Source organism: Leptolinea tardivitalis, from assembly GCF_001050275.1.
GTDB lineage: Bacteria > Chloroflexota > Anaerolineae > Anaerolineales > Anaerolineaceae > Leptolinea > Leptolinea tardivitalis.
This window is the reverse complement of the sequence record NZ_BBYA01000003.1, coordinates 57,672-114,586: the sequence shown is the minus strand read 5'-3', so window position 1 is coordinate 114,586 and position 56,915 is coordinate 57,672. Positions and strand designations below refer to the sequence as shown.

The window sequence follows — 56,915 nt, the reverse complement described above, 5'->3', positions numbered from 1 at the left end:
TTTAATGGAGAACCGGCCTGTTCAAGTGTAAAGCTTACATTCAAATCATAAAGGGTGGATGCAAAAGAGGCGCCATCCGTCACCGGACGCCAGACAAACCTGCCCTTCATGCCACCTACCAGGGAATTTTTAAAAGCCAATTGAACGGTATCCGGTTTGTTCGGATCCAGTCGTACCCAGGCAAGGCTGGTATCTGTTCCTTTACCGGAATCAAATAGATTGGTATCAAAACCGAGTGATCCGGTCACCGGAATGACCTTGTCATTCCCAGTCAGAGCCAGTTCTGCGCTCGAACTTTTCCACACGTTAACGCCGGCGACCGACCAGTCAGTACTGACGGGCTTCTGCGCAAGTAACAGGTATTCACTACGCCCGTCAGAGTTGGTATCCAATTCCAATCCATACAAAACCGGTTCATTCTCAGATGTTGCTACTGGAACGGCTAATTGTATGGTGGCATAGATGAAGTTTGGATCATCCCTCTGCATAGTCGATTTGATGATATCAAGGTAGGGTAGATAATTCATGTCTTTATCAAATGGACGTTCAAATTTACCAACACTATATTGATCTCCGCCAAAAGCCCGTTTCTCATCTGCCGTGGTAGTATTGACCTGGTCATAAATAACCTGCTCTTTACCTGTCGGATTCCCCGGGATAAGCAAGGAATCAGGATTTCCTGATGGTGGAGAGTTATCAGGCATACCGGAAGCCTGAACGTTCATTACCGGTACCACTCCAATAGCCAAAATAAAAGCCAGAGCGGAGAATACCAGGTGTTTCTTCCATTTATTCATTTGAACTCCTTTCTACTCGAAATACTACTTATAAGACTATATATATCGTATTAACGAGTATAGCGATTGTTTAACAAAAATCAAGTATGAATCTCGCTTCCTTTGATATAATCCGGTCATGTCACTTTCACGCGAAGAAGTAATCCACATTGCCAAATTGGCCCGGCTTGAACTATCTGATAATGAGATCGAGCGGTACCAACAACAGCTTTCTTCGATCCTTGAATATGCCGACCGATTGAAAGAACTGAATACCAGTCAGATTCCCCCGACCTCCAGTGTTTTGCCCGCTCGCAGCCGTTTCCGCGATGATGTTCCTGTAGAATCTCTGCCGACGGACAAATTATTAAAGAATGCACCTCAATCAGAGAAAGATCAGTTCAAGGTGCCTCCGGCTCTAGAAGGACCCCAATGAATCGATTGACTGATCTCACAGTAACTGAGGCTATGCATGCCCTTAATGCAGGTGAATGCAGCAGCCTTGAATTGACCCGGGCAATCCTTGAGAGAATTGATGCTCTTGAACCCTCTGTTCTGGCATTTCTTACCCGTACACCAGAACTTGCCCTTCAACAAGCCCAAACAGCCGATGAAAAACGTAAAGAATTGAAACGAAATGGTTCAGCTATTCCCAGGCTTCTGGGGTTGCCCATCGCAGTCAAAGATGTATTGACGGTTGAAGGCATCCGCTGCACCTGCGGTTCGAAAATTCTGGAAAATTTTGTTCCCGTTCACACCGCCACCTGTGTCCATAAACTGCAGGAAGCAGGAGTTGTCATTCTGGGAAAAACGAATACAGATGAATTCGCCATGGGTTCATCTACTGAAAATTCGGCTTATTTCACCACCCGAAATCCCTGGGATCTGGAACGTGTCCCCGGTGGATCGAGTGGCGGAAGCGCAGCAGCTGTAGCAGCCCGTTTCACCCCGGCAGCTCTGGGGACCGACACTGGCGGCAGTGTCCGTCAGCCAGCCTCATTTTGCGGTGTTACGGGTATTAAACCTACATACGGCCGGGTCAGCCGGTACGGTCTGATCGCCTATGGTTCTTCATTGGATTCCGCCGGTGTGCTGACACGCACTGTAGAAGATGCCGCCCTGATCTTTGAGGTCATGGCCGGGTATGATCCCCGTGATGCCACCACCATGGATGTTCCTGTACCACAGATTCAACTGGATAGTCGCACTGACCTGCGCGGACTTCGCATCGGTGTTCCAAAGGAATACTTTATCAAAGGTATTCAACCTGAAGTAGAGCAGACCGTCAGGGCGGCCATTGCCCGGTTTGCCGAAATGGGCGCCGAGATCAAAGAGGTCTGCCTGCCACACACCGAATATGCCCTGCCAGTGTATTATCTGATCGCCCCGGCAGAGGCCAGCGCCAACCTGGCACGCTACGATGGCATCCGTTTCGGTCTGCGCGTACCAACGGAAAGCAATATCGAAATGTTCAAAAAATCTCGCGGTGCAGGGTTTGGTTCAGAAGTCAAACGGCGAATCATGCTTGGAACGTATGCACTTTCTGCCGGATATTACGATGCCTATTATGGACAGGCGCAAAAAGTCCGCACTCTGATCAAGCAAGACTTTGAAAAAGTATTTGAATCAGTGGATATGATCGCCGCCCCCATTGCTCCAACTACAGCTTTCAAACGCGGGGTTCACACCGAAGACCCTCTGGCCATGTATTTGGAAGATGTTTTCACCCTGCCCGCCAACCTCGCCGGTGTTCCCGGGCTGGCTTTTTGCTGCGGTTTTGACAGCCAGAATATGCCTGTGGGTATGCAATTGATGGGTCCGCATTTCAAAGAAGATGCATTGTTTAAAGCCGGGCACGCCTATCAGCAGGTTACAGATTGGCACCGGAAAAGCCCAACACTATAATCGGCTTAATCATATATGGATACAAAATAGAGTCCTGATTTCTCAGGACTCTATTTTGTATGTATAAACACCGTAAGCACAACACTTACTGACTTTCCACTATTTTGAACTCAACCAGTTGATCCAATTCATCATTGATATACAGTTCCACCCGGTACAAACCCGGTGAGAACTTCTTTTTAGGTGAGAGGGTGAAATCAAGGTTGCCGGACCCGGCTTGAACAGTGGCTGTTGAATTAATTAAGAAGTTTACAGCTTTCGGATCACCCACATCGGTAATATACCAATCTGCCCTGAAGTTGGTTTTTGGCGGTGCTTTTTTTACAGCCACGACCGCATGAATGGTTTCAGATGGATCAAATTCTAAGGTTGGATCAACCGGATCAAAATTATCATCTGTAGCCCCGCGTGCCATGGTTACTTTTGTAATCAATCCGCTGGCTTTTGGTACCGGTAGATTGGAGGTTCGGGTAGGTTTCACGGCTGTTTCCTCGTTTTCTTTTGAACCTCCCATGAGGGTTACACATGACAGTGATATGAAAAGAATTGAAAAACCGAGGATGAAAAGTCGCAAGTTTCTCAAGTTATTTTTCTCCTTTCGGTTTTAATATCAGGTAACATCATCATATTTCAAAAGAAATCTCAATACAATCATTCCTTTTTCCAGGCAGGAACGCAAGGGAAAGCAGTGATAAAATCATTTAAACCTACCTGGGAGAAGAGACTTGTCGACAACCATAAAAATCGTCATACCTATGGCCGGTCTTGGGACGCGAATGCGCCCGCATACGTATAGCAAGCCGAAACCCCTGATCGGTCTGGCTGGTAAAACAGTCCTTGATTATGTTCTGGAACAATTCACACCGCTTCCTGAAAAATATTCTCCTGAATATGTATTGATTGTCGGTCCGAACCAGTTGGAACAGGTTCAGGAATACATGGAAGTTACTCACCCGGAAAAAACAGTCAATTATGTTGTGCAGGAACATATGCGCGGTCAATCAGACGCCATGTACCTGGCCAGGGAGTATCTTCATGGTCCGATGTTGATGACTTTTTCCGACACGCTCATCGAAACAAATTTCGACGTGCTGGCAGATGATCAAATTGATGGAGCCGCCTGGGTAAAACCTGTTCCCGATCCACGCCGGTTCGGTGTAGCCGAGGTCAATGATCAAGATTGGGTGCATCATCTGGTGGAAAAACCGCAGGAAATGTCTAACAATCTGGCACTCGTCGGGTTCTACTATTTCAAGCGCGGTGAAGATTTAATCGCAGCAATCAAGGAACAGATGAACCGCAGCATTATGCTTAAGGGCGAATATTTTCTGGCAGATGCCATCAATATTTTGCTGGAAAAAGGTGCAAAGATCCGTCCAAGCCGTTTGGACATCTGGCTTGACGCCGGTACACCCCAATCCCTGTTGGAAACCAACCAGTATCTACTTGAACATGGTCACGACAACACATCAGACGCCCGCAAGCGGGATGGTCTGTGTATCATCCCTCCTGTTTTTATTCATCCATCTGCCATTGTGGAGAATTCTGTCATTGGTCCAAACGTGTCAATGGATGCCAATTGCCAGGTACGCAATGTCATTTTGAAGAACTCGATTGTTGAAAAAGGTACACAAATTCAACAAATGGTTCTTGAAGATTCGCTGCTTGGGCGGCATGTTCAACTGCAAGGCCAGGCAGCCAGATTAAATTTAGGAGATTCATCCTGGGCTATGGAATAGAGACCAGGGTTGAATGCCTGGCCAGTCAGCGGTACCCTGAAAGACCCCTTCGTTTCATCCTTAACAACCAACAGCATGAGGTTTTGAGAATTGTTTGCGAGACTCGCACTCCGCAGGGTTACGAATATATCATTCTCGACCAGGATCAAAATCAATTCAATCTTGCATATGACGAAATAGAACAGGTGTGGACGATACAACATGGAAACAACTCAGACAAGTAAATCCTATTTAAGTACCCGCGTAGCCAACCTTAAACCCTCTGGCATTCGAAAATTTTTTGATATTGTTGCCACCATGAAAGATGTGATCTCGCTCGGCATTGGCGAGCCTGATTTCACCACACCATTACCCATCCTCGAAGCTGGAGTGAGGTCGCTGCATGCTGGTGAGACTCATTACACCTCCAATTCAGGCAAGATTGAATTACGCAAAGCACTGACACAGAAATGGGAAAATCTCTATGGAGTTTCCTATCATCCAGAAAAAGAGGTCTTAATTTCAGTAGGCGGCTCCGAAGCCCTATATCTGGCTTGCACCGCCATACTTAACCCGGGTGATGAAGTTATCATTCCCACCCCCTGCTTTGTCGCTTATCAGAGTGAAGTGCTGCTGGCGGGTGGTGTGCCGGTGGAAGTGCCGCTCAAAGCGGAAGATAACTTTGACCTGAAACCGGCGGCCATCGCTGCCGCCATCACCCCACGCACAAAGGCCATTCTGCTGGGTTTTCCTAACAATCCCACAGGCGCTGTGGCCAGCCGCGAAACGCTTATCGAAATCGGCAAACTGGCCGAAAAGCATGATCTCATCGTCATGTCTGATGAAATTTATGACCGCCTGGTTTACGGGGTAAAACATGTTTGTTTCCCCTCCCTTCCTGGAATGCGGGAACGGACTATTCTTCTGGGTGGTTTTTCCAAAGATTACGCCATGACCGGCTGGCGTATCGGTTTCGCCTGCGCACCGGAAGAAATCCTGACAGGCATGCTGCGTGTTCACCAATACACCATCATGTCAGCGCCCACCACCGCGCAGGATGCCGCCACAGAAGCCCTTCTTAAAGCCGAAACCTATGTACAGGACATGGTTCACGAATATGACCGCCGCCGCCAGTTGATCGTGAGTGGGTTTAATCAGCTCGGGTTGAAAACTGTCGAACCGCACGGAGCATTCTATGCCTTCCCGAATGTATCAATATCTGGTATGGACGAAGATACATTTGCCAACCGGCTTCTCTCCGAAGAACGTGTGGCCATGGTTCCCGGAACAGCCTTCGGGGCCGGAGGTGAGGGCTACTGCCGCGCCAGTTATGCCACTGCTTATGAAAAAATTGAACAGGCTCTTGAACGCATGGAGAAATTCATGCGCCGGCTTGGATAATACCAGACAGGAAATTGACACGCATGGAATACGAAATTGTTATTGGACTAGAAGTACATGCCGAATTGGCAACAAATACCAAAATGTTCTGCTCGTGCCGGGTGGTCGATTCCACCCAGGCGGAACCCAATACCACTGTCTGCCCGGTATGTGCCGGTATGCCCGGTGTTCTACCGGTGGTGAATCGGCAGGCGGTGGAATATGCCATGCGCGTCGGTCTGGCTCTGGGTTGCACCATTAATAACACCAGTCTGTTTGACCGTAAAAATTATTTTTACCCCGATCTTCCAAAAGGGTATCAAATTTCCCAGTATGAACACCCCATTGCTTCCGATGGACTGCTTGTAGTGGATACATCTAAGGGTGAAAAAGCCATTCGCATCCGCCGCGCCCATCTGGAAGAAGACACCGGTAAATTGACCCATGTGGTTACCGACACGGAGAATTATTCTCTGGTTGACCTTAATCGCTGCGGTGTTCCCCTTCTGGAGATTGTCACTGAACCAGACATCCACTCGATAGAAGAAGCCCGGGCGTATGCCACCACTCTGCGTGGTATTTTGCGCGCACTGGGCGTCAATTCTGGAGATATGGAAAAAGGCGTCATCCGGTTTGAAGCCAATGTTTCCGTCCGTGAGGCCGGAACCGATGTGCTGAACAACCGGGTGGAAATCAAGAACCTTAACAGCTTCCGGGCTATGGAACGCGGTCTGGCGTATGAGATCGACCGCCAGATCAAAATCATGGAAAGCGGGGGAACCGTTTCGCAGGAAACCATGGGTTGGGATGACACCAATAACTGCACGTATACTCAACGCAGCAAAGAAGATGCCCATGACTACCGCTACTTCCCCGAACCAGACCTGCCGCCGCTGGTGGTTGATGCAGACTGGGTTCACCGGGTGCAATCCACACTACCGGAACTACCGCGTGCTCGAGCTCAACGCTACCAGAACAATTTCAATCTAACCGCCGCCGATGCCACTCTGCTGGCCGCCGATATTACAGTGGCGCAGTATTTTGAGAATACTCTTGCAGCGGCAAAAGACGTCCCCGGGAAAACAGTGGCTGCCTGGATTCTGGGTGAAGTATATGCCTACCTGAACCGCACAGGAGAAGCCTTCGAATCTCTGCGTGTCACCCCGGCCATTCTGGCAGATCTACTCATTCGCCTGACCAAAGGGGAGGTTAACGCCGCTACAGCAAAGGTAATTCTGGCCACTCTGCTGGAAAAAGGCGGTTCGGCCGGTGAGATCATCAAGGAAAAAGGATTGCAGCAAACTTCCGATCCAGGTCAGATTGCCGCTCTGGTGGCCAAAGCCATTCAGGATAATCCCGGTGAACTGGAAAGTTATCGCAACGGTAAAGAGACTGTGGCTAACTGGTTCTTCGGTCAGGTGATGCGCATGGCCGGTGGAAAAGCCAATCCACAGGTTGTCCGCGAAGAGCTGGCCCGACAATTGAAAAAATAAGCTTTTTGAACAAGAATGTCCACTTTCGAACCAACCAATTTCAGGATCTTTATTACCCGATTTCTGGGAAGTTTTATTACTGATTTTTATAAGGAGTATATTGACTCATTACCCATTAAGGGTAATGAGAATATTCTGGAATTCGGTTCGGGATCTGGTGTTTGCAGCCGGATGTTGTCAAAGAAAATATCACAACAGGGTCATCTGACTTGCGTTGATATCTCATCTCGCTGGTTGGATGTTACCCGTAAGGTTGTAGATGAAGTCTCGAAGGTAACTCTTTTACAGGGGGCTATTTGGGATGTCCCTGTTTCAGACGAATCTCAGCAGATTGTTTTTATTCATTTCGTTCTGCATGATATTCCCCCTGAAGAACGCTCCAGGGTTTTTCAGACTCTATGCTGCAAATTAGCTCCTGGTGGACTGATCATTTTGAGAGAACCTGACTCACGTGGCGGATATTCACCAGAGTGGGCAAAAATGCAGGCTGCTGAAAATGGATTGGAGGAAATATCGTCCACCCATCAAAGAACCTGGTACACCGGTGACATGACAAGTTTTATCTTTAGAAAAACTTAAAACAATCATGGACACTTTTCAAACGCAGGTGACGAAACAATTAGAGCGATTGCAATCAAAATCGTTGCGAGAGATTGAAAAAGCCGTCACGGAAAAACGGTTGAAATGGTGGTCTGACCATGAACAGCTGAAAAAGGACAGGCCGATCACGCCGCGGAAGGCTTTTGAAACCCTGTTCTTCGATTATATGGGGCTGGATAAAAATGACCTTCCGATCCTCTCTGAATCGGAAGAGGAAATCACATGGGCTTCACAAAATCCCTGCCCGACCCTGACCGCCTGCCAGCAATTAAATCTGGATACCCGCCGGGTGTGCCGTAAGGCTTATGAAAAATCAACCCAGGTATTCATCTCGCAGATGGATCCAGAGCTGCGTTTCGTTCGCAGTTATGAAGAGATCCGTCCACATGCGGCCATCTGCCGTGAAAGCATCATCCGGTTTGATTTTGAAAAGGCTATGCGCCTGGCCATTTCAGAAGCACAGGTTTCCCGACAGGAAGGTAATAAAGGGTATGGTGCCATCCTTTGGTTTGGTGGAAAAGTACTGGCAGCGGCGCATGATACGGCCGGAACAGAAAAAGACCCTAGCCTGCATGCCGAGGTGAACGCCATCCGGCAGGCCTGCCGGATTCTGGGAGACGCCAACCTGTGCGGAGCCGTGTTGGTGTCCACCTGTGAACCCTGCCCGATGTGTTCGTCACTGGCGGTTTGGGCCAATATCACCACACTGGTTTATGGAGCATCCATAAAAGAGACAGCCGCTCCAGGTCGGGAACGCATCCTGGTGGATTCGGCTGAGATCATCGCGCAATCGCCTGTTCAAATTGAAGTCGTCCCCGGAGTATTACGGGAAGATTGCCTGAAGTTTTATATGTAGTATTTATTATGCAATGAGCAGAGATCCTGCTTATTTTCACTGGATTTTCAACCGTTCTTCAATTGATTCACGGTGTTCTTCATAATGTGCCAACGACCAGGTTACAACATCCTGCAATGAATATCCATCCAGCCAGGGAAATTGGGACAATCTAAAGAAATTACTTTCAGGTATCTTTCCAACCATACTAATAACTTTTTGACATCCATCATTCCAACCGCGATAGATATCTTCATACGACCGACTTTTATTTTGAGCAAAAATCCAGGCATTGATCCTGTCCAGCTCTTCATCAGAATCATTGTTATATTTCTCTGCCCATGAGGGTAAAACCGGTTCTTTGTTCTGCCATCCCGCTTCCAAACGGACAATGGTGATTTCCTGCCAGGTTCGCAGGTGAGCCAGCTCATCTTTAAAGGAGAGATTCGATGGTGAAATCGGTTTCTCCACTCCAAACATACCCATCCGCGAAATCAGGTCAACCCAAAGGTCATATTCCTTTCTGACGGCCGCCTCAATCTCATCTTTGGTCATCATTTTTTCTCCCAGCCCGGGAAGGTTTCTTCGAAGGGAATCTTCGGATGACCCGCTCCTGCTCGTCTGACTCAACGGAACCCGGCACCAGATCGCGGATCCAGCGGATGGCCTCATCCGCTGAAAGGCCAAGCTGACGGCGTGCCAGGCAGGCGGCAAACAGGCCGGTACGTCCCAAACCGGCATGGCAATGAACGGCCAGGTTTTGCCCTTTCGCTGCCAGTGCCAGGGCTTTATCGACGGCAGCAACCAACCGTGGCAGCTCAATACCCTGATAATCCTTCATGGGAAGGTGGATCACACCCAGCCCATCCTGTTCATACCTGAGACGAAGGTTCTGCCCGGCATAAATCCAGCATTCGGCATCAGGCACCAGCATCACCACAGTATTAATCTCATTTGCATGATAGGCCTGATACACCTGGCCGGTTGGATCATAATACCCAAACGGCATGGGACTGCGGAAGATGTGTCCCGGCAGTCCCAGTGGTAAAAACGTAAGTTCCATCTGCTCGATCGAACAGTCTGGTTTATGGTGCCGGTGTCTTAGTAACGGTCGGCGTCATCGTTGGGGTGGGAGTGGCGGTGTTATCCGCCAGTTTGTACACGCGAGATTCCCACGGCAACAGATCGCCGGCGCTCTGACCATCGCTAAAATACAGGCTGACCACACGGTCAAAAAGGGGCGCACCTACTTCAGAACCTTCTCCGCCATTTTCCATAATGATGGCCACAGCAATATTCGGTTTGGCGTTATTGTCATTATCCGTATAACCACCAAACCAGGCATGGGGGTTACCATCAGAGGTGGTGGCAGTGCCGGTCTTTCCTGCCAGAGCATACGGCAGCGCCGCCAGTGCTTTGCGGGCGGTTCCCAGCGGTTTCTTGCTGTAAATCACCCCTTTCATGGCTTCCTGAATGGTCTTCAAGTGTTCCGGGCTGACCGGTAATGTTCCGGTGCTTTCTGGCTGGAATGTATACGTGGGGGTTCCGTCTGGAAGAGTAATCTTTTCAATAAGTGACGGTTTGTAAAGGGTGCCGCCATTGCCTACAGCTGCGATAAACCGGGCTACCTGCAACGGGGTGACCAGTGTGGCACCCTGCCCGATGGCCAGTTGGGCGGCATCGCCTTCGCTTTGTGGATCAGGGATATTCCCGGCATCCTCCGCAATTTGTCCAATACCTGTGGCACTGCCCAGTCCAAAGGCGCGGGCCATATCAGAAACGGCCCGGTTATATCCCTGCCGGTAAAGTTCTAGACCAATATGGTAGAACCACGGATTGCAAGAGCGGATCAGCCCGCCGGAAAGGTTCAACACACCGCTGGGTGGGTATCCTTTGGCTTTCGTCCAGTCATCCAGCACCACATCGGGTAATTCACGGAAATCAGACTGGCAGTCATAGGTGGAATCGTTGGTAAAAACACCCGTTTCCAGGGCTGCCGCCATAGTGATGATTTTGAATACAGAACCGAGCGGATAACTGCTCTGTGCAGCACGATTGAGCAGCGGTTGGTCTGCATTTTTCAACAAGTCATTCAGCAGTACACCGTTTTCATTATTCGGATTGGTTGCCATAAATCGGTTCTGGTCATAACCCGGTGAAGAAACCATGGCAATCACCCGGCCGGTATCACGCTCCAACACCACAATGGCGCCCTTAAAATTCTGGAAGGATCGCTGCAATTTGATTTGCAGATCGGAATTCAGTGTGGTGGTGATGTTTTGCGCCGGTTGGGATTCCACCTGGGCAAGACGGGATATTGCCTGTCCCTGGGCATTGATCAGAGTAAGCGACGCTCCGTGAGAACCTGCCAGGTATTTTTCCTGTGACTTTTCCAGTCCGGCGACTCCAACCATTTCATTTCCCTGATAACCCTGCCGTTTGTAGAACGCCAACTGGTCACTGGGAATAGCCTGCACATACCCTACAACCTGCGGGGCAATACCACGGTCATAATAAAGCCCGCGGGTTGTATACGCGTAACGGGTATCAAACGTAGAAGCGACAATGGCGGGAAAAGCTTTCAATTGAGCTTTATTACTCTCCACACTTTCCACAGTGGCTTCGCCAATGGGTATATACCAGTCTGCTGCCGCCCCCTGGTAAGCATTATAAATATCTTCCCATTTTTTCCCTGTCAGTGTGGAAAGCAGGGTATTCTGGGCTTCTTCAGTAAACTGGTTTATTTTTCCGGGGATGATGCCCAGCGCCACCACTTTGGTAGGTGCGGCCAGGGGCACTCCGGTGCTGTCATAAATATTGGCCCGTTCAGGGATAGTGTACTCAACCCGCAGCCGGTTTCCTCCACCCATCTCAGGCATGATCAGACCATCATGCCATTTGACTTTCCACTGTCCATCTTCCAACAACAGGTTGAACGTCTCATCACGGACAAATTCACCGAACAGGTTGGTTTTATACGTCAACCGGACACCAGCGGAAGATTCACCTTTTCGTGCACTGGTGGCGCCAATGGAATAATCAACAGACATCAATGTAAGGGCATTTTCTGTATCGGCATACAGTTTGGTGAAATCATCCGCCGAGGTACCTGCCTGTGCCTCTTTGGAGATCAATGTGTACATGGCTGCATGATCAAATGATTTCCAGGCATCCAGATAAGCTCTGACCGCCGCTTCAACTTCCGGCTGCCGCGTGGTTTGCACGATGGGCGTTGGGAGACCCGGCGTAGGTGTCGATGTAGGAATAGAGGGTGTGGGTGTCGTTTGTGATACAGCCTGAGTACAGGCTGTAAGAACCAGCATAAAGCATAATAAGATTTTATTGGTTTTCATAGTCTTCAACCTTAGAGGATGGAGATTCTAACACACCCTGATTCTGGTATTCTGTGGGCCGGTTATATCCGGGTCAGCCAGGGTAGCGCAGCTTCCAGGTCAGTATTGGGACCGGTCAATGTGATGCGCCCATTGAATACATGCGGCAGGAAGGAACACAGGAAAGCCACCAGGGCATCATTTTCAATGCTGCAAAAATGACGACTGCCAAACACATGGATTTCCAGTGCCCCCACCGGTGTCTGACTGATCCATTTTTGCGAAGAAATCTGCAACGGGAAAAAACCGCACAGGTGCAATGCCGCCTGAAGGAAATATGCCTGGAAGGGATTGAAGATTTCGGGCGGGGGAACCACGTGTAAAAAAGTGGTTTCATATGTGCGTGAGAGTTTCTCGATGACCGCCGGGAACCGAAACCAGGCATCCGGTCCTTCACCGGCTGCAAAAGCGGCCGCCGGGGCGGCGTAATCCAACGGATAGACCAGTATACGGCCTCGCAGGCTTCCCCAGCATAACCGGATATCTTCACGATTCAGCTGCCACAATCGGGGGACCAGGTCCTGCCAGCCGTCTTCGCTGGCAGCCGGCCGCAGGAAATTTCCGCGCGTGTCCACCAGACCGCTTTCCCGCAACCATTTCTCCATTTCGGCCAGCATCTCCGGCCGGATGGCGGTATAACGGGCGGCGGCCACAGCGCCGTGCGCTGTGTAGAAAGCCCCCGCCTGCAGAGCAGACAGGCATAATGCCCGCCAGAATAACGGGTGGTTGCCATTTATTTCAGCGGCTTTTTGCAGAGCCAGCAAGGCTTCTTCAGCATACCGTTGACGGGTGCAGGTTTCCGCCAGCACAATCCAGGCTTCCAGATTGCCGGGTTCATCCGACGTCCAACGGCGGGCCAGGGCGGCAGCACGAGTCAGGTCATTTCGCAGCCAGCATCCCACCACAGCCTGACGGGCTGCCGGGGCATCCAATCCATGCGAACTACCATCTGGCATGGAATCATTCCTCCCGATAGAAAGATTCAGCTGGCAGCCAGCCGTACACATCAAAATCAATGGAACCGTCCGGCCGGAAAATAATACCTTCTTCTTCGAGCAGCTGCTTCTGCAAAGCAGATCCATACCCAAAGCCGTGCGGGCTGATGCGCCCTTTAGCGTTGATCACCCGCTGCCAGGGAACATTCATGCCTTCCTGCAACGCAGCCATGGCAAACCCCACCATGCGGGCGGAACAACCGCCCACCACACGGGCCACCTGCCCGTAGGTAACCACCTTCCCGGGGGGCACCTGCCGGACAAGCCGGTAAATCGATTCGTACAGCGGACCGCTCATTTTGACAGCTCGGCATGCCGGAAACAGGTTACCAGATGGTCGTTTACCAGACCGGCCGACTGCATGATGGCATAACAGATGGTAGGCCCGACAAATTTGAAGCCGCGCTCCACAAGAGCTTTGCTCATTTTTTCCGCCTCCGGTGTGACAGCCGGGATCTCGGCTGTCGTTTTGAACTGATTCTGGATGGTTTTTCCATCCACAAAACTCCAGAAAAAGGCATCAAAGCTGCCAAACTCTTGCTGGACTTCCAGAAATTTTTGCGCATTGTTAACTGCCGATTCGACTTTGCGCCGGTTGCGGATAATATCCGGATTGAGCAACAGTTCTTCCACCCGGGTGGCATCGTACCTGGCAACAACAGCCGGTTCAAAATTGGCAAACGCGTTGCGGTACCCTTCACGCTTCTTGAGGATGATCTCCCAGTTCAATCCGGCCTGGGCGCCGTCAAGTACGAAGTACTCGAAGAGTTTCCGATCATCATGCACCGGGGTTCCCCACTCGGTATCATGGTAGGTCAACATTGGTTCACGGAAAGGCCAGGGGCAGCGTTCCACGGCATCCATTGCGGCAGAATCGGACATGTCACTCCTTCATTGTAAAGGCCATAAAATCATCCCCCAGCAGAGGCGGGGTTTTTTCAAGAAATAAATCACGCAGATGGTCATCCATCGTCAGATAGAAAACCTGCCAGCCGGTCTGGGCCAGACGCAGCACCTCGTCGACCATGGCCGGGCGCCGCAGCCAGTCAGAATGCTGAAAGGCATCATCAAGAATCAAAAAGAGCGGCTGACCTTCGAACAGTCGTGAGGCCATGCCGATACGCAGGCCAAGCAGCACCTGCTCCTGGGCACCGGTGCTCAATTCATCGAGACGGAATGACTGGAAACTGTCAGAAACATCCAGCCGGTCTTCCACCAGGTCAACCCGTTCATAACGGCCGGTCAGGGCATGGATAGGCTCACGGATCACCGGATTGTTGAGGGCGGTCTGCAAGGCGGTATCTTCCCCGGCGCGTAATTCCTGAGCCGCCTGGGTGACGGCGATGCCGGCCAGAATTTCGGCTGTCTGGGCACGGGCATTATGTTCCAGTTCCATCCTCATGGACTGCAGGGCCGGAATGAGCTCTGCAAGGCTGCGGGTGACTGATTCCCCGGTGACATCGCAGATGCGCTGCCGGAGGATGGTCTTCTGGCGGTTAAGGTCTTCCATCTTCTCTTTGATGCGGGTGGACTCTTCTTCCAGATCTACCAGAACCTGCGGATTAAACTCATCCGCCCGCGCGGTTTCGCCGCCGGGGACGGGCTGTACCGGAGAGGATTTAAGGGCAATTTGCACCCGTGTGATGGAATTTTCCAGGAACGTTCGGCGGTCCTGCAAAATTTGCAATGCCGCCTGACGGTTCTTCGCCACCGAACGCCAGTCTGGCAGCCACAGGGTGAGACGGTGCTCAATTTCGCGTGAAAGGTCCTGCAAACGTTCTGTGCCGGTTTTGAGCAATTCCGTCTGCGTTTTGAGCAGCGAGATTTCCTGTTCCAGCGAGGTCTTCTTCATCTGCAGGTCGGTGATGCCGCTGCAGCGGGTGTGGAATCGGCGTTCAAATTCCGCCATGATCAGCCGGTTTTCCGGTGCAATGACATTAGCCAGGGCATCTGAGCGCAGCCGGCGGTACGCCAGGTAGCCGGTAAGCAGGGCGGCCAGCGCGGTGACCAGTGCCGCCCAGGGGAATTCAAAGAAAGCCAGCAGCACCGTGGCCACCACAGATACCGCCGCCAGCACAGGATAAAGCCAGACCGGTTCGTCGTGCTGGGGAATGGTGGCAGCCCGGTAAGTTTGCAGCGCCGCTTCAAGCCAGTGGTAATCTGCCTGCAGGGGCATTTTTTCCCGGCATGACCGGGTGAGCCGGTCAATCTCTTCTTTCAAGCGCTGCTCTTCACGAATATCAGCATCCAGATGCAACACTTCATGGCCGGGCAGAGCATCTGACTCCTGCTGCCAGCGCGCCAGATCCACCGCCAGCCGGTTGACATACTGCTGACGGGCGGTTTTTTGCCCGGCGGCCGCTTCCTGCACCTCAACCAGACGGGCGGAAAGCTGCCCGAGAGGGCCGTCGGAGAGCTGGGCATCAATCTCGGCAAACAGACGGTCGATCATCGCCAGCTTATCGAGGTTTTCCTTGCGTTTCTTCAGGTCGCCGTTCTGCGGACCCACAATACGGCCGTCCGTCACCTGCGCCTGCCGGGTAGTTTTGGGCACCCGGTCCTGGATGCGGTCAATCACACCCTGGTTGGAGAGGTAATCTTTCAGGGCAGCCCGGCCCAGACCGCCGGGGGTGTTGGCCTGCAGGGCATTTTCAGCCCCCTTCACCACCAGCAGACGGGCCAGCTGCGGTGGCAGACCGGCATCCGGCGCGGGCAGATAATCTTCCAGTTTGCTGCGACTCCGCGGATTGAACCGCGTCTCTTCAGCATCCGGCAGTCCGCTGACGGTAACGAAACCGGCCGCTTCCACGGGGCGCAATGTCATCTTACTGCTGGAACGCAGCAGGGATGATAGGATGAATTCCACCAGCCGCGTCTTGCCGTGCTCGTTGCGGCCGTAAATCAGGTTGACCCGCCGCGGTCTGAGGTGTATCTCGGGCTGCGGCGGAAGACCATCAAGAGAGATTTCAGTGATATGCACGGGCATGTCAGTCGGCTCCATAGATCAGGTGCATCACCGCCCGGTTGATTTCAACCGCATCGGGCAAGGCGCACGGTTCGGTCAAAACCAGCGCCGATGCCTTTTTCAAGGCCAGGGCAGCCGCTGCCGCGAGGGCGGGGTCATCTTCTGACAGCACATGCGAAAAATCGGGGTCGGCTTCGGGGTACAGGCGGACGCCGTCCAGCGCCTGCAATACCGCCTCGCGCAGGCCGGACCGGTCAGACGCGCAGCCGTTGAAGGCAGCCTGCAGCCTCACGCGCTGACGCTGCTCGGGGGTGAAACCCCATCCCTGCACACGCCGGGTGATCTCCTCTTTCAGCACCGTCGTTTCATCCGGCGATGGGACGATGAGGAAATTTTCCTTCATATATATGGGACCGCGGTTGACAGTGCGGTGTTCGATCGAATCATGCTGCGGATCGACCACCCAGAAGCCGCGCAGACCGGTTTCACTGGCATCCACCGCCGCCGGAGAGCCGGGCGAGATCACCCGCTCGGATTGAAACGGCACGTGGGTGTGACCCAGGAATGCCCGCACCGGCTGAAAGGCGGAAACATCCGCCCTGGTGAGCGGCATGTACACGCCCGGTTCGTGCGGATTGGGCGCCGTAGGACCCGATGTGAAATCTCCATGACTCACCAGGAACCACCCGTCCGGCGGGAGTTGGTCACGGAAGGGCACCAGCCGTGCCCCGGCGGATTCGCCGGATTTGTAGGGAAGGAAGAAGAACGGCAGCCCGCCTTCTTCCAGATAGACCAGGCGGGGCGACTCCATCACCAGCACATTGGCCGCCGAAAAAGATGACTGGTTCAGGGCGGCATCATGGTTGCCCGGCAAAATGACAATGTGCAGCTCGCGGTATTCCGGGCGCCTGAGCAGGGCTTCCAGCTCGTGCACGTCGCGCCGGTCCTGGTCAAACAGGTCGCCGGCCACCACCAGCGTGGTGATGGAGGCGGATAGCATCTGTTCGAGGATGTCTTCCAGCGCGTCAAAGCGGGCGGGATGTTCTTCCCGTGAGGTGAGATGCAGGTCGGCGGTAATGGCAACAGTCATAGAACAATTGTAGCATCGGTTTCAATTTTTGCACGAGGGTTGACCGGAAGCATTGACAAGATTTGAAGGGTGAACGTATAATAGCAAAACATTCCTCGATAGCTCAATTCGGCAGAGCGGGCGGCTGTTAACCGCTAGGTTCCTGGTTCGAGTCCAGGTCGAGGAGCAAATAACACCGTTACCAGAGTCACTTAATCAAAAAGTGGCTCAATTTTTTTAACTTTAGGTATCCTTTCGGCTTTGTAAAAAAGCAAAAAACTCCATTAAAAGGGTTGTTTGGTCGAGGTTCTCAGTAGTAGACGGGAGACCTCTTACCCCGAGTTGATTGATCCGATTGCGTACCTGGTCATCATTCAGCACAGAATAAAACTGATCCGTGATCTCCATGGATGAATGCATGACGTTAAGACTGACCGCTTTATAGTCCTCGATAGTCTTACTCAGCGACATAGCATAGTGAATAAATCCATGCCGGAACTTGTGGGGAGAGTGATATTTCAATCCGACTTTACCCAGCCAGGTCTTGAGATTTTTGCATGCCAGCGTTTCCCGATGTTCCCCAGGAGTGAGACAACCAGGGTCAATTTCCCCTGTATCCGGAGCAAGCGGAGCAAACCAGAACCCCTTGGAAGGTAGTACCGCCCTAACTTCGCTATCCCAGGCTTTGACCACTTCCAACAATTCAGGTGCATCAGGAATATTGAGAAGGGTTGTTTTAGCTGTTTTGCGGTTCTTTGTCCTGACCCCCATACTAGGGTATTGATAAATTACCAGGTTATCTAGGTCTACACATTCCAGGGATAGAGATACAAATGCACCAATCCGCATACCCGAGAGGAACAGCATAACCGCCATAGCACGGGTTCGCCGTTCACCAGTATTCAATGCCGGAGCTTTGGCAATCGCTTTGATCTCTTCCAGGGTAACCGCTTCACTATGCCTAGGTGAATCAGATAATCGTTTAGTTTTTAGAGTGACGATCCAGGAAGGTTTGATTTTTTTACAACCAGGTTGATTTAGTACAAGCCACGAAAAGAACCGCCGAGCGGTAGCCATGACCTTTTTTATGTACTCTGCCGATAACTGGCCTTCCTGGCCATCCTGGCGGGCAGTGAGCATATATTCGGGAAAGGTTGGGCGAATGTTTTGCGCTTTGATGAATTCGACCTTATCCGCCCACTCCAACAGATACCGCAAATGTGTAATCTCTTTTTGTTTTGATCCTGGCGTGATCTGGTCTACTTCAATCCGATAAGCCAGGAAATTTTGAACGAGCTTGTAATTATCCCTATTAATAATTATTCCCCCTGGAACTGGAGATTATTTTTGTAAGCAAACGTCCACAGGTTGGGCAATGACTTAGCAGGTAAGTTACCCGTCCTTTAGTTTTCAATTCTGGTTTGTACAGCTTGACCGGAACTCGGCAAGTTTTGCAAAATGTTTCATCCTCGGCCAATTCGGTTTTTTTGTAAGTTTCTAGATACCAGGCTTTGAATTCCTGCCCGTTTATCCAAATATGTCTGAAATCATCCCGAACATGAGGGCAATTCAATTTGATATAAACCCGATAGACCTGGTTCTTATCAATTCCTAATTCCTCGGCTAATTCACTCGGGGAATACATCATATTCAGCAAGCCCTTTAATTGATTGCGCCCTTTGCCATCCAGGCGACCGCTTAAGATAGTCTCTGTCATAGGCCACCCCCAACACTTTGACGGGGGCCCCTCCCCTCACGGGTTCCCTCCCCGTCAAAGGTTGTTGTGGGTTGGGAATCTGCCAGGAGCAAGCTATACCGATCTCCACGACGACGGCGACCACGATTGACTATTGACTTCATTACCTCTTCAGGAAGAATATCAATTGCCACACTCAGGGCAGGACTTACTTGCTTATCTATCCAGGTAATTAGTTTCCTCATGGAAAATTCGGTCGGATTGGATATCGTCGCACCTGCCCGTTTATTGGCAACAATGAAGGCTTGCCACCATTCGGTTTTAAAATCTACGTAATCTAATAGATGCGCCTGTGCGACAGAAAACCAGAGCCGTTCTTCTGGTAATGCTAGAAGTTGTCTCGCAACCAGGTCAGCTCGTTTGTCTTTCATTTCAATTTCAAGCCGAGTAAATCCCCGCTTGTCGTAAACCCGTATCATTCGTTCAGAGGTTCGAGAACCGAGCGATACTGTACTCGTTCCCACCCCTTCACCTTCACGTTTTTCCAATGGTGACTCATGAATTTGTAAGGTTTCGCGCTTTGCCAGAGAACGTAGATCATTATTCAATATTGCTTCCTTTACCTGATGAGGTTCAAAGGGAACATGATCGAAAGCATAATCCAGGCGGGTAAATGAATACTTATCTTTGTAATTCGACTCTAGCAGGTCATAGAGGGCATAGAACCGTTCCCAATCGATGCAATCGCAAGCCGAGCCAGGTATTTCATAATGAAAATAAATCCCCTGGTTTGTCACTGGATCAGTATAAATTTTGAATTCCATAGCGTTTTTATGGATCAGTCGAAAGCTACGTCCCCCATGTTCCAGGCACTGCAACGGCCCAAATAAATCTTTGAAAACCAGGTCATACAGTATGAATGCACTATCCGTCGGAGCATGAACGGTGAATGATAGCCAGTGTATTCTTGAGGTTATGTCTGTCATTATTTTGGTATCCTTCTGAAACTCCACCCCCCTATCAGTAAGGGGGGGGTGGTTGTGAAATTGGATTTCGTGATATTCCGGCTCACCGTTTGGGATGTTCGCTCATGTGGACAGCTGCGAAAGGCGCACCTGCCCACAATCGCTGGATAAGTGGAAAACGCAAAAGGCAGCGTTTACCACTTACCCACAACCCAAACGGCTACTACTGCTATTCCCCAGAAAGAACATAACCAATTCTTATGCTATTTCTCAAGAAAAACTTGAATACCGGGGTAAAAAAATAATCAAGCAAAACTTGAATTAGAGTATAAGCAATACTTTGTTTTTGTCAAGTATTTATTATGTTAGTATATAAGCAAATCTTGAATCTGGAACAGAAAATGACTGACAATAACATGTTTATAGCCCAACGTATTCGAGCAGCCAGATTACAGCGAAAATTAACCCAACAAGACCTGGCGGATAAATTAAATAAAACTTCCGCAGCAATCTCAGATATTGAGAGAGGGAAAACTCAAATTACTGCAAATGATCTAATAGTATTTTCTGACCTATTAGGTAAACCAATAGAATACTTTTTTGGTGAGGACTTTGGCGGTGATGATGTTGTTGACATAATCTCAATTATTCGCCGGTTACCCCCAGAAATGAGAAAACAACAGCTACCGATTATCACAATGATGTTAAGAATGTCGGAAATTACCTCAAATATGCAATCTTCCGATGATCCAGAAAAACAAAAAGAAGCAGTCGGTGAATTTTATGAACTTTTCTTGCCCTACTATCAAACGATGGATGCAATGATGGTTCAGCTAAAAGAAGCAAAATCAAATCTAGAGTCTCTGTTAACATAACTATTTGCTCGTAACTTTTTATAATACATTAATATTATTTTGACGATATACTCATATACTATTCAAAATGCTACAATTGAAGAAAGAAATATCCACAAAGGAGTTGTTTTATGGAAGAACATCGACCGATATTTTATGCAAATTCAGTCCAAGCGGCTTCCAATATTTTTGATGTTACATTGACATTACGAAGTCAATCACCTCAGGTGGATAGTGTGGGTGATATTAGTGAAATAAATGGGCAACCAGCAATAGTTGTCAATGATGAACAACTAGTTCAAATGAGCCCGCAGCATGCAAAAGCATTTGCCATAGTCTTAGTCGAATCCATAAAGAATTACGAGAAAAGCTACGGTGTAAAACTCCCCATTCCACCTGAATTACAAGAAAAATGGGATTCAATAATTAAATAGCGCCAATTGCTAAATTGGAGGCGAAAATGTCATTATATGCACAAGTACCATATCGACAATTTACTAGAACCAATGGAGGATTCCCTGCAATTACTTCTACAACAAAGAGTGTAGATACAGTAATTCAAGAACCACCTAAGTCTTCTTTCGTGATTAAGTCAACAACTATTATTGATTCAATTTCTGCAGCTTATGGCATGTTAGCAAACAGAGACAAATCATTGAATACGACTCTTTTATCAGAAAGAAAATCTGAAATTGAGCGTGATAATCAAATAATTTTATCTCATGCCCGAAGTAAATAGTCCTATCTATGTTTTAGATAGCTTTGCACTTTTTGCTTTTTTTGAATCCGAACCAGGAGGAGAGAAGGTAAAAGAATTGCTTGAGTCTGCAAAAAGAAATGAAATAAAACTTTTTCTAAGTATCATTAACTTAGGAGAAGTTTTTTATATAACAAGTAAAGAGTATGACGAAAAAACAGCATTGAGCATATTATCAACTATTAAGAGTCTCCCTATTACTATTCCAGAAATTACTAATAATGATGCTATGGAAGCTGCAAAGCTTAAAGCGAAGTTTAGTTTTTCTTATGGAGACGCCTTTTGTACATTTTTAGCTTATCAAAAACATGCAATTGTGATTACCGGTGATCCTGAATTTTCTCAAGTGGCAAACCTAATTTCGATTGATTGGTTACCTCCTAAGCCCAAAAAAAGTAACTCTTAGTTTCGATAAAACTTGTTATCGAAGGTAAAAAGTTGTAGACTAAATAAACTACGTTACCCTAGGGAGGATAACCATGAATATATACAGTAATTTGGGCGGAAATTCGGGTGTAATTGGTTATGAAATTGGTCCAACATTCATCATTGTTCAATTCAAAGATGGATCGAAATATCTATACAATTACGACGTACCTGGGCCAGCTAGTGTGGAAAAAATGAAATCTCTAGCTTTAGCAGGGGTAGGACTGAATAGCTATATCTCTTCGGTTGTAAAAAAGAATTACGCTGCTAAATTGTAATATCAGACCCTCATTTTTTTATATACGACCAGGAATCTATCGACTTCCGCTAGGTTCTTGGTTCATTTCCAGGCTGCGGTCAAAACTGACCGCAGCTTTCTTTCATCCCTCCTCTGCCCATCCAGAAGGCCAAATGTGGGTAGAATACATCCATCGTATTCACGCACACAAAAAGACCTTTCATGAACATGGAAAATCAACCACCCGCAGCGCCCATCCCTGCCGCGGTCAAACCAGCATCCCACAAACCGGTCAACTGGAAGCAGGTCGGCGCGTTCCTGGCACTCACCTTCGGGCTGACATGGGGACTGGACCTGGCCCTGTACCTCACCGGCGGATTGCAGAATCCGGCGGCCATCACCGCCCTGCAGCTTCAAATGCTCCTGCCGGCGTTTTCCGCCATGCTGCTGGGCATGTTCTTCTGGGCAGACAGCCCCATCAACATCAAAACCAACCGGTCCAGATCGCGCTGGTTTACCTGGTTTTTCCTGGCCTTGACGCTGGTGTATATCGCCGGGGTGACGGCCGTCTTCATCCAGCCGGCCCTGGTGCAAACAGTCAACTCTGTCATGCTGCTCCCCAGCCTGATCGGCCTGGTGCTGCTCATAGTGCTGCGGGCCACCGGCGGCAAGAAAACATTCACGTCTGTTGGCATGGGCGGCGGCCAGCCGAAACTCTGGTTCCTGTTCGGCCTGGGTGTGGTCCTCTTCATGGGCTTGCAGTCCCTTTTGAACTGGATATTCAAACTGGGCACCCCGGTTGACCTGACTCCGCTGTTTGCCCAGATCACCGCCACCGGAATTCCCCAACAGGCTTTATTTGCTCTGGTCGCCATCCAGGCGATTCTGCTGGGGCCGTTCCTCGGTCTGATCGTTACCTTTGGCGAAGAATACGGCTGGCGGGGGTACCTGCAGCCGGCTCTCTTGGGGCTGGGAAAGGTACGCGGCATCGCCCTCGTTGGTATCATCTGGGGTATCTGGCACTGGCCGGTCATCTGGATGGGATACAACTTCCCCGGCCATCCCTACCTTGGCTCGTTGTTGATGACCCTGTTCTGCATCGGCCTGGCGTTCTTCCTGGGGTATGCGGTGCTCAAAGCCAGAGGCCTGTGGATTTCCGCTTTCCTGCATGCCCTGGTCAACCAGTCACTGAGCTTCTTTGTGGCTATGGTCTACAAACCGACGGATATGGCATTCTCGTTCGGGGTGGGTATTGCGGGGCTGGTCCTGATCGCTCTGGTGGTGCTGCTGATCCTGCGGGATCCCCTCTGGAAAGAGACGGATTAGCCGTCACGTATCGCATAAAACGGTCTGCGGTGGGCTCATCAACGAACCACCGCAGGCCGTTTTTCCTATCAGATTGAAAGGGTGGAAAAAGGCAGTAAAAACGTCAAAGCGCTTCGGCGATAAATGACATACCGGTCCGGTAGCCGATCAGAATCAGGAAAAAGTAACCTGTAACCTGTTATTTCATCTAAAATAAATGTCAATCTGAAAGATTTTTTGATGGAGATGCATGATGCATGAACGACGGTTTAATCGAGAGATTGAACGCCTTCGCGATCCAGACCGGGTGGCCCGGTTGGAAGTCAAACGGGTTGTGGATATCATCCTAAAAAACTTTGGGGAGATTCAGTCTGTGCTCGATGTGGGAACAGGGTCAGGCCTGTTTGCAGAAGAATTTGCCGCCCGCCATCTGCAGGTGGCCGGGGTTGACGCAAATCCGGTCATGGTGGAAACGGCCAGCCGGTTTGTCCCGTCAGGTGAATTCAGGGAAGGCATCGCCGAAAAACTTCCCTTCCTGGATGGATCGTCTGATGTGGTATTCATGGGCCTCCTCCTGCATGAAACCGATGACAGTCTGGCGGCTGTCAAAGAAGCGCACCGGGTATGCCGCAAAGGGCTCTCCATTCTGGAATGGCCGTATGAAGCTCAGCCATTCGGTCCGCCGCTGGTGCACAGAATGACCCCCGATACCATTTCCATGTTGGCGGAACAATCAGGTTTCACCTCCGTCAAACAGGTGCATCTGCAAAACCTGTCTTTATATCTGCTTGAAAAGCAGTAATATCACAAGGAATTTGGGGGCAGGTAAATGCACCAGACCAGCCATCATCACAGCCAGAAGAAAGGTATGTCAACCGTGACCGCAGCAGATCTCCGTCAATTCCAATGGATCAACAAAAGCCGCGCCGAATTTGAAAACGGCCGCCTCATCATTGAAGCGCCCGCAGAAAGTGATTTTTTCTGCAACAACGGCGCTATAGCCGAATCCGGCATCACACCTGAAACCCTCTGCAATGCCCCCTTTTACTACACCGAAGTCACCGGTGACTTTGTGATGAGCGTCAGGGTTTCACATGATTTCAAAGACACCTATGATTCGGCCACCATCATGGTCATGAAAGATTTTGACGTGTGGGCCAAAGCCTGCTTTGAAAAGACCGACTTCGGCACGCATGCCGTGGTCAGCGTGGTCACCAACCATACCTCTGATGATGCCAACGGGTGCAACATCGACGGCAACAGCGTCTGGTTAAAGGCAGCCAGGGTCAACAACTCCTTTTCATTCCACTACTCGTTGGATGGAAACAGGTACTACATGACCCGTTTCTTCAACCTTCCCGTCGAAAAGACGATCAAAGCCGGGCTGGTTGCCCAGGCTCCCACAGGCAGGGGAGGTCTGCGTTATTTTGAGGATTTCCGTCTGGAGCAGAAAACCGTCAAAAACATCCGGTTCGGGGAATAACCGCCGACCGCCCGCGTACATACCTGCCTTTTAGACCCTGAATTAAAGCCTTATAATTTTTGACTGCCTCCAATTTGAGAAAGGGAACAGGCAGGAATGGTTTTATTCCTCCTGCCTTCATCCATCTTCCATAATGAATAAAAAGATAACTGCATTACCCGTTTTCAGCTTTCTACTGGGTTTTTTTCCTCTTATTTACCTCTGGAACAGCAATAAAAACCAGATCTACCCCCGTGATACCGGGCTTGCCTTCCTCCTCACAGCCGCGTTTATTATCATCGTCTGGCTGATTTTCCTGCTGATCTACCGTCAGCCTGTGCGGGCCAGCCTGGGGTCATCCATTGTATATATCCTTTTCTTCTCTTTCGGGCATGTGTTTAACCTGATCGCACAATCCCCGCAGCTCCTTGCAGCATTCGGATTCATGAAGCTGCTGGCCCTGTACATCCTGCTGGGAGTGGCCGCGTTTTATGCCCTGCACCGGGTCAAGATGGTTCCGGCCGCCACAGTTCAGGCATTAAACCTGATCATCGTCATTTTGATGGCATTCAATTTGTTTCAGATCAGCCAGTCAGAGGCGGCCAAGAATCAAAAATCTGCTCCAATGAATGCAGCACAATCGTCAGCATCTGAAGGGAGTGTCACAAAAGGTCAGTCCACCCGGCCGGATATTTATTACATCATCCTGGATGCCTATTCACGCCAGGATGTGCTGAAAAAAATCACCGGATTTGACAATTCGGAATTCATTAATGCCCTGCGTGACCGCGGTTTCTATGTGGCCGATTGCGCCAATTCAAACTATAACGGCACGCTTATTTCAATGTCTTCGTCGCTCAATTATGCCTATCATGACAAAAATGCCGATCTTGAAAATGAGCCTGAATTATTCAACGAATTGAAGAATAACCGCATCCGTTATGACCTGCAGAAATTCGGCTATAAATTTGTGACCACCAAGGGGTATTCCAGCTTCAATGATATTCAACAATCCGATATCTATCTGAACTATCTGGAAGATGCCGGCATGCAGGATACCCTGGCCCAGTCACGCTTCACCCAGATGTACCTTGAAACCACTCTGCTGCGGCCGGCTTACGAGTTGTATAAACTGGACCCGGCAAAATACGGCCGATTGGCCGGCTGGCTGATGCTATCAGATAATGAAAATGACCAGAACTGGGAAGCCCGGTTCTGGTATAACCAGACAAAGTATGTCTTCTCGTCACTGGAGAAATTCCCAGAAAAGGATGGACCGTTTTTCGTCTACGCCCATATCAATGCCCCCCACGGCCCCATTGTGTTTGACCGCAATGGAAACTTCCGCTTCACTCCCAATGCTGATGACAAAGCATCCCTGTATGTGGATACCGTCATTTACCTGAATTCCCGGGTGTTGGAGCTGGTAGATACCCTGATCAAGAAATCCGAAGTGCCGCCCATCATCATCATCCAGGGGGATCACGGCGCCCACAAACTCTCCTCCGGGGTAGACAGGAATAAAATCCTGAATGCGTATTACTTCCCCCAGGAAATGAAAGATAAACTGTACAGCACGATAACACCCGTCAATACCTTCCGGTTGATTCTGCGGGATCTCTTCCATCAAAATATCGACCTGCTTCCAGATACGGTGTATGCCCAGGTGACGAATGAGATAGAACCCATTCCATCCACCTGTGACCAATAAACAGCCATACACATAGCCTGTTTGCTTCTTTCGAAAACAGAAAATGACCAAATTGCCGCTTGACAAACCATTGTCGATATCCTATAATGCAACCGGTTGCAATGATCAAGAAAGAATGATGATGGCAAAAACGGTTCAAACCATTGAAGATATCGCCCGACTGGCAAACGTCTCCAAATCGACGGTTTCCAGGGCGTTGAACGACAGCCCGCTCATCAATCAAGAGACACGGGAGCGCATTCAATCACTCGCCCGCGAATACAATTTCCGCATCAATGCACCGGCGCGCAACCTCAGCATGAGGCAAAGCCACACCCTCGGTTTCGTCAGCTATGCCTGCTCAGGCAAGAACTTTTCGGCAGAGAACATGTTCGGGCTTGAACTCCTGGGCGGCGTGTCAGACGGACTGCGTCCACTCGGCTACGATCTGCTGGTTGTTCCGGTCGAACCGCACGACACCACATGGGCGCATCAGTACCTTAACAGCGGTCGGGTAGATGGATTTGTTCTGACTATCTCGACCCGTAAACAGAAAATGATCAACGAGCTGGTGAATATGGGTATTCCCTTCATTTTATGGGGATTTCCACAGCCCAACTCCAGCTTCTGCACAGTCTGCGGAGACGATGTGACCGGTGGAAGGATCGCCACTGAATACCTGATACGCACCGGCCGTCAACACATTGGTTTTTTAGGCGGCCCGATGGATGAAATTGAAGTGAAATACCGCCATCACGGGTATGAACTGGCCTTGCAAAACGCCGGCCGTTATCTTGATCCCGATCTGGTGGTATACGGCGATTACTCGCACACTTCCGGCATCACCGCCATGAAACGACTGCTTGAGCAAAAACCCGACCTGGATGCTGTGTTTGTTAACAGTGATGTGATGGCGCTGGGAGCAATACAGTACATCCAGAGCTGCGGAAAACGGGTGCCCGAAGATATCGCTGTGGTAGGCTACGACGACCTTCTTCTGGCCAGATACAACAACCTGCCCATCACGACCATCCGGCAAAACATCCCTCTGGCTGGCAAACTGCTGGCCGAGAATCTGATTCAATACATTCAGACCGGTGTGGTCACCAACGTCAATCTTCCGGTTGAACTGGTTATACGCAAGACAGCCTGAATCGGAAGCCAATTTTTTTATGCCGGCGTGCAACCGGTTGCAGTATAAGGAGTAAAAATGACTATCCAAATGATTAACAGTATCGTAGAGTGGGAACGACGGATTTCCTTCGAAAATGAACGGCGTGAGTTTCATCAGAATGAGCTGTATGGAATTTATCAAGCCGCAGATGAGACTCCCCGCGAAGAAGGCAAATCTGTCTTTGCCCGGTTTCTTCATCGCAAAGAAGCAGCCAAATCTACCCTTGCGTCCCGCAAAGAAAAATCCTGCAAGGATCCGCAGCCTTGTTAAACGTTTCGGTAGAACGTGATCACTGCGTCACACCGGAGGTGTTGTCGAAACAAGACAGCACCTCCGGTCATTTAATCCAATAATAGATATGGGGGAATAGGATTCATATGATCTGTTGCCAAATCACGCTCAGGTCAAACAAGATTTATAATTAGTACATCGAGATCGTCCTGCGATCCGGGGGTATGGTCATAATTCCTAAAGGCTTTTGATTCCACTGTTTTTAAAATCACATCAAACCTGTTATACAAAAACAACATATCTGAACTGGAATTATCGAAGATACACAGAAAGGGGAAATATTGTGAATTCAGATATCCCGTATCGGTACATCATCACAGCCGTTATTACCGTTATGGTTTTAACTCCGTTGCTGGTTTTGCAAGTATCACGCCGCTGGTACCAAAAACAAATAGTCAATGATCAGACGGATGATGTAGTCTTTCTGGGTAAAAATTTCCCCTCTCCGGTGCTGACCGGCCTGGTTCGATTAGGCCGGTATATGACCATCAGGTTTGCCAACCTGGTACTGTTGATCAGACACTTGTTCACCCGGATCGCAGCCCTCACTCAACTATCTTTTACCTTTCCGCGTAATCCCGCCATTATTCTGGATAAAGCCAGCCTGATGCCCACTCTGGGTGAAGTCAGCCTGATCGCCGTCTTTACTGTGGTATTTTGCGTCAATTGCCTGAATTTCTCACCAGGTTCCATTCTTATCGGCACAGAATATGGCAACCTGGTTCAATCGCATTTTATCTGGAATACCTTTCATGAGTGCGGCACCTGTGCTTTTTGGAACGGTTATATCAACGGCGGCGCCCCCGCATTTGTTGAAACCCGAGGCGCCGTGCTGCATCCACTGGTGGTCATCACCACATTGTTGGCCGGTGTTACTAACGGCTCAAAACTGATGCTGGTTTTTAGCCTGTTGATGGCCGGAATCGCCCAATGGTGGCTGGCCCGGGTAATGGGGGTGGGCAGGTTTGCCCGTCTGTGGGCCGGGTGTATTGCCGTCGTCGGGGGCCATCTGTCCATGAAGATGGAAAGTGGTAATATCATCCTGATCCTTTCCACAGCGTCTGCCATTCTGCTGTTGGCACCCCTGTTGGATCTGGCCATTTCCCGCCGGCGGTCCTCATTGATCATGTCCGGTATTATGCTGAGCCTGTTTATCTTATCCGGACAGGGCTACATTCAAATTGGTTTTGCCGCGGCCATTCTGCCGGTTTTTCTGATCTTTCTTTTTGATGAAAAACTTCAAATAAAGCCTCTTTGGAAAGATTTTTTAATGGTACTTCTGCTGGGGGTGTTATTGGCTGGTGTATTTTTAGTGCCTTTTCTTCACTTTTTCCCAAACATGACAAAGGATGCCGATAAACTTTTTACAAATTACCAACCACTTGAATATCTGCCATTGAACCTGGTCGTACATGATGTTGATTTCTTTAAAATCACCCTGCTTGGTCATGACTTGAATGTGTATGCGAATTATATCTATATTGGCTGGGTTCCTGTCATTCTCGCTATTTTCTCCCTGGCTTTCTTTGCGCAAGGCAGACGTCGGATCATTACATTTCTCTGGATCAGCCTGCTGCTGATCTTTACCATTTGCAGTCATGAATTTGCGAGCTGGATTTTTCAATATATGCCCCTGATCAGTTCTGTCCGTTGGGGGTCCATCATATCCGGCCTGTCTGTTCCCTTCATAACCGCACTGGCAGCATTAAGTCTGGATTGTCTGATCCATGCTTCCTGGTGGCCAGAGATCCGGTTGAATTTAACCAATGGATCAGGCGCCAGTCTGTCAATTTCGCTTCTGGTGGTAATTTTTCCCGCCATTTTTAGTGTCTATCAGTTGTTTATGTTCCATCAAAAATGGATTACAACCACGGAGATCCAGTTGAACGAGCAGGTCTTGAATGAATTGACCCCTTCTTCGACGCAATGGATTGGACCAGATCTAGCGGATTACAGTTGGATGTATTCGCTCTTGGAAAGAGGTGTAAAAATCACCAATGTCTGGCGAGCCTGGGGATGGAAAGGGAGCGAGAACCCCAAAGCCAACACAATTGCCGTATTTTCAATAGAAAATCCTGACCGCGGTGATGTGTATGCCACTTACAAAGATATTGAACTGGTCAGACACAGAAATAATCAATATGCGTTCATTTCTGTTGGGAATCAAAGCAATCCATGCAAAGCCCGGGCAACAGGAGGACTGATCACTGTGTCATGCGCGAATGATCAGGCAGGTATATTGACTGTTCAAGAAAACCAATGGACGGGTTGGAATGTCTCTATTGATGGTATTCCTGCTCATTTATTACCCGTCAATTTCCTTCAGGTCAATGCCCCTGCTGGAAATCATACCTACACGTTCAGGTATGAACCCTGGGATGTCTGGGTTGGCCTGGGAGCAACAATTTTAGGAATTCTCCTGGCTGTCTGGCTGGGTCTTCGAGCGCCAAAATTTGCCTGAACAGAATTATCACCGGTCATTTTCCTGGCTTAGCTGCCGCCTGTTGAACCACCGTCCCAAATTCAGGTAAAACAGGTAGAGTAGAATCAGTGCCCCTATTGACACAGCCGAGGTAACCACACTGGTTGCCATTTGATTGACGAACAGATTCCAGGAAATGGTTTTAGCTGGCAAATTCCGCAAATTGACAAGAATGGAAAGCACTCCAACATAAAGCGGCAAGACCATCATCAGGCCGCAACCAATACATAGCACCACCAGCCGACTGGCAATGGATTCAGCAATTGAACCAAATAGAACGGCCTGTGTCTTCATTCGGCCGGCTTCGTGGGGAGGGAACGATGCCCGTTTAGGCAAAACTTGCCGAATTAACGTGCCCAGCGAGATAAGGCTCATCACATGTCCTGTCAGAAGAGCCATCAATACAACCGGATTTTCAAAACCAGATTTATCTGCCACAAGCAAGAGTAGGGTCATTACAGGCGCAGCGCCAATACCCACAAACGCCGCCATCTTGACCTCATCCATGCCGCACAGGTGTTCAGACATCCGGCATTCATGCGGTACGATGATTGTGACCGCCAGATGAGAAACCAGCATTAACAGAAGGCAGACTTCCAACGGCAGATCTAAAGTTGCCCGGTCAATTCCATTGGCGGCCAACCGCGGAAATACAGCCGCCGCCACAGTGACAGCCACTACCGATGCCGGTAAGGCTGTAATGGAAGCATTCATGGCCATTTGTGGTTCGGCCATGTTAAAAACTTCCACCCGGTTTTTTATGTGAAATGTTTTTAGCCATCCTCCAGTTAATCCGGCCAGTGTTCCACCCAAAAAGAGCACCGTAAACATGCCCGCTGTCTGCTGTATAACCAGGCTGATCAGGTCAGTCTGGGTGTACGAAATGGTTGTGGTGGTAAACCAGCAAGCCGAACCAGCCGCCGCTGCACCCCATAGGCTATACACTACTGACCCTGCCAATCCGCCTGACAGAGCACCCAGAGCCAGACCGCGTTGCGGTGTCACCGCTCCTGCCCATTGTGCCGCCAGATATCCTCCGGCTGCCAACAACATGATCGTCAAAACCAGGCAGATGGGGAAATACCCGCGACCAGCCATAAAATCAATGGGATCACCAGCAAAGAAAAGATAAATTGTTGCAGAAATTATTAATCCGGTTAAAAGTCCGGTTTTCCCGGCTTGAGTTGTCATGATGTGTATTGTATGCCCACTCCAAATTGTTTTGCAAGTCCGGTTATTTTCACCTTGATCATGTTGGTGGTAGGATTAATAGACTATTTCTTTTTTGAAGCTTTTAGGAGGTTAAGGTGATTGCTTCCAGAGAACATAACGGGAAATCCTTAATCAGCATCATTGATGGAAAAGACCTGGGAGAGATCAAAGGTCTATATCTAGACCTGGACATGCGTCATGTCGCTGGTGTTTTCACCGGTACAGAGGGACTCATCAACCGGAAAGCACTGGCAGTTTCACGCAGTGACGTAAATGTGATGGGCATTGACGCCTGGCTGGTTTCCGGGTCAGATGTGATTCACCCCCTTGAAGAAATCCCCGAATCTTCTTTATTTATTCCAGTAAGCGATCTGCATGGGCGAGAAATCCAAACAGAAGGTGGAACCAAGCTGTGTGTGGTGGATGATGTTCTCATCGATAATGATGGGCATGTGCTTGGATTTGCACTGGGAAAGGTCTTTGCACAGGGACCTCTGGCCGAACGGAAAGCCATTGCCCGTGATGCCATCACAGATCTCGGTAGCAGGGAAAAACCCATGACGGCCAACCTCTCTCAGGCGGAAAGTCTGTCTATTCAGACAATTTAATCCCTTCTGCTTCACCCTGTTTGTCCCCCCGTGTAATGCTTATTAATAAAACGGTCAGGGAGGGCATTATGACGGCATATATTCTTGTCAGTATGGCCGCCGGTATCGTCTCTGGCGTACTGGATGGACCGATCCATACCAATCCGGCAACCGTCGGGTTATTTTCATCATTCGAACCAATTGCCGAACGTCCATCAATGTGCCAGTGGGACTGGTGAGTGATCTTATATACAGATTCATCCTGGCCGGATTGTTCCTTCAGTTATATCCTGCCATTCCGGGAAGCACAGGGGTAATCAAAGGATTGAACTACAGTCTCGTTTTCTGGTTCCTGCGGGTGGTTATGGGTGTCATTTCCCAATGGATGATGTATACCATCCCATTGAATACCCACCTGTATTGTATGGAAGCGTTCGATGAAAATGGCAGCAAAGCCAATGCTCTCATCCGTTTGAAAAACCTGCTGAAAGTGAATCATGTGATCGCATTCGGAGATAACCTGAATGATATGGGTATGATGAAGGCGGCAGATGCCTGTTATGCCACAGCCAATGCCATTGATGAAGTGAAAGAACTGGCAACCCGTGTAATTGGCAGTTGCGATGAAGATGGAGTTGCCCTCTTTATTGATCAGCAACCAATTTAATAGGAATTTTGTTTACAACACAAGGATTCCGGGTGGAATCATTCAGATTTCGTTTTGAAGAACAACCTTCAGGCGGTCAAATTGTCGTTCCAATTCGCTCATTCCGGCACAAACGCCATCCAGGTCGCCATTTTTACTGAGTTTTTCGAGCCTTATGGCTGTTGCGCGAATGGCTTCTGCACTGATATTGGCTGACGCACCTTTTATCGTATGCACTCTGAGCTGTACACCGGCGATATCTCTGCTTTGCAACGCTTTTTTCAATTCAAGAATTTGTATCGGGGTATCGTTAAGATAGATGGAAATCACTGTTTTTAACAACTCTTCATCCGCCATGAGACGTTGTAAAAGGGCAGGTTTATCAAATACAGGTTTCCCATCATCTACCGTCGCATCATCCAGGCAGGAAGGAATCACATTTTCTGGAGTTTTCTCTGAATTTCCATGATCCGGAAGCCAGCGTTCCAAAACTTCGGCCAGTTTTTCAGGTTGGATCGGTTTGGATACGTAATCATTCATACCAGCCGCCAGGCAGATTTCCCGATCTCCCTGCAGCGCATTCGCCGTCATTGCGATAACGGGAACATCATGATTCAAAACCGGGGTCTTATGATCCCGAATACGGCGGGTGGCTTCAAAACCATCCATCACCGGCATCTGAACATCCATTAACACCAGATCATATGGAATGGTCTCCAAAGCCTTCAATGCTTCGGCTCCATCAGCAGCAGCATCGGCTTTCATTCCATATTTTTTAAGAATTCCCAATGCCACCTGCTGGTTGATGATGTTATCTTCAACCAGTAATATGCGCTTTCTGGCATCCACTGTTATGCGATGAATCTCACGGGCTGAATGACTTGTGACAATCGGCTGGTTAATAACCTCAGTTGTGCCATCACCCTTGCTGGTTGCCAGGGTTACCGATAATACGTTGAACAGATCAGAATGCCGCAGAGGTTTTACCAGATATCCTGCAAAACCAATCTCTTTAAAACGACGGGCGTCACCGCGTTCACCGAGTGACGTTAAAAGCACAAGAGGAATTTCTGCCAGCCGCGCATCCGCCTTGATCTTTCTGGCCAACATAGCTCCATCCATACACGGCATATGCATATCCAGAACAGCCATCTGGAAAGGATCGCCTTGTTCAAATGCTGCTTTCAACAATTCCAGGGCGGTGAAACCATCTGCTGCTTCCACCGGACGCATCCCCCAGGATGTCATGCGAATGTTTAACATTTCACGGTTGGTGGCATTGTCATCCACTATGAGAATACGCACTCCATGAAGGTTGGCCGGAATTGGAATATTGGCCATGCTGCCTTCAGGCTGCAATTTCATCCGGATGGTGAACCAGAACTCAGAACCTTTACCAATTTCGCTTTTTACTCCAATAGTGCCGCCCATCAGCTCTGCGAGCTGCTTCGAAATAGCTAATCCCAATCCGGTTCCGCCAAACTGACGGGTTGTCGAAGCATCTGCCTGCGTGAATTTATTAAAGATCAAATCAAGCTTATCGGCAGCAATGCCGATGCCTGTATCCCGAATGGAAAAGAGAAGTTCTACATCATCACAAGTTCTTCCCAGGCAGCGTACCTGGACGGCTATCTCACCCTGGCTGGTGAATTTCAACGCATTCCCCACCAGATTAGTAAGGATCTGGCGAAGCCTTCCAGGATCACCCTGCAATAAAGCTGGCACATCAGGGTCGGCACAACAGATGAATTCCAACTCCTTCTCATGGGCTCGTATGGCGAGCGCACTGGCAAAATCATCCAGCAGGCTGTGTAAGTCAAAATTCATGATTTCCAGTTCAAGTTTTCCAGCTTCGATTTTTGAAAAATCGAGAATATCATTGATCAGGGTGAGCAGCGTTTCACCGCTGGACCGGATGATTTCAGCATAACGCTGTTGTTCTTCATCCAGGTTTGTATCCAACAAAAGACCAGTCATACCAATTACGCCGTTCATTGGTGTGCGAATTTCATGGCTCATATTTGCCAGGAATTCACTCTTGGCGATATTCGCCATTTCTGCTTCTACTGCCAGCGTATTCGCCTGCGAAATAGACTTCTCGAGTTCGAGATTAGTCTCCTGAAGCTCTTCCACTGCGCGCTTGCGTTCTGTAATATCTGTAGATGTGCCGAAGGTGCCAATGATTTCACCATTTTTATCGCGCAGAGGCAGCTTACTGGTCAGAACCCAGCGGTCAGCCTGCCCCTCATACGTTTCCTTTTCTTCCTTGTGAACAGGTTCCCCCGTGCGGATGATGGTTTGCTCATCTTCATACGCCTGCCGGGCATGTTCCTCTGTGAAGAAGTCAAAATCAGATTTGCCGATCACCTCATCAGGATCGTCTACCCCCAAAAGCCTGGCCTGTTGGGTATTGACTCTGATGAACCGGCTCTCACGGTCTTTAAAATAGATTTGAATGGGAACGTTATCCATCAAATTCTTCATCAAGATACGTTCGGTATTCAGATCATCTTCAGATCTCCGTCGCTCTGTAATATCACGGATAATAAACACTATTCCAGTGGGGTGATCTTCTTCATCCCGTATGGCTTCTGCATTGACTTCAATGTCAAAGCTCGATCCATCTGCTCGAATCCCCGTGTAATTGACCGGTCCCTGAAAACTTTGATTCAGGATATAGGAAATATTGTCTTTTGCTCTTGATCGATCTTCAGGAGATAGAAAATCCAGGATTGTCCGCCCTAAAAGAGTTTTTCCCTGTGCGTATCCAAATAGTTTGTATGCAGAAGGAGAAACCATGCGGATATTACCTTCAAGATCGGTGATTGTGATGTCATCGGGAGATGCCTTGAGAATGGATCGGTAAAGTGCCTCGCTTCTGCGAAGATAGTTTTCTGTTACTTTCTGTATTGTGATATCCGAGAGGAAGTTAAGGGTGGCAGATTCTTCCTCCCATTCAATTTTGACAGAGTTCATTTCCACCCAGATGATATCTCCATCCTTTTTATTAATTCTGAATTGGAATTTATTCTCCAGATTTTCACCGCGTAATCGTCTTTGGTAGCGATCGAATAGAATTTCCCGATCATCGGCATAAATAAAATCAATAAATTGCGACGAAAGAAGTTCGGCTTCTGAATAGCCGGTCAGTTCGGTGGTTTTTGAATTGCAGAAAACCAGTTTCTCATTTTGCACAATGACAATGGCTTCCAGGACATTTTCAGATATTAATCTACGAAAGTATTTATCTTTATTATCTGCAACTATATTATTCTTTTGACTGACAATTTCCTGGAATTCGCAGTCCATTTCAAACCATCCTTTCCTGCCAGGGTAGGTTCTATTTTCCCGCACTTATATTAGAGAACTATGAGTACTCTACCTGTTTGTGATGTTAATTGAGATGATTTTTGCTTTTCCCTGCAAGACCCTTCATCCTGCACAAGAAATGTATCTTACACTTTTTTTGGTAAAGCCTTATTGATCAAAAACCTGGAGAATTTCAATGCTGCCGGATCGTCCATCTCACCTGAAATAAGAACAGGTACGATAAGTTGTTTTCTGTCCCGCCATTCAATAATGAGATTAACACTATTCACATGGTATATGGTTGCAGCTTGAAATTCTATAAAAGAACAATTAAAACAAAAGAAAACCACCTAAAAAAGACGTGAAAACCGCCCGGATTGTAATCAAACCGGACGGTTTTCTTACTTACATTTCAAGCATTTAAATTAACTTTTCAGTTTTTGGGCGAAAACTTTGCCAAATTCGCGAGCCTGAATCAATTCATCACGGCTGGGTGATCCGGTAAAATTGAAAGCACCCAGAACTTCCCATTTCAATTCTCCAGCCAGACGGATGAATTCTCTCTCACCACCGCCAATCCAGCCGTGGCTCCCGAAATACGCCGTCTTTCGGTCAAAAATATGTTTGGCTTCCGCCATTTCCATCACGTGCACCATCTGGGGGAAAAGGCCGCCTTCATACGTCGGGGCTCCAACTAACACACCGCATTGAGTCAACAGGCTGGGAAGTATGTAACTGACCGGCGTTTTGGTAACATTGAACACGTTGAGGGGCACTCCGGCATCTACAACACCCTGTGCCACTGCTTCCATGGCTTCTTCTGTGTTGCCATAAATCGAACCAAATAATAGAGTCACTCCCAGATCTGCCGGTTCTGTGGCATAACCAGACCATTTCTGATAGAGATCAACTATTCGTTCTGGATGATTTCGCCATACCAGGCCATGCGAGGGAGCAATTACGTCAATCGGCACATTGGCCAGTTTCGCAATCGCATTACGCACTGGCTTTGGGAATATGGAAACGATATTGGAATAATATCGAAGCGCCTGTTCTTCATACCAGGCTACTGGCATAAAGGCGTCATCAAAGATGTTGCCATTAAGAACACCATAACTGCCAAAGGCGTCACAGGAGAATAAAATCTTCTGGCTTTCTTCATAGGTCATCATCGTCTCTGGCCAATGAAGGAAAGGTGTGATCACAAACCGGAGCGTGTGTTTGCCCAGATTAATCGTCTCACCATCGGTAACGACCCGGAAATTTTCTGTTATGCCGTAGAATTCTGCCAGCATATCGCGAGTCTTGGCTGTTCCCAACAGGGTTACTCCGGGGGCATTCTTTATTAATCTCCGTAAAGCACCGGTATGATCGGGCTCCATATGGTTGATGATGACATAATCCAGTTTTTCCAACGGGACCAGCGATTGAAGCTGGTCAAAATATTCGCCAGAAAGCATGGCTTTGCAAAGGTCAATTACAGCGGTTTTCTCATCCTGGATCAGATAGCTGTTATACGAAACGCCTTCTTCCTTGATGGTCCATAGTCCCTCGAACAATTCAGTGATCCGGTCATTAACACCCACCCATAAAATACCTGGTTTTATTTCAATTGGCAGCATTTAGATTAACCTTTCAATGAATAGTTGTTTCTGGGAGTCTATTGACAAACGAGATTTTACTCCAAATCCCTCAGAACGAATAAAAAGGCGTTCAAGTAATACTCAGTTGCAAATACCAGTCAGATTACCAGAATTTGAAACAAAACAGAAACAAATGCGCCTATTCTTCGTACAATAAATATATTCATAATTTTTAAAAAAATCCAATTCACTGCTCTCTTCAGGAGGGATGCAAATGAAAGCTCTTGTGGTATACGAATCCTTTTTCGGCAACACAGAAAAAATCGCCCAAACAATTGGATCATCACTTGGTTTGACAGAGGCTGAAGTAATCAAAGTCAGCATGATGACGCCAGAAAAATTGGGTGGTCTCGATCTGCTCATTGTTGGATCCCCCACCCGGGCGTTCCAACCAGGCCCGGAGACTAAATCCTTCCTGGGCACACTTGCTTCTGGTTCATTAAAAGGTATCAAGGTAGCTGCATTTGATACACGTGCAGAAATGAATGAAAAGACCCCTGGTATTCTGCGCTTTTTCGCCGGTATTTTTGGCTATGCGGCTGAACCGATTGCCCAGAAGCTTGTTCGTAAAGGCGGAATACAGGTTGCCAATCCGGCCGGTTTTTTTGTCCTTGGTTCAGAAGGTCCATTAAAAGAAGGTGAAATAGAACGCGCAGCGGAATGGGCACGAAGCTTTTAAATCTGACCCGGCAGGTTGACATAGTTCAGCTTGATCCAAACAGGTCAGGTTGAAACTAGAAAATCCTGAGAAACTTATAAAATAACGGAAGGACATGGAAATTGTCCTTCGTATCCTTCCGTTTTATTTTGCCAAATCCATCAGGCAGCGATAGCTTTTTCGGTTCGCAGAATATTAAGTCCGCTGTTTGTGAAAATGTGCAGCGGTGCTATACCAATACCGACAACGCTTGGTCCGGTATGCGCGCCCAACAGGGGTGCCACAGGAAGGGTTTCATCAAAGAAGACATTATTGAACATGGAGGCAATTCTTTCTTTGATCATGGCAACCCCTTCCAGATTATTGCCGTGAATAAATTGCACCCGTACAGGAATATTTAAAGGAACCTTTTCAGCCACAATATCAGCCATGCGGTGAATAGCCCGCCTCAACGTAGCCGCCCGTCCCCACGCATAGTATTTTCCGTCATCTTTTGCCACACCAATAATGGGTTTGATGTTAAGCATTGACGCCATCAATCCCTTCAAATGGCTGATCCGTCCACCGTGAATGAGATACCGAAGGTCTCCCAGAGTAAACAGAGTATGGGTTCCTTCACGCACCTGATCAACCAGTTTCAAGATGTCTCCCAAACACCAGCCAGCACGAATGGCATGGGCGGCAGCCTGAACCTGCCATCCGAAAGGACCGGAAAGAGTTTTTGAATCTAGAACGGTTACATTGGCTTCCCGAACCATCTCAGCTCCCAGGCGGGCGGAGTTGACGGTTCCACTGAGACCGGACGAAATGTGGATGGAAAGAATATCGGGATCGGTTTTCGCCAGATTTCGGTAAACATCGGCAAAATCTCCCGGTGACGGCTGGGATGTTGTTGGGAAGGCACCAGTTTCCGTCAGGATTTGATAGAACGTAACATAATCAATATCATCCCCACCGATATATGTTTTTCCATTCAATGTGATACGCAAGGGCACGGTATGGATGTTCAATCCTTCTGCATCGATGCGGGAAAGGTCCATTCCCTGGTCCGTAACGATCTGCATGTTTCCTCCAATAGAATAAAAATGCCGCTGCCGGCATACAGGATAAAAAGACTGTACCATATCCCCCGGCAAGATCAATGTGTCTAAAGATATACCAGACGGCCTATTCTGCTTTTTATGAATCACTCAAGATGGGTACATTGCATGAATATGTTAAGATTATCCAATGCTTTTTTGATATTTGATAATTGATTCAATTTTTTTGGAGCAAAAATGACACTGGCGCCCTTTAAATTGGAACGGTATTATGCCCTCTATGAATTTAAAGCCCGAATCATGCTCAGTTCATCTGACTGCGAAAGCCTGTCAATGACTGAGCTTTTATCCATGGCACCGCCCGATAGTCTCAATCTCTGGAACAACCTTAAATTGGGATACACCGAAACTCAGGGAAATCCGCTTCTACGAGCGGAAGCTGCCCGAATCTACGAGCATATTTCTCCGGATAATCTTTTAATTTCTGCCCCGGAGGAATTAATTTACATCACCATGCAGACTTTATTACAGCCAGGTGATCGAGTTGTAGTCCTTGCTCCGGCATACCAATCATTATATGAAGTTGCTGCATCAATAGGCTGCCATGTCTTTTATTGGAATTTGCATCCCACAACACAGGGATGGGAAGCGGATATTGACGAATTAAAAAGACTTCTCACCCCTCCAACACGTTTGCTCGTTATGAATATTCCCAATAATCCAACCGGTTTCCTGCCTTCCCGTGAAGACCTGGAAACCATTGTCAATCTGGCCAGAGAGTCAGGTATTATTCTATTTTCTGACGAGATGTACCGCCTGCTTGAACGTGAACCGTCTTTTCGTTTGCCGGCTGTTTGCGATCTTTATGAAAATGGGATTTCCCTTTCCGGACTGTCAAAGTCAATGGCTTTACCAGGCCTGCGAATCGGCTGGCTGGCTTCACAAAACACCAAATTTCTCGAAAAATGGATGGGATTCAAAGATTACACGACCATCTGTAACAGCGCTCCATCTGAAGTGCTGGGATTGATCGCATTGCAAAACCGCCCAAATATCGTTGACCGAAACCTCCGGATTATTGGAGAGAATATTAAAATCGCCCAGAATGTATTTACAGAATACTTACATCAGTTCGATTGGATTCCTCCTCGGGCAGGATCCATTGCCTTTCCTCGATGGAAAGGAAAAGGTTCTGTTGAAGATTTTTGCCGGAATGTACTTGATCGCTACAGTGTGATGATCGTTCCTGGCAGCATGTTTGATTATCCGGGAGGACATTTCCGTCTGGGTCTCGGTCGCAAGAACTTCCACGAAGGAATGGATGCGGTTGTTGATTATTTAAAGGAATGATCTTTCGACATTCTGTTCTGTATCAATACCAGTTGTTTCATCAGCCTGTTACCCGTATTATAAAAATGGCTTTACCGATGGGGTAAAGCCATTAATCCACTTAGAAAACAGGAGCGGGAATTATGTCTGTAGCCAGAGTAACAGAAATTAAATCTTCCTCAACAAAAAATTTTGATGATGCCATCCGAATTGGTGTGGCTCGAGCCCATAAAACCCTCAAGAACGTCAAATCTGCCTGGATTGAAAACCAGGAAGTTCTTTTGGATGAAAAAGGCGAGATCAGCGAATACCGTGTTCAGATGAAGGTAACGTTTGTCCTGGAAGACTGATTACCATTCAACGCTGTTGGATGTCGATGGATCGCGGTTTACGGCTTTTACAAGTTTTGATCCATCCAATGAAATTTTGTAAATAGCCTGAATATCTTTTCCTTCTTTTGATGTAACTGTTCCGGCAAAAGCAAGCCATTGGCCGTCGGGAGACCAGGCAATATCCTGATCAATGGTCGGTTTTTTACCATTCTGCCGGGTAACCTGACGCACATTGCTGCCGTCTTTATCCATGATGTAAATTTCCTTGATTCCTGAACGGTTGGAGATAAACGCCATCTGATTTCCATCAGGAGACCAGGCGCTGTCTTTATCATCCGCTTTATTTTTCGTCAGGTTGACCAGGTTGCTGCCATCCAGGTCCATCAAATAGATTTCCCAGTTCCCATCGCGATGTGTGGAAAAAACTATCCGGTCATTATTGGGAGACCAGTGCGGATGTTCATCATTCGCCTTTGAATTGGTAAGCCGCTCCTGATCTGTACCTTTGGATGACATCACATAGATTTCCCGGTTTTTATCACGTTCAGACATAAAGACAATTCGCTTGCCGTCTGGCGACCAATCCGGTTGATCATCATTTTCTTTTGTACTGGTCAGCCGGACTCGGTTGCTACCATCCGGATCCATTACGTAAATGTCTAGCAATGCATCCTTGTCAAATTCATTCTTTGAATCTGTCAGCGCAGAATACGCAATCCGGCAGCGATCAGCAGACCAAACCGGCGACCCTTCCCAGACAGATCGGTCTGTAAGGCGGGTGATTTCTGTTCCATCGTCATTGACGCTCAAGATATCAAAGTTGGTTGTTTGAAGAGGCGACCAGTCAGAAGCAAAGAGCATTTTTTTTGCATTTTCCGGACACTTCATCTTTTTCAAATAACTGGTATCTTCCTGCTCTTTACCAGCCTGGGTTTTAACAACCTGAGCATTTTCAGCCTTCCCCTGACTGGCAGTAGCCTCCTGTTTCGGATTCTGCGCTTTCACGTTTGACTTTCCGTCACTGGAATTCCCTCCACAGGCGCTCAAGGTAAAACAGACAAATAACACTAAGGCCAGACGATTAAATTTCATATGTCCCTCTTCCAGTATCGAAAAGTCAGGCAGGTTGAATTAACCTACGCATTTCTTAAATTCTAAATCAGACGAAAGAAGTCGTCAAATTAAATATTTCTTCTCGCTTCAACCTGTCAATCCATGGCAAACAAAATATAAATTAATACATGAAAAAGCTGGCTATTCTTACCTATAGCAAACCTTCATATTCTGCAGCCAATTGCTCAAAAAAAGACGTCATGGCAGCGTGGCGCTGTTCCGCCATCCGCCGGGCAGATGCGGTGAACAGGCGGTCTTTAACCTTACATAGTTTAAAAAGATACTCATGATACGAAGAGTGATGTTCCCCCGCCACTTCACATCCGGTTGTACGGAATTGTTCACTGGGATGTTCATACATCGGTTCACCGGCCAGAACCGAGTAGGCAATTGTCCGGGCAGTACCAATAGCACCGATCACATCAAGTTTGTCAGAATCAAATAATACTTTCGCCTCGATGGTTTCCGGCAAGTCCTCTTTTCCACGATACCGGTGGGCGCGAATGGCATGTTGGACTGCCTTGATCCTTTCAGGCGACCAACCCTCATTTTCCAACACTTCTCCGGCAAACACAGCCGAAGCAATATGATGTTGCGCCCGACCGGCTCCTCCGGGTTCTGCCCCGCGTGAGTCATGCAACAATGCGGCTGCCTGAAGAATATCCAGGTCGGCGCCTTCTTCCTTTCCCAGTTTCATCGCCGTACGGTAAACGCGCAGCACATGGTCAAAATCATGGACAGCGTCTTCACTGGAATAGAAGGCGCGGGCCTGTTCAACAGTCAGCATTCTTACCTCTATAAAATGGGGATGATCCGTCCCTTTTTGACTACGGTATTAACAAGGTTTTCTCCAAAGCGGTATCCAAGATGGCGGTAATCATCGACAGACAGGAAAACCAGGTCTGCCTGTTTTCCAGGTTCAATCGAGCCGATCCGGTCAGCACGCTGGATGGCAGCCGCCGAGTTGATGGTTGAAGCGGCAATTGCCTGGGCCGGGGTAAGCTTTAGAGCGCGGCAGGCCAGGGCTATGACGAATTGCATATTCTCACACCAGGCAGTCCCCGGATTGCAATCTGTGGCCAGAGCCAGCAAGCCGCCTTTATCAAGAATCTGCCTTGCCGGGGTGTATTCCGATTGACCAAGTCCAAACGGAGTACAAGGCAGCGCCACCGCAACGGTTGAACTGGCAGCCAGCGCTTCTATATCTGCCAGGGATGTTTTGACCAGATGGTCCGCGGATGCCGCACCCAATTCTGCCGCAAGCCTGGCCCCACCCAGGTTATCAAATTCATCAGCATGGATCTTCAATGGAAAGCCAAGATCACGGGCTGTCTCAAAAATTCTGCGAGATTGCACCAGATCAAAGGCGCCGGTCTCACAAAATACATCCACAAATGGCATCGGTTTTCCGGCAGCATGTTTTACCCAGTGTTCCCTGGCAGCCGGAAGCATCTTCGAACAGATCAACCTGACATATTCATCCGGGTTCGTCTTGTATTCCGGTGCTACGGCATGCGCTGGCAGGAAGGTGGGTACGATCTCCAGCGGGCCTTCTTTATCCAAATCCATCAATATCTGGAGTTGGTCCAATTCAGATTTGCATTCCAGGCCGTATCCGGTCTTGGCTTCGGCTGTAGTTGTTCCATAACGAAACATGGTTTTCGCCCGGGCGCGTGTTTGGGCAAAGAGCGTTTGATAATCTGCGCTGCGCGTGGCTTCCACCGTCGAAATGATGCCTCCACCCGCAGCGAGTATTTCCAAATATGTGCGTCCTTCAAGACGCATTTCAAATTCCACTGCCCGATCTCCTGCCCAAACAAGGTGGGTATGTGGATCCACAAAACCGGGTAGTATTACTTTTCCATTGGCATCCAGACGCGGCTCATCAGGATATTTTGTGAGCAATTCATCCTGGGTGCCAACAGCTTCAATATTTTCTCCCCGCATCAACAGAGCTCCCTGTTCAATCAATCCTAATTTTCCCAGGTCATGACCGCGCTGCGGGCCGCCTTTCATGGTTAGCAACTGTGAAATGTTATGGATGAGCATACTGGAATCTTATCACAACAGCCCCCTGTATATTTGGCTGACGGGAGAGAATTTTTACATTTTACAAGCAAACAGCATCAGATCATTCCCGGGGGATAAAAAACGAGGCTGCCCCAAATGCAAAAAAGACCAGGGGCAGCCTCTTTGTGGTCAGTACCAGAAATTTACTTTGAACGCCGTACCTTCGGAAGGATGATCAAACCCAACAGATTGACCAGCATAGCCGCCACCACATTGGCAGTGAATCCTCCAGCGGTATAGAGGCGCGGTCCAAGAAATTCACCGGTGGCCATTCCGAGAGAACTGGCCGCCAAAAAAACAGCCATCAACGTAGCCCTGGCCTGCGGTAATATTTCAGTCATCAAGGGTATGGCGGCCACCAGGGTGACCTCAAATGAGAAGTAGAAGATAAATAACCAGACCAAAGCGCCAGCCACTGAACCGCCGATGAAAAATGGCAGGATGGCAGATAGGATGTTGATGATTAATCCGACGGCAATGGTGCGGCCTTTGCCAAATCGGTCAACCACCAGTCCAACCGTTCCTTCACCAGCCAGTTCGGCGAAACCAATCACGGTGGCGGCAGCGCCAATGGCGGCGATTTTCAATCCGTAGGCTTCCTCCATCCAAACGCCAAAGATCATGCTGATCACATTATTTCCGGTGATCACCAGAAAACCCAGAGCCAATCCAAAAAGGGCTGCCGGTGTGTTCAGGATCAATTTGAACCGGAGGCCGTTCAGTGATTCACCTGCATTCTTTTCAACCGGAACATCAGGAACAAGGAGGAAGACACCGATGATCGATAGCACACCCAGAATGAACAATGAAATAAAAGGCGATTCCCATCCAGCCCGGGCGATCAGGAATCCAACCAGGGGAACACCGGCAATAAAAGCGCCCGCCCAACTGATTTCCAATATCGAAAGAGTGACCCCGCGTTTTTCATAAGGGATTTGGTCACCCACATATGCCTGGACTGCCGCCAGAAAGAGATTGTTACCCAGACTGGCCAGAAGCAGAGCCAATAAGAAAGCGGCATACGCCGGCCAGACAATCACCAACCCAACCCCAAGGGTAAAAATGACCAGACCGAGCAGCATACCGGCTTTTCGGCCTTTTCGGTCTGCGATTTCTGCGAGAAACGGTCCAACCGCACTGGCAGCCATAGAAGCCGAAACTGCGGTCGCCATCGAGGTCATATCTGCGCCAATGCCGCGGGCAAAAACGAGCAGGAACGGCCCGACCATACGGATGCAGGTATTTATGGCAGTGCGGATCAATAAAAAGATCGTAATTTGAAGGTTGAATGACCGTGGTCTCATTATTTGTTATTGTCCCAATTCATAGGAAAATCAATAATTCTCTGCCGCGTTACGGTGGACTGTCAGTATAAACGGATTTCCATTCCGTGTGGTCAAAAGAAAAGCGGCAATCCAGTGATGGATACGCCGCCTTATTCTTTTTCGCGTTAAATACTTATGGATCATCTTCCCTGAATAAATTCAGGTTTCTGAGGACATAGAGAGGGATTCTTTAGTTGGGATGAAGGAGTGTCAGGCTTCAGACGATCGAACAACAGAGGCAAATGTCGTCTTTTTCAAACGGCTCACCAGTTCTGCCTGGGCATCACACCAGAGAGAGTGAAGAGGGCAATCAGGTCCCGATGGGCAAATAGCCGGATTCAACGTACATTCATTCAAAGCCAGAGGCCCGTCGATTGCTTCTACAACATCCAGAACCGAAATTTTTTCCGGGGAAACCGCCAATGAGACACCGCCGCGGGCACCACGAGATGTATGAATCAAACCGGCTATAGAAAGTTGAGAGATGATTTTCGCAAGAAATGAAGGTGGAATGGCCTGTTCATCGGCAATCTGGCTGGTTGAAGCCCGCTGATTGGGAGGGAGTTGGGCTAAAAACAGCATGGCGCGGAGGGCATAGTCCGCTTGTTTAGTGATCTGCATGTGTAATTACCTCAAATTCCGATTATTAGATAAAATTACTCCGATTGAAGTTTAACCGTGAACCAAATTTCGGGCAAGTGATTTCCATCATCCCTTTGGATGACATTTTACGAAGTTTATCGTATTGGGGGTTTTATTCGCTACAGGAAACTCTATAATTAAGAAAAATGCCTCAGGGAGGATGGTATGTGGAAGGAATTCAAGCAATTTATCATGCGCGGAAATGTCATAGACCTGGCCGTAGGCATTATTATCGGCGGAGCATTTGGAAAGATTGTCTCGTCACTGGTGGATGACATCATCATGCCGCCCATAGGATTATTGTTGGGAAAAGTGGATTTTTCCAACCTCTTCATACCCCTGGATGGTAAAACATATGCGTCTCTGGCAGCGGCGAAAGATGCCGGTGCCGCCACGTTGAACATTGGACTGTTCTTCAACACCATCATCAACTTCCTCATTATCGCATTCGCGATCTTCTTGCTGATCAAACAGGTCAACCGGCTGCAAAAACCTACCCCAACGGCCGAACCAACCACCAAAGATTGCCCCTATTGCCAGACAGCCATACCGATCAAAGCTACCCGCTGTCCACATTGCACGTCGCAACTATAACTATCTACTGCGACAAAAGAAACGTTTCCCGGTCATCTTGAAATGTACCGGGTTGTTTTTACGTACATACTGTTAATCATCACAATGAATCGAGGAAAAAACAATGAATGATCTGTGGGTCACCACTGCTTTTGGGTTTGATGGCTATAAAATCACCCGCCAGCTGGGTGTGGTACGGGGGATTACCGTCCGATCGCGCAGTATGCTCGGAAATCTGGCCGGAAGCATTCAAACGATATTTGGTGGAAACATCAGCATTTATACCGAATTATGCGAACATGCCCGATCAGAAGCCTTTGATCTTATGAAAGAACACGCTCGCGCTATGGGAGCCAATGCTATTATCGGGATGCGCTATGACGCCAACGATGTAATGGAAGGTGTGACCGAAGTTTTGGCCTATGGTACAGCCGTAGTCATTGAAAACGCTTGAAGAATCTCTCTTCTTTCCATTATTTACTAATTTTATATGGATGATTCACGTCCGATTCCTCTATGATGATGAGGTATATATTGATTCTTAATCATCCGGGTAGGAATTATGAAAAAGGGTTGGAACTCTCTGCAGTTTGAGTTAACCGCCAGCATGGTTGCTTTGCTGGTATTGATCTCCGGAGCCCTCACTGCTGTCCAATTCATGCAATATCGTACCGACCTTGACCAGGATCTGCGAAAAAACCTGTTGTCCCAGGTCACCATTGCAGCCCTATCAGTTGACGGTGACGCCCATTCACTTATCACGCCTGAGACCGATAGGAACAGCCCTGAATATCAGAAGGTGATTGCACCCTTGCTGAAAGTCCGTGAAGCCAATCCAGATATTGGCTGCCTGTATACCCTGTCTCCGGATGGAAAAGGTGGATGGAGTTTCATTGTTGATACCGATCCCGAACCCATAGAAATCGGGGCGCCGATTGATGATTTGAGTCCCTTACTGGCTAAAAGTTCTGGATTATTCGATCACCCCCAAATAGAAGCTGACTATTACACGGATGAATGGGGGACATGGCTTACCGGTTATGCCCCTGTTCTTAACAGCAAGGGAGAAGTGGTGACCTTGCTTGGCATGGATATTGATAAAGTCACCGTCCAGAAAAAAGAAAACCAGCTTCTCCTGGTTTCCGGTCTTATCTTTTTATTATCACTGCCAATCACCATCCTATTAGGCTGGTTGATTTCAAAAAAGATCATCCTGCCCATCTTAAAAGTGAGCGGACTGGCCAAATCACTGGCTGAAAATGATCTTCCCCGACTGGCATCGGCCTGTGACCAATTGGCTGAAGGAAACCTCGACCAGCAATTGACTATTACCTCCAACCCGGTGGATTACCATTCGCGGACTGAACTGGGCGATATGGCCGATGATTTGAATTTTATGATCACCCATCTCAAGACGGTGGAAGAAGCCTTCAATCGAATGACCCGGTCTTTTTCATCTGTATTTGAAAAAATTGGAGAACAATCTTTACAATTGAATGCATCGGCCAGTCAAATGGAAAAAATGGCGAAGACTATAGACAACGAGGTCAATCAGATACGAAGTTCAATAGATTTAATGGGAGAAGGAAGTCATCGCCAAAAGGATTCCGTTCTGGGGACCCGAGACCATCTGAAAAAGATTGGCACGCTGGTTGAAAGTGTGGAAACTGGCTCCAGGGAACAAACCAAAGCTGTAACTGAAACTGATGTTGTGATGAAGGATTTTTCTCAGTTGATTGAGACAGTAGTCAGCAATTCGTCCAACCAGGCTCAATTAGCCCGGCAATCAACCGGAACCGTGCAGCAGAGTGCTGGAACAGTGGAAGCGGCTGTAAAGAACCTCCGTAATATTCAACTCATCGTCAACCAATCTTCGCAGAAAATGCGGGAAATGGGTGAACAAACCAGGCAAATTGATGCCATTCTGGAAACCATAACAGAAATTGCTTCACAAACCAATTTATTGGCCTTGAATGCCGCCATTGAAGCTGCCCGTGCCGGAGAACATGGAAAAGGTTTCTCCATTGTGGCAGATGAAGTTCGAAAATTGGCAGAAAAATCATCGACCGCCGCCAAAGAAATCTCCACTCTGGTGTCGCGCATTCAAAAAGCGGCCGATGAAGCCTCTTCTGCCATGCAAAACAGTCAAAATGAAGTGGAAAGCGGTGTTTTGATGGGTGAAAATGCCGGGAAGGCACTGATTGAAATTTTAAACGCCATCCGCCTGAGCCAGGCATCAAGTGAGAAAATTTCAGAAGAATCCAATAGAATGGTGGCCTATTCAGATAAACTGACGGATTCACTTAATCAGGTTTCTACGATTGCAGAAAACTACCAGCAGGCGGTAGATGAAATGTCTGCCAGTATTGAAATCATTCAAGGCACGATGGATGATGTCAACCAGATTTGCCAGGAAAGCAGCAGTTCAATGACTACCGTATTTGAAGATATACAAAACTTATCTCAAGGAATGAACGAACTCTCGGCATCTTCCATTGAATTGACTTCGTTATCAGAAAACCTTCAATCAGCCTTGAAAAGATTTCATCTGGCAAATTCTCTCTAGAAGAATTAAGGTACAATCTGGTCGTACATACAGGTTCAGCCTTTTTTCATCAGTTTTCTCTCTGTGGAGCGGCTAAACCGCTTCTTTTTATCTGTAACAGGAGATGCAAGTTTCCATGACAACAAGACGAAAACAAATTCTACTTACCAATGATGACAGCATCAAATCTCCAGGATTGTGGGCAGCAGCAGAAGCGCTTTCAACTCTCGGCTATGTGACCATCGTTGCGCCTCGCGAACAGGCCAGTGGAATGGGACGCAGTATGCCGTTGAGCTCTGATGGAAAAATTACAACCACAGAGTTGCATATTGGTGATCAAATCTGGGAAGTCTATGCCGTGGGCGGTACCCCCACACAAACAGTGCAACATGCCGTACTTGAAATAATGGAAGTCAAACCAGATCTGGTGGTTTCCGGGATAAATTATGGTGAGAATATCGCCTCTGACCTGACCACTTCTGGTACGTTTGGCGCCGCATTGGAAGCCGCTTCGCTGGGGATTCCGTCACTGGCCACCAGTCTTCAATTGAAGAATGTGGCTGAAGATTATCTGAGCCACTCCAAAGAATTTGATTTTTCGGTTGCGGCTCACTTTACCCGGTTGGTAGCTGCTTATATGCTTTTCCAGCCGCTGCCCGATGATGTTGATCTGATGAATCTGGTCATTCCATATGATGCAACATTGGAAACACCCATTCATATCACCCGGCAATCCAAACAGCGCTATTTTATTCCTTATGTCAAACGAGATGGGGGATGGGATACCACCGGTGAACTGGCAGCCAACGCCAGATCTTCAACAAATGATTTGCAACCCGGTACGGATGTTTATACGATGGTTAAAGAACGGGCTGTTTCTGTTACACCATTGAGTCTTGATATGACCGCCCGGGTTTCCCTGCCCGATATGGAAAAAGAATTAAATAAATCCATCGCCAACCTTTAAATCAAATATCATTTTGTCAGGGTAGATGCAAGCGCGAGTCAACCTGTCTATGAAAACTCTACTCATCTCCGCTTGCGTCTACCGCGATCCTGCCGCAATACGCCTATCGGTTGAAGCACGCGGAAATCAGGTGAATGATTTCAGATTCAAATCGCACCGCCTGCTTCAACCCTGCACAGGATTAATTAGCCGCAGACTCATACCGTCATGTCCGCCGGTGAATGAAATAAAAAAACCTTGTTTTGAATTTGGAAAATGGTATGGATCTATATGTTAAACCGGATATTCAAAATATCGCCATCCAGAACAACATATTCCTTACCTTCAAGCCGTAATCGGCCTTTGGCTTTGGCTTCATTCATTCCGCCGAGTGACATCAAATCATCGTACGAAACCACTTCGGCACGGATGAAACCTTTCTGCAAATCCGTGTGAATCTCCCCGGCCGCTTCAGGAGCGGTTGCCCCCCGGCGGGTTGTCCAGGCGCGCACTTCATCCGGTCCAACAGTGAAGAAGGATTGCAATCCGAGCAAATCATACGAAAGACGGATCATGCGGTTGAGGCTGGGTTCGGAGATTCCATATTCCTGCAGGAACATGGCGGCTTCTTCTGGCGGCAACTGGGCAATATCCATTTCCAATTTGGCCTGTAACGAAACCACCTGACTGTGTAGATGGTCATATTTCACCACCGGCTCTTTCTGTCCTTCAGACAGGTTCATCACCACCAGAACCGGTTTTCGGCTCAAGAAACCGAATCCGGCCAGCATCTTTTCTTCTTCCGCCGTCAACGTCAGGTCGCGGAGCAATTTTTCCTGAGAGAGCTGCTCATGGAACCGGGTAAACAATTCTGTTTCCCGATCGATGATGGCTTTATCACGCCCGGCGCCTTTCTTTTTCTCTTCCACCAGTTTTTCCAACTTACGTTCCACGGCAATGAGATCATTGAGAAGAAATTCAGAATCCATGGCCGCCAAATCCCGCAACGGATCCACACTTCCATTGGGATGCGGGACATTTTCATCTTCAAAGCAGCGCACCACATGAATGAAGCCATCCATCTGAGTCAGGTTGTTCAATAAAGCACCAGAGATGCCGCTCTTCCCGGCGCTGCCGTCCAACCCGGCGATATCGGCATAGGTCACTTTGGTATAGATGGTTTTCTTCGGTTGGAACATGGCAGAAAGTTTATCCACGCGGTCATCGGGCACATCGACCACCGCTGTGTGCACTTCAATCTTGCCCGTGATTCCGGTAGGCTGGGTGGCGCGGGTTAGTGCATTGAAGAGTGTTGTTTTCCCACTCTGGGGTAAACCGATAATTCCAAGTTTCATGGTTTTTGAATCCTTGACCGAGTGATAATGTTCCGATATACTCAATGTGCTCGCCGGAGTGGCGGAATTGGCAGACGCGCACGACTCAAAATCGTGTACCGTAAGGTATGTGGGTTCGATTCCCACCTTCGGCACCAAAATTATAACATGCGCCCCGAACCATTCGGGGCGCTGGTGGTTTAATCCAGGAATTTTCTCATCACCGGGTGATGCGCCGACCTTCTGGCCACCTCGACAAACCCCGCTTCAAGAAACACGGGCATAACCCCCAGATACAACGAACTTGCTTCCACCTTGCCACCAGGCTCGGTGGGATAGCCTTCCACGATCTTCGCACCCTTCGAGCGGGCATAGTCCACCGCCGCGTCGATCAGTTGACGCATCAAGCCTGCATGCCGGTATTTTCGGTGTACGAAGAAGCACACGATTGACCAGACAGGTTGGTCATCCACCGGCGCCAGCACGCGTGAGTTGTTCAGGGTGGGGAAATCCTTCCTCGGTCCCACCGCCACCCAGGCGGCTGCCTGGCCGTCCACATAGGCCAACAGGCCGGGTTCGCGGCCGGCATCCACCAGCGCTTTGATCCCCTGCCGCTTCTGTTCTTTGGTACTGGCTGAAAAGGCTTTACCCGAAGCCCGCCAGTACATGCACCAGCATCCGCCGCAGGCGCCGTTCTGCCCGAAGACGGTCACGAAATCGTCCCAGCGGTCGGGAGTAAGTGGGTGGAATGTCAATTGCGTGTCTGTCATTTTTTCTTCCTGCAAAGCTAATTTGCTCGTGAAAAGATCCGATTAAATGCATCCTCAAATTTGTCAGCCAGGTTTGGGTCAGTGACGATCAACATATTTTCGTCGTTCTTGTTCTCTGCACTGGCCGTGAAGTTATACGAACCAAACGCCACAGTTTTCCCGTCAATGATGATCGCCTTGATGTGCATCAGTCCATCTTCCCCATCCAGGCGCACATTCAATCCGGCTTTCTCAAGTTTCCAGAAATCCGCCCCCTGATTATCTTCCGTTGATTCTTCATCAAACACACCACTGACGTCCACCCCGGCTTTTTCTGCCTTAATCAAGGCATCCGCCAGCCGGTCAAGAGTAAAGGAATAGGCCAGAATGTGCACACTTTTCCTGGCACTGCCCACCAGTTTAACCAGGCGGGTATCAATCTTGTCTTCCGGCGAGAAATAATTCTCTACGGGTACACCGGAAAGTGAGAATACGGTCTTTTCTGTTTTTGAACGGCTGTCAGGCCCGAATTTGTCATCGTTGAACATGGCATTGAATTTTTCCCGGTAGTTATCTGCCAGTTCGGATGATACAAACCTGACCTGCACATTCTCGTCATCAGTGGCACCACTTTCCGTCAGGTTAAGGCTGCCCGTCCAAAGGATACGGTTATCGATCACCACGAACTTGTTGTGCATCAGACTTTCCCGGCGGTCGCCCATGGCATAGATGCCCGCCTTTTTCAGCCGGGAAAGGTCAAGCTTGTCCAGGGCATCACTATCCACAATTATGCGAACGGCCGTTCCGCGTTCAGAAGCCTTGATGAGTGCTTCACTGACATCTTTTAAAGTGAAATTGTACATGGCCACGTCAATAGAATCCTGCGCAGCATTGATATCCCTTATCATGTCGGCGATGATCTGGCGTCCCGGAGCCCTCCCTCCCTTAATAACCGGATCTGTGAAATAGGTTGTGATTACAGGGGAATCATCCGGGGTGCTTGAGGGTGTCGCTATCGGGAGCGGTACAGCCGGGTTCTGTTCCCGGCCTGCCGGCGAAATGGATGACCCCTGAACGCAGGCGGGCAGAAAAAACAGTACAGCCATCAGAACGAATAAAATGTTCGCAAAAGAATATCTTCGTTTCCCCGATATCAATATTGCCTCGGAATCATAAATGAATGTTGTGAAGAATTATAGCATTGTCAATATCAACACTGTTTTTGGTGTGATCTTGTATTTCTTTGAAAGAAAAACTGAAACAATTCCTTTTTCATAAAGAAACCAATTGTATTAAAAAAAGCCTCATTGCCATATTGAAAAAAAAGAGTTTTTCATTCTATTGATTTGATAAAATGAATAAATCTACTCTAGGAGGGTTTCAATGACAAAATCATCACCTCAAAATTACCCAAGAATTACTGATCAAAGAAGTCAATACTTTTCTTGTTTAGATGAATCTAAATTAATTACTCATCCACGCAAGATTTCACAAACAGAAATATCTCGTTTCATAACAAACGCTATTAGGAACGCGGAGATCAAATCCAGTAGAGAAATTTTAAATATTCCCGAAGGAATAGATGAATCACAAATTCAGGAAATATATTTCAAAGAGGGGAAAACTCTTTTTAGATATTTTCGCGATTATTGTGGTGATCCAGCAGCCACAGCTTATCAATTATTTAATGAGCATTATAAAGATGTATGTGTAGATCAATTTAGATTGCGGACTCTTCAAAAAGAACGAATGAATTCTGGTTGGAGATATCAATTCCTAGCATTTGAGTGTGCTCGTTCTACAGGGCGATTTAGAAGTGTGTCTGATATAGGAACTGCAGAAGCAGATTTCAACGCTGAAATAGAATTTATTGATAAATCCAATAGTCCGCTAAGTCTGTATGTTTCAGTAAAAAATCGAATGAACACACTCGGCGGACAGGATTGGCCAAAAGCGATCCAAGCATTGGAACAAGTGGCGATTAATGATCGCAATCGAAGGGGTCCATATCTATGTGTATTTGGATTGGCTATGGATCAAGGGAAAAAATCAAGGACCATAAAATCTAATTCAAAAACAAAACAGGCATATTCAGTAAATACTGAAGTATGGTTGGCAAATTTCTTCTGGCCTTTCTTTGCTAATTACTCCTATGATGAAATAATGTCATTCGTGCTTGATGTATTACTTAAGACAAAGAAAGACTCTTTATCCATAAAAATAGTTGTTCCTGACGAATTAATAGAATCTTTTGGTAAATGTTGTAAAGAACATGGTTTAATTGGTGAAGATGGAAGATTTAATAATCCTAAAAAATTAGTGGAATTTTTCTGTAGAAGATAAAAATGCTTGAATCTCAAGAGTTTACATCTACAACTATCACAATTAATCAATTATCTTGTACTGTTATATGTGGCGACAGTAGAGAAGTATTGAATGATTTTAAAAATTGCGCGAACCTTATCGTCACTTCACCACCTTATGCTGATGCCAGAAAAAGACACTATGACAGTATTTCACCTGATGAATTTGTAGAATGGTTTTTAACCTTTCATGATCCTTTTTATAATTCATTACTAGAAAATGGGAGTTTTGTCCTGAATATCAAAGATAAGGTTGTAAATGGTGTCAGACATCGATTTGTTTGGGATACTATTCAAACTCTTTCCGAAAATGGCTGGTATGCGGTTGATGATTATATTTGGCATAAAACAAATCCAATGCCAGGTTTTTGGCCTTCAAGATTGAGCGATGGATGGGAATATTGTTTCCATTTGGCAAAAACAAGAACGCCTTTCTTTAATAGGGATGAAGTAAAGAAACCGATAGGAGAATGGTCAAAATCCCGGCTGAAAAACCTTAGTGATGTAGATTTTACTCGTCATAATTCATCAAATGAAAGCGGTTTTGGCAGGGACATTTCAAAGTGGGTGGGAAAAACTGAAGTCTCTCCATCAAATGTAATTGATCTACCCCTGGTAGGTAAGAATAAAAACCACCCTGCTGTCTTCCCGGTAGACCTTCCATTATTTTTTATAAAGTTGTTATGTCCACCTGGAGGATTGGTTATCGATCCTTTTGGTGGAAGTGGAACAACAGGTATTGCGGCACTCATGTCCGGAAGAAACAGCGTGATTATTGACAATAATCCTTCCTATTGTGAAGAAGCAGTGACAAGAATTCGAAGAGAAATCACCAATGAAAAAGGATCAGCATGGTTCTTACCGGGAATTGAAGGTTAACAACTTACTTATCATTATTCAAATTAATACAACATTCTGATTCCTAGTACCCGTTTTCCCTGATGATCTCCCCCACGCGGGCATAACCTTCATAGAACCCCCGGTATTCTTTCGGGAGCAGCGCCGCGATCTGACACATCACCTCCGTTGTATGTTTCACCATGGCTTCATCACGGCCGTCACGTGGAAGGGGCGGAAGGGTGAATGGCTTGCCAAACCGGGCAACAATTTTCGGTCTGCGAAAAGTCAGTAACTTTTGCATGGCATCTTCTGTTCCGGTGATGCCAACCGGCACAATGGGGACGCCTGCCCTGGAGGCCAGCAGCAGAATGCCCGATTTACCTTCCAGAAGCTTGCCCACTCGACTGCGCGTTCCTTCAGGCGCTATGCCCAACGGCCGACCCTGTTTGATGACATCTACAGCCTGCCGAAAGGCTGAAAAGTCCGCTTTCCGTCGGTCCAGCCAGATTGCGCCGCCTGATTGCAGGATAATTAAAAAGAACAAATTAGACCGGTAATTATCCGCAATCAGCGCAGTCAGATCACTTCGTACCGGATTGGCAAAAAGAATGGGAATATCCAATCGGCTGTTATGATTGGTGGCAAGAATAAAGCCGCCCGAAGGCGGCATGTTATCAAAATTTAAATATTCTGTCCGAGTTAGCACCTGGACGGCTTTTTTAATGAGGCGTCGCAGGAATTCTCTGTTCATTCCCCGGCTGGTTGTGCATTCTTGGCGGCCATTTTTGATTCACGTCGGCCTTTGAAATATTCGAAAACTGCCGGCAAAACCGAAATTACAATAATGGCAATGATGACCAGGGAGAAATTCTTCTGGATGAATGGCAGGTTGCCAAAGAAGTAACCACCAAAGACAAACAATGCCGTCCATACAATGCCACCGATGACATTATAGGAAATGAAATATCCATACCGCATCTTTCCCACACCGGCTACAAATGGGGCAAAGGTGCGGATGATGGGGATGAAACGCGCCAGGAAAATAGTTTTTCCGCCATGTTTCTCATAGAAAGCCTGGGTTTTATCCAGGTATTCTTTCTTTAAGAAACGGACGTTTCCAGAGAACACTTTCGGGCCAATGGAATGACCAATCCAGTAGTTTACTGTATCACCAAGCACTGCCGCGATTGC

At 48.0% G+C, this 56,915-nt stretch carries 58 protein-coding genes and 2 tRNA genes (2 of these 60 cut by a window edge); 33 read left to right on the top strand and 27 right to left on the bottom strand.

Features of this window, described 5'->3' with window-relative positions; genetic code table 11:
- Positions 1-797: the 5' portion of a hypothetical protein gene (locus LTAR_RS03185; RefSeq protein ID WP_062420720.1), read on the bottom strand. The gene continues 184 nt to the left of window position 1, outside the view; 797 of the gene's 981 nt are visible here — the first part of the coding sequence; the start codon lies at positions 795-797; its stop codon lies off the left edge, out of view.
- A 118-nt stretch (positions 798-915) separates the two neighbouring features.
- Here LTAR_RS03185 and gatC point away from each other — a divergent pair, with 118 nt between their 5' ends.
- Entirely contained in the window at positions 916-1,212 is a 297-nt protein-coding gene (gene gatC / locus LTAR_RS03180) for an Asp-tRNA(Asn)/Glu-tRNA(Gln) amidotransferase subunit GatC (protein WP_062420719.1), read from the top strand.
- A complete protein-coding gene (gatA, locus tag LTAR_RS03175) occupies positions 1,209-2,681 on the top strand; it encodes an Asp-tRNA(Asn)/Glu-tRNA(Gln) amidotransferase subunit GatA (protein WP_062420718.1) in 1,473 nt (490 codons plus the stop codon). Before gatC ends, gatA begins: the two co-directional genes overlap by 4 nt.
- A gap of 85 nt (positions 2,682-2,766) precedes the next feature.
- Here the strand turns inward: gatA and LTAR_RS03170 are convergent, their stop codons facing one another.
- On the bottom strand, positions 2,767-3,162 hold the full coding sequence (locus LTAR_RS03170; RefSeq protein WP_139044397.1) for a hypothetical protein: 396 nt from the start codon (positions 3,160-3,162) through the stop codon (positions 2,767-2,769).
- Between the two features lie 244 nt (positions 3,163-3,406).
- Here LTAR_RS03170 and LTAR_RS03165 point away from each other — a divergent pair, with 244 nt between their 5' ends.
- The 5 genes from LTAR_RS03165 to LTAR_RS03145 all read left to right on the top strand — a co-directional run bounded on the left by LTAR_RS03165 (position 3,407) and on the right by LTAR_RS03145 (position 8,728).
- Entirely contained in the window at positions 3,407-4,420 is a 1,014-nt protein-coding gene (locus LTAR_RS03165) for a sugar phosphate nucleotidyltransferase (protein ID WP_062420716.1), read from the top strand.
- A 201-nt stretch (positions 4,421-4,621) separates the two neighbouring features.
- Positions 4,622-5,800 (top strand): pyridoxal phosphate-dependent aminotransferase, encoded by a 1,179-nt coding sequence (locus tag LTAR_RS03160; protein WP_062420715.1) that lies wholly within the window; start codon positions 4,622-4,624, stop codon positions 5,798-5,800.
- Positions 5,801-5,814: 14 nt separating this feature from the next.
- Positions 5,815-7,272, top strand: coding sequence for an Asp-tRNA(Asn)/Glu-tRNA(Gln) amidotransferase subunit GatB (gene gatB, locus LTAR_RS03155; protein WP_139044396.1), 1,458 nt, complete (start codon positions 5,815-5,817; stop codon positions 7,270-7,272).
- A 15-nt stretch (positions 7,273-7,287) separates the two neighbouring features.
- Positions 7,288-7,851 carry a class I SAM-dependent methyltransferase gene (locus LTAR_RS03150; protein ID WP_062420713.1) on the top strand — a complete coding sequence of 188 codons (564 nt, stop codon included), beginning with the start codon at positions 7,288-7,290 and terminating at the stop codon, positions 7,849-7,851.
- Positions 7,852-7,858: 7 nt separating this feature from the next.
- Positions 7,859-8,728: a nucleoside deaminase gene (locus LTAR_RS03145; RefSeq protein WP_062420712.1), complete on the top strand. Its 870-nt coding sequence runs from the start codon at positions 7,859-7,861 to the stop codon at positions 8,726-8,728.
- A 36-nt stretch (positions 8,729-8,764) separates the two neighbouring features.
- Here LTAR_RS03145 and LTAR_RS03140 read toward each other — a convergent pair whose 3' ends face one another.
- The 8 genes from LTAR_RS03140 to LTAR_RS03105 form a co-directional block, all read right to left on the bottom strand.
- On the bottom strand, positions 8,765-9,265 hold the full coding sequence (locus tag LTAR_RS03140) for a ClbS/DfsB family four-helix bundle protein (RefSeq protein ID WP_062420711.1): 501 nt from the start codon (positions 9,263-9,265) through the stop codon (positions 8,765-8,767).
- Positions 9,249-9,770: a protein-tyrosine phosphatase family protein gene (locus tag LTAR_RS03135; protein WP_062420710.1), complete on the bottom strand. Its 522-nt coding sequence runs from the start codon at positions 9,768-9,770 to the stop codon at positions 9,249-9,251. Before LTAR_RS03135 ends, LTAR_RS03140 begins: the two co-directional genes overlap by 17 nt.
- Positions 9,771-9,792: 22 nt before the next feature.
- Positions 9,793-12,060 (bottom strand): penicillin-binding transpeptidase domain-containing protein, encoded by a 2,268-nt coding sequence (locus tag LTAR_RS03130; RefSeq protein ID WP_062420709.1) that lies wholly within the window; start codon positions 12,058-12,060, stop codon positions 9,793-9,795.
- A 62-nt stretch (positions 12,061-12,122) separates the two neighbouring features.
- Positions 12,123-13,055, bottom strand: coding sequence for a tetratricopeptide repeat protein (locus LTAR_RS03125; RefSeq protein ID WP_062420708.1), 933 nt, complete (start codon positions 13,053-13,055; stop codon positions 12,123-12,125).
- 4 nt (positions 13,056-13,059) lie between these two features.
- The gene (locus tag LTAR_RS03120; RefSeq protein ID WP_062420707.1) at positions 13,060-13,392 is read right to left on the bottom strand and encodes an MGMT family protein; all 333 of its coding nucleotides are present in this window, start codon (positions 13,390-13,392) and stop codon (positions 13,060-13,062) included.
- Positions 13,389-13,976, bottom strand: coding sequence for a DNA-3-methyladenine glycosylase I (locus tag LTAR_RS03115; protein ID WP_236686565.1), 588 nt, complete (start codon positions 13,974-13,976; stop codon positions 13,389-13,391). The genes LTAR_RS03120 and LTAR_RS03115 overlap by 4 nt, the downstream gene beginning before the upstream one ends.
- Position 13,977: 1 nt before the next feature.
- Positions 13,978-16,095 carry an ATP-binding protein gene (locus LTAR_RS03110; RefSeq protein ID WP_139044395.1) on the bottom strand — a complete coding sequence of 706 codons (2,118 nt, stop codon included), beginning with the start codon at positions 16,093-16,095 and terminating at the stop codon, positions 13,978-13,980.
- Positions 16,082-17,149 (bottom strand): metallophosphoesterase family protein, encoded by a 1,068-nt coding sequence (locus tag LTAR_RS03105; RefSeq protein ID WP_062420705.1) that lies wholly within the window; start codon positions 17,147-17,149, stop codon positions 16,082-16,084. The genes LTAR_RS03110 and LTAR_RS03105 overlap by 14 nt, the downstream gene beginning before the upstream one ends.
- Positions 17,150-17,241: 92 nt before the next feature.
- Between LTAR_RS03105 and LTAR_RS03100 the strand changes: the two genes are divergently transcribed.
- Positions 17,242-17,315, top strand: a tRNA-Asn gene (locus tag LTAR_RS03100).
- A gap of 56 nt (positions 17,316-17,371) precedes the next feature.
- On the opposite strand, the gene LTAR_RS03095 is transcribed toward LTAR_RS03100, so the two are convergent.
- The 3 genes from LTAR_RS03095 to LTAR_RS03085 all read right to left on the bottom strand — a co-directional run bounded on the left by LTAR_RS03095 (position 17,372) and on the right by LTAR_RS03085 (position 19,810).
- Positions 17,372-18,346 carry a tyrosine-type recombinase/integrase gene (locus LTAR_RS03095; protein ID WP_062420704.1) on the bottom strand — a complete coding sequence of 325 codons (975 nt, stop codon included), beginning with the start codon at positions 18,344-18,346 and terminating at the stop codon, positions 17,372-17,374.
- Positions 18,347-18,440: 94 nt separating this feature from the next.
- On the bottom strand, positions 18,441-18,845 hold the full coding sequence (locus LTAR_RS03090; RefSeq protein ID WP_062420703.1) for a hypothetical protein: 405 nt from the start codon (positions 18,843-18,845) through the stop codon (positions 18,441-18,443).
- Complete coding sequence (locus LTAR_RS03085) at positions 18,842-19,810, bottom strand: replication initiation factor domain-containing protein (RefSeq protein WP_062531837.1); 969 nt, start codon at positions 19,808-19,810, stop codon at positions 18,842-18,844. Before LTAR_RS03085 ends, LTAR_RS03090 begins: the two co-directional genes overlap by 4 nt.
- A gap of 380 nt (positions 19,811-20,190) precedes the next feature.
- Between LTAR_RS03085 and LTAR_RS03080 the strand changes: the two genes are divergently transcribed.
- The 12 genes from LTAR_RS03080 to LTAR_RS03030 all read left to right on the top strand — a co-directional run bounded on the left by LTAR_RS03080 (position 20,191) and on the right by LTAR_RS03030 (position 30,447).
- Positions 20,191-20,664: a helix-turn-helix domain-containing protein gene (locus tag LTAR_RS03080; protein WP_062531838.1), complete on the top strand. Its 474-nt coding sequence runs from the start codon at positions 20,191-20,193 to the stop codon at positions 20,662-20,664.
- Between the two features lie 110 nt (positions 20,665-20,774).
- Complete coding sequence (locus LTAR_RS03075) at positions 20,775-21,077, top strand: DUF3467 domain-containing protein (RefSeq protein ID WP_062420700.1); 303 nt, start codon at positions 20,775-20,777, stop codon at positions 21,075-21,077.
- A gap of 26 nt (positions 21,078-21,103) precedes the next feature.
- Positions 21,104-21,382: a hypothetical protein gene (locus LTAR_RS16975; protein WP_139044394.1), complete on the top strand. Its 279-nt coding sequence runs from the start codon at positions 21,104-21,106 to the stop codon at positions 21,380-21,382.
- Complete coding sequence (locus LTAR_RS03070; protein WP_062420699.1) at positions 21,366-21,806, top strand: type II toxin-antitoxin system VapC family toxin; 441 nt, start codon at positions 21,366-21,368, stop codon at positions 21,804-21,806. Before LTAR_RS16975 ends, LTAR_RS03070 begins: the two co-directional genes overlap by 17 nt.
- Before the next feature lie 73 nt (positions 21,807-21,879).
- Positions 21,880-22,104: a hypothetical protein gene (locus LTAR_RS03065; RefSeq protein WP_062420698.1), complete on the top strand. Its 225-nt coding sequence runs from the start codon at positions 21,880-21,882 to the stop codon at positions 22,102-22,104.
- 182 nt (positions 22,105-22,286) lie between these two features.
- Positions 22,287-23,390, top strand: a complete 1,104-nt coding sequence (locus LTAR_RS03060) for a CPBP family intramembrane glutamic endopeptidase (protein WP_062420697.1) — start codon at positions 22,287-22,289, stop codon at positions 23,388-23,390.
- A gap of 229 nt (positions 23,391-23,619) precedes the next feature.
- The gene (locus tag LTAR_RS03055) at positions 23,620-24,171 is read left to right on the top strand and encodes a class I SAM-dependent methyltransferase (RefSeq protein ID WP_081419770.1); all 552 of its coding nucleotides are present in this window, start codon (positions 23,620-23,622) and stop codon (positions 24,169-24,171) included.
- A gap of 66 nt (positions 24,172-24,237) precedes the next feature.
- Positions 24,238-24,852 carry a DUF1349 domain-containing protein gene (locus tag LTAR_RS03050; RefSeq protein WP_062420754.1) on the top strand — a complete coding sequence of 205 codons (615 nt, stop codon included), beginning with the start codon at positions 24,238-24,240 and terminating at the stop codon, positions 24,850-24,852.
- Between the two features lie 133 nt (positions 24,853-24,985).
- Positions 24,986-26,542, top strand: a complete 1,557-nt coding sequence (locus tag LTAR_RS03045) for a sulfatase-like hydrolase/transferase (protein ID WP_062420695.1) — start codon at positions 24,986-24,988, stop codon at positions 26,540-26,542.
- Between the two features lie 43 nt (positions 26,543-26,585).
- Positions 26,586-27,674, top strand: a complete 1,089-nt coding sequence (locus LTAR_RS03040; RefSeq protein WP_201775931.1) for a LacI family DNA-binding transcriptional regulator — start codon at positions 26,586-26,588, stop codon at positions 27,672-27,674.
- 57 nt (positions 27,675-27,731) lie between these two features.
- On the top strand, positions 27,732-27,965 hold the full coding sequence (locus tag LTAR_RS03035; RefSeq protein ID WP_062420694.1) for a hypothetical protein: 234 nt from the start codon (positions 27,732-27,734) through the stop codon (positions 27,963-27,965).
- A gap of 304 nt (positions 27,966-28,269) precedes the next feature.
- The gene (locus tag LTAR_RS03030; protein WP_139044393.1) at positions 28,270-30,447 is read left to right on the top strand and encodes a hypothetical protein; all 2,178 of its coding nucleotides are present in this window, start codon (positions 28,270-28,272) and stop codon (positions 30,445-30,447) included.
- Between the two features lie 9 nt (positions 30,448-30,456).
- On the opposite strand, the gene LTAR_RS03025 is transcribed toward LTAR_RS03030, so the two are convergent.
- Positions 30,457-31,659: a hypothetical protein gene (locus LTAR_RS03025; RefSeq protein ID WP_062420692.1), complete on the bottom strand. Its 1,203-nt coding sequence runs from the start codon at positions 31,657-31,659 to the stop codon at positions 30,457-30,459.
- Positions 31,660-31,775: 116 nt separating this feature from the next.
- On the opposite strand from LTAR_RS03025, the gene LTAR_RS03020 reads away from it, so the two are divergent.
- The 3 genes from LTAR_RS03020 to LTAR_RS03015 all read left to right on the top strand — a co-directional run bounded on the left by LTAR_RS03020 (position 31,776) and on the right by LTAR_RS03015 (position 32,934).
- Positions 31,776-32,288: a PRC-barrel domain-containing protein gene (locus LTAR_RS03020; protein WP_062420691.1), complete on the top strand. Its 513-nt coding sequence runs from the start codon at positions 31,776-31,778 to the stop codon at positions 32,286-32,288.
- 68 nt (positions 32,289-32,356) lie between these two features.
- A complete protein-coding gene (locus tag LTAR_RS17115; RefSeq protein ID WP_158423380.1) occupies positions 32,357-32,506 on the top strand; it encodes a hypothetical protein in 150 nt (49 codons plus the stop codon).
- The gene (locus LTAR_RS03015) at positions 32,503-32,934 is read left to right on the top strand and encodes an HAD family hydrolase (RefSeq protein ID WP_062420690.1); all 432 of its coding nucleotides are present in this window, start codon (positions 32,503-32,505) and stop codon (positions 32,932-32,934) included. The genes LTAR_RS17115 and LTAR_RS03015 overlap by 4 nt, the downstream gene beginning before the upstream one ends.
- Positions 32,935-32,976: 42 nt before the next feature.
- On the opposite strand, the gene LTAR_RS03010 is transcribed toward LTAR_RS03015, so the two are convergent.
- Positions 32,977-36,222 (bottom strand): PAS domain S-box protein, encoded by a 3,246-nt coding sequence (locus LTAR_RS03010; RefSeq protein ID WP_062420689.1) that lies wholly within the window; start codon positions 36,220-36,222, stop codon positions 32,977-32,979.
- A 425-nt stretch (positions 36,223-36,647) separates the two neighbouring features.
- Positions 36,648-37,844, bottom strand: coding sequence for an FprA family A-type flavoprotein (locus tag LTAR_RS03005; RefSeq protein ID WP_062420688.1), 1,197 nt, complete (start codon positions 37,842-37,844; stop codon positions 36,648-36,650).
- Between the two features lie 235 nt (positions 37,845-38,079).
- Between LTAR_RS03005 and LTAR_RS03000 the strand changes: the two genes are divergently transcribed.
- Positions 38,080-38,544: a flavodoxin family protein gene (locus tag LTAR_RS03000; protein WP_062420687.1), complete on the top strand. Its 465-nt coding sequence runs from the start codon at positions 38,080-38,082 to the stop codon at positions 38,542-38,544.
- 140 nt (positions 38,545-38,684) lie between these two features.
- Here the strand turns inward: LTAR_RS03000 and LTAR_RS02995 are convergent, their stop codons facing one another.
- On the bottom strand, positions 38,685-39,587 hold the full coding sequence (locus tag LTAR_RS02995; RefSeq protein WP_062420686.1) for a DegV family protein: 903 nt from the start codon (positions 39,585-39,587) through the stop codon (positions 38,685-38,687).
- A gap of 213 nt (positions 39,588-39,800) precedes the next feature.
- On the opposite strand from LTAR_RS02995, the gene LTAR_RS02990 reads away from it, so the two are divergent.
- Positions 39,801-40,913, top strand: coding sequence for an aminotransferase class I/II-fold pyridoxal phosphate-dependent enzyme (locus LTAR_RS02990; protein WP_062420685.1), 1,113 nt, complete (start codon positions 39,801-39,803; stop codon positions 40,911-40,913).
- A 122-nt stretch (positions 40,914-41,035) separates the two neighbouring features.
- Positions 41,036-41,242, top strand: coding sequence for a dodecin family protein (locus LTAR_RS02985; protein WP_062420684.1), 207 nt, complete (start codon positions 41,036-41,038; stop codon positions 41,240-41,242).
- Here LTAR_RS02985 and LTAR_RS02980 read toward each other — a convergent pair whose 3' ends face one another.
- From LTAR_RS02980 to LTAR_RS02960, 5 genes are all read right to left on the bottom strand, one after another.
- Positions 41,243-42,316 carry a TolB family protein gene (locus tag LTAR_RS02980; protein ID WP_062420683.1) on the bottom strand — a complete coding sequence of 358 codons (1,074 nt, stop codon included), beginning with the start codon at positions 42,314-42,316 and terminating at the stop codon, positions 41,243-41,245. It lies immediately after the preceding gene.
- Positions 42,317-42,488: 172 nt separating this feature from the next.
- Positions 42,489-43,124: an HD domain-containing protein gene (locus tag LTAR_RS02975; RefSeq protein ID WP_062420682.1), complete on the bottom strand. Its 636-nt coding sequence runs from the start codon at positions 43,122-43,124 to the stop codon at positions 42,489-42,491.
- A gap of 8 nt (positions 43,125-43,132) precedes the next feature.
- Positions 43,133-44,386, bottom strand: a complete 1,254-nt coding sequence (gene hutI, locus LTAR_RS02970; protein WP_062420681.1) for an imidazolonepropionase — start codon at positions 44,384-44,386, stop codon at positions 43,133-43,135.
- 164 nt (positions 44,387-44,550) lie between these two features.
- The gene (locus LTAR_RS02965; protein WP_062420680.1) at positions 44,551-45,711 is read right to left on the bottom strand and encodes an MFS transporter; all 1,161 of its coding nucleotides are present in this window, start codon (positions 45,709-45,711) and stop codon (positions 44,551-44,553) included.
- A 231-nt stretch (positions 45,712-45,942) separates the two neighbouring features.
- The gene (locus LTAR_RS02960; protein WP_062420679.1) at positions 45,943-46,353 is read right to left on the bottom strand and encodes an RrF2 family transcriptional regulator; all 411 of its coding nucleotides are present in this window, start codon (positions 46,351-46,353) and stop codon (positions 45,943-45,945) included.
- A gap of 186 nt (positions 46,354-46,539) precedes the next feature.
- Between LTAR_RS02960 and mscL the strand changes: the two genes are divergently transcribed.
- The 4 genes from mscL to surE all read left to right on the top strand — a co-directional run bounded on the left by mscL (position 46,540) and on the right by surE (position 50,459).
- Positions 46,540-46,968 carry a large conductance mechanosensitive channel protein MscL gene (gene mscL, locus LTAR_RS02955; protein ID WP_062420678.1) on the top strand — a complete coding sequence of 143 codons (429 nt, stop codon included), beginning with the start codon at positions 46,540-46,542 and terminating at the stop codon, positions 46,966-46,968.
- A 103-nt stretch (positions 46,969-47,071) separates the two neighbouring features.
- On the top strand, positions 47,072-47,401 hold the full coding sequence (locus tag LTAR_RS02950; protein ID WP_062420677.1) for a YbjQ family protein: 330 nt from the start codon (positions 47,072-47,074) through the stop codon (positions 47,399-47,401).
- A gap of 108 nt (positions 47,402-47,509) precedes the next feature.
- Positions 47,510-49,513 carry a methyl-accepting chemotaxis protein gene (locus LTAR_RS02945; RefSeq protein WP_062420676.1) on the top strand — a complete coding sequence of 668 codons (2,004 nt, stop codon included), beginning with the start codon at positions 47,510-47,512 and terminating at the stop codon, positions 49,511-49,513.
- 115 nt (positions 49,514-49,628) lie between these two features.
- Positions 49,629-50,459, top strand: coding sequence for a 5'/3'-nucleotidase SurE (surE, locus tag LTAR_RS02940; RefSeq protein ID WP_062420675.1), 831 nt, complete (start codon positions 49,629-49,631; stop codon positions 50,457-50,459).
- Positions 50,460-50,725: 266 nt separating this feature from the next.
- Here the strand turns inward: surE and ychF are convergent, their stop codons facing one another.
- Entirely contained in the window at positions 50,726-51,793 is a 1,068-nt protein-coding gene (ychF, locus tag LTAR_RS02935; protein ID WP_062420674.1) for a redox-regulated ATPase YchF, read from the bottom strand.
- Between the two features lie 52 nt (positions 51,794-51,845).
- Between ychF and LTAR_RS02930 the strand changes: the two genes are divergently transcribed.
- Positions 51,846-51,930: transfer RNA gene (locus tag LTAR_RS02930), tRNA-Leu, on the top strand.
- A gap of 42 nt (positions 51,931-51,972) precedes the next feature.
- On the opposite strand, the gene LTAR_RS02925 is transcribed toward LTAR_RS02930, so the two are convergent.
- Both LTAR_RS02925 and LTAR_RS02920 read right to left on the bottom strand, forming a co-directional pair.
- Entirely contained in the window at positions 51,973-52,542 is a 570-nt protein-coding gene (locus LTAR_RS02925) for a GNAT family N-acetyltransferase (protein ID WP_062420673.1), read from the bottom strand.
- A 17-nt stretch (positions 52,543-52,559) separates the two neighbouring features.
- On the bottom strand, positions 52,560-53,627 hold the full coding sequence (locus LTAR_RS02920) for a phospholipase D-like domain-containing protein (RefSeq protein ID WP_062420672.1): 1,068 nt from the start codon (positions 53,625-53,627) through the stop codon (positions 52,560-52,562).
- A gap of 277 nt (positions 53,628-53,904) precedes the next feature.
- On the opposite strand from LTAR_RS02920, the gene LTAR_RS02915 reads away from it, so the two are divergent.
- Positions 53,905-54,864, top strand: a complete 960-nt coding sequence (locus LTAR_RS02915; protein ID WP_062420671.1) for a hypothetical protein — start codon at positions 53,905-53,907, stop codon at positions 54,862-54,864.
- 2 nt (positions 54,865-54,866) lie between these two features.
- Positions 54,867-55,763 carry a DNA-methyltransferase gene (locus LTAR_RS02910; RefSeq protein ID WP_062531841.1) on the top strand — a complete coding sequence of 299 codons (897 nt, stop codon included), beginning with the start codon at positions 54,867-54,869 and terminating at the stop codon, positions 55,761-55,763.
- 43 nt (positions 55,764-55,806) lie between these two features.
- On the opposite strand, the gene LTAR_RS02905 is transcribed toward LTAR_RS02910, so the two are convergent.
- On the bottom strand, positions 55,807-56,475 hold the full coding sequence (locus LTAR_RS02905; RefSeq protein WP_062420669.1) for a lysophospholipid acyltransferase family protein: 669 nt from the start codon (positions 56,473-56,475) through the stop codon (positions 55,807-55,809).
- On the bottom strand, positions 56,472-56,915 hold the 3' portion of the coding sequence (locus LTAR_RS02900) for a DedA family protein (RefSeq protein ID WP_062420668.1). Its footprint extends 228 nt past the window's final position; the window shows 444 of its 672 coding nt (coding positions 229-672); its start codon lies off the right edge, out of view; it ends in the stop codon at positions 56,472-56,474. The genes LTAR_RS02905 and LTAR_RS02900 overlap by 4 nt, the downstream gene beginning before the upstream one ends.

Excerpts from the sequence above, each read along its gene's own strand:
- gatC (WP_062420719.1), top strand. The coding sequence starts at position 916 with ATGTCACTTTCACGCGAAGAAGTAATCCACATTGCCAAATTGGCCCGG.
- gatA (WP_062420718.1), top strand. The coding sequence starts at position 1,209 with ATGAATCGATTGACTGATCTCACAGTAACTGAGGCTATGCATGCCCTT.
- LTAR_RS03160 (WP_062420715.1), top strand. The coding sequence starts at position 4,622 with ATGGAAACAACTCAGACAAGTAAATCCTATTTAAGTACCCGCGTAGCC.
- LTAR_RS03150 (WP_062420713.1), top strand. The coding sequence starts at position 7,288 with ATGTCCACTTTCGAACCAACCAATTTCAGGATCTTTATTACCCGATTT.
- LTAR_RS03145 (WP_062420712.1), top strand. The coding sequence starts at position 7,859 with ATGGACACTTTTCAAACGCAGGTGACGAAACAATTAGAGCGATTGCAA.
- LTAR_RS03140 (WP_062420711.1), bottom strand. The coding sequence starts at position 9,265 with ATGATGACCAAAGATGAGATTGAGGCGGCCGTCAGAAAGGAATATGAC.
- LTAR_RS03135 (WP_062420710.1), bottom strand. The coding sequence starts at position 9,770 with ATGGAACTTACGTTTTTACCACTGGGACTGCCGGGACACATCTTCCGC.
- LTAR_RS03130 (WP_062420709.1), bottom strand. The coding sequence starts at position 12,060 with ATGAAAACCAATAAAATCTTATTATGCTTTATGCTGGTTCTTACAGCC.
- LTAR_RS03125 (WP_062420708.1), bottom strand. The coding sequence starts at position 13,055 with ATGCCAGATGGTAGTTCGCATGGATTGGATGCCCCGGCAGCCCGTCAG.
- LTAR_RS03120 (WP_062420707.1), bottom strand. The coding sequence starts at position 13,392 with ATGAGCGGTCCGCTGTACGAATCGATTTACCGGCTTGTCCGGCAGGTG.
- LTAR_RS03115 (WP_236686565.1), bottom strand. The coding sequence starts at position 13,976 with ATGTCCGATTCTGCCGCAATGGATGCCGTGGAACGCTGCCCCTGGCCT.
- LTAR_RS03110 (WP_139044395.1), bottom strand. The coding sequence starts at position 16,095 with ATGGAGCCGACTGACATGCCCGTGCATATCACTGAAATCTCTCTTGAT.
- LTAR_RS03105 (WP_062420705.1), bottom strand. The coding sequence starts at position 17,149 with ATGACTGTTGCCATTACCGCCGACCTGCATCTCACCTCACGGGAAGAA.
- LTAR_RS03090 (WP_062420703.1), bottom strand. The coding sequence starts at position 18,845 with ATGACAGAGACTATCTTAAGCGGTCGCCTGGATGGCAAAGGGCGCAAT.
- LTAR_RS03085 (WP_062531837.1), bottom strand. The coding sequence starts at position 19,810 with ATGACAGACATAACCTCAAGAATACACTGGCTATCATTCACCGTTCAT.
- LTAR_RS03080 (WP_062531838.1), top strand. The coding sequence starts at position 20,191 with ATGACTGACAATAACATGTTTATAGCCCAACGTATTCGAGCAGCCAGA.
- LTAR_RS03075 (WP_062420700.1), top strand. The coding sequence starts at position 20,775 with ATGGAAGAACATCGACCGATATTTTATGCAAATTCAGTCCAAGCGGCT.
- LTAR_RS16975 (WP_139044394.1), top strand. The coding sequence starts at position 21,104 with ATGTCATTATATGCACAAGTACCATATCGACAATTTACTAGAACCAAT.
- LTAR_RS03070 (WP_062420699.1), top strand. The coding sequence starts at position 21,366 with ATGCCCGAAGTAAATAGTCCTATCTATGTTTTAGATAGCTTTGCACTT.
- LTAR_RS03065 (WP_062420698.1), top strand. The coding sequence starts at position 21,880 with ATGAATATATACAGTAATTTGGGCGGAAATTCGGGTGTAATTGGTTAT.
- LTAR_RS03060 (WP_062420697.1), top strand. The coding sequence starts at position 22,287 with ATGAACATGGAAAATCAACCACCCGCAGCGCCCATCCCTGCCGCGGTC.
- LTAR_RS03055 (WP_081419770.1), top strand. The coding sequence starts at position 23,620 with ATGATGCATGAACGACGGTTTAATCGAGAGATTGAACGCCTTCGCGAT.
- LTAR_RS03050 (WP_062420754.1), top strand. The coding sequence starts at position 24,238 with ATGTCAACCGTGACCGCAGCAGATCTCCGTCAATTCCAATGGATCAAC.
- LTAR_RS03045 (WP_062420695.1), top strand. The coding sequence starts at position 24,986 with ATGAATAAAAAGATAACTGCATTACCCGTTTTCAGCTTTCTACTGGGT.
- LTAR_RS03040 (WP_201775931.1), top strand. The coding sequence starts at position 26,586 with ATGACCAAATTGCCGCTTGACAAACCATTGTCGATATCCTATAATGCA.
- LTAR_RS03035 (WP_062420694.1), top strand. The coding sequence starts at position 27,732 with ATGACTATCCAAATGATTAACAGTATCGTAGAGTGGGAACGACGGATT.
- LTAR_RS03025 (WP_062420692.1), bottom strand. The coding sequence starts at position 31,659 with ATGACAACTCAAGCCGGGAAAACCGGACTTTTAACCGGATTAATAATT.
- LTAR_RS17115 (WP_158423380.1), top strand. The coding sequence starts at position 32,357 with ATGACGGCATATATTCTTGTCAGTATGGCCGCCGGTATCGTCTCTGGC.
- LTAR_RS03010 (WP_062420689.1), bottom strand. The coding sequence starts at position 36,222 with ATGGACTGCGAATTCCAGGAAATTGTCAGTCAAAAGAATAATATAGTT.
- LTAR_RS03005 (WP_062420688.1), bottom strand. The coding sequence starts at position 37,844 with ATGCTGCCAATTGAAATAAAACCAGGTATTTTATGGGTGGGTGTTAAT.
- LTAR_RS03000 (WP_062420687.1), top strand. The coding sequence starts at position 38,080 with ATGAAAGCTCTTGTGGTATACGAATCCTTTTTCGGCAACACAGAAAAA.
- LTAR_RS02995 (WP_062420686.1), bottom strand. The coding sequence starts at position 39,587 with ATGCAGATCGTTACGGACCAGGGAATGGACCTTTCCCGCATCGATGCA.
- LTAR_RS02990 (WP_062420685.1), top strand. The coding sequence starts at position 39,801 with ATGACACTGGCGCCCTTTAAATTGGAACGGTATTATGCCCTCTATGAA.
- LTAR_RS02985 (WP_062420684.1), top strand. The coding sequence starts at position 41,036 with ATGTCTGTAGCCAGAGTAACAGAAATTAAATCTTCCTCAACAAAAAAT.
- LTAR_RS02980 (WP_062420683.1), bottom strand. The coding sequence starts at position 42,316 with ATGAAATTTAATCGTCTGGCCTTAGTGTTATTTGTCTGTTTTACCTTG.
- LTAR_RS02975 (WP_062420682.1), bottom strand. The coding sequence starts at position 43,124 with ATGCTGACTGTTGAACAGGCCCGCGCCTTCTATTCCAGTGAAGACGCT.
- hutI (WP_062420681.1), bottom strand. The coding sequence starts at position 44,386 with ATGCTCATCCATAACATTTCACAGTTGCTAACCATGAAAGGCGGCCCG.
- LTAR_RS02965 (WP_062420680.1), bottom strand. The coding sequence starts at position 45,711 with ATGAGACCACGGTCATTCAACCTTCAAATTACGATCTTTTTATTGATC.
- LTAR_RS02960 (WP_062420679.1), bottom strand. The coding sequence starts at position 46,353 with ATGCAGATCACTAAACAAGCGGACTATGCCCTCCGCGCCATGCTGTTT.
- mscL (WP_062420678.1), top strand. The coding sequence starts at position 46,540 with ATGTGGAAGGAATTCAAGCAATTTATCATGCGCGGAAATGTCATAGAC.
- LTAR_RS02950 (WP_062420677.1), top strand. The coding sequence starts at position 47,072 with ATGAATGATCTGTGGGTCACCACTGCTTTTGGGTTTGATGGCTATAAA.
- LTAR_RS02945 (WP_062420676.1), top strand. The coding sequence starts at position 47,510 with ATGAAAAAGGGTTGGAACTCTCTGCAGTTTGAGTTAACCGCCAGCATG.
- surE (WP_062420675.1), top strand. The coding sequence starts at position 49,629 with ATGACAACAAGACGAAAACAAATTCTACTTACCAATGATGACAGCATC.
- ychF (WP_062420674.1), bottom strand. The coding sequence starts at position 51,793 with ATGAAACTTGGAATTATCGGTTTACCCCAGAGTGGGAAAACAACACTC.
- LTAR_RS02925 (WP_062420673.1), bottom strand. The coding sequence starts at position 52,542 with ATGACAGACACGCAATTGACATTCCACCCACTTACTCCCGACCGCTGG.
- LTAR_RS02920 (WP_062420672.1), bottom strand. The coding sequence starts at position 53,627 with ATGGCTGTACTGTTTTTTCTGCCCGCCTGCGTTCAGGGGTCATCCATT.
- LTAR_RS02915 (WP_062420671.1), top strand. The coding sequence starts at position 53,905 with ATGACAAAATCATCACCTCAAAATTACCCAAGAATTACTGATCAAAGA.
- LTAR_RS02910 (WP_062531841.1), top strand. The coding sequence starts at position 54,867 with ATGCTTGAATCTCAAGAGTTTACATCTACAACTATCACAATTAATCAA.
- LTAR_RS02905 (WP_062420669.1), bottom strand. The coding sequence starts at position 56,475 with ATGAACAGAGAATTCCTGCGACGCCTCATTAAAAAAGCCGTCCAGGTG.